This is a genomic window from Lewinellaceae bacterium (assembly GCA_020636135.1).
Taxonomy (GTDB): Bacteria; Bacteroidota; Bacteroidia; order Chitinophagales; family Saprospiraceae; genus JAGQXC01.
This window is the reverse complement of record JACJYK010000004.1, coordinates 57,672-115,342: the sequence shown is the minus strand read 5'-3', so window position 1 is coordinate 115,342 and position 57,671 is coordinate 57,672. Positions and strand designations below refer to the sequence as shown.

Below are 57,671 nucleotides of genomic sequence, written 5' to 3'. Positions count from 1 at the left end.
TCGCCTTAATTACGAAAAATATGCCATCGATTACCTGGATGGCACCCTGTCTCCGGACCTGCGCGAAGAAATGGTAACTTTTCTGAATGCTCATCCGGATATCCGGGAGGAAGTGGAATGGCAACAGCAGTTTACCGCTCCCGCTCTGAAGGTTGTCAGCCATCCTGACAAGAGCAGACTCCTGAAACCGGAGGGTGTAACCCGTCGCATTAGACCCATCTACTGGCTGGCTGCCGCCGCATCCGTCGCGCTGCTGATCGTCTTTGGACTGTTCTGGCGACCACAGCCGGATAATCATCCTATGGCTGCCGGAGAAGAGAAGATCATGCCTGCCAGCGAATCACACAACGATCATCCAATCGTATCACAGGATCCGAACCAGCAGTTGGCAGCAGTGCAGCAGAGCCCTGAAGAACTGACCAGAAGCAGCGAAGCTTCAGAGGCTGAAAGAAGTAAAGAAGGAAAACACCAGATATTACCGGCTGCAGAGCCTAAATCCAGGAACTCAACCATTCAGGTGGCCCGGCATGCACCGGCTACGTCCGGAGTTCCTGCTACCACCGATATTAATAAACCGGTGGCCACTGACCGCGCGGATGATCAGGTAGCAGTACTTGAAACGAGTCCCGCCAGCGATGAGGCCATAGCTCTGACCGAAGCAGCTACCCGGGAAATGGCATTCATCGCCTTGCCTGCCCCGGTGGTGACACTGCTCTACGATGAAGAAACAAATCCAATCGCCGAATCCGCTGTAGCATTGAGTGCACAAGTGTCACAGCCGGAGGAACGCAATCGACTCAATATTCTTAAACGTATGTTACGACCGGAAGCCTACACCGAGGATGGATCCTTTTCCATCAGAGAATCGGTCATCCCGGAAGCTTTTGCCGGACTATTTTCCAAAGATTAAAAAAACCTGAACATGAAATTATCATTCAAAATCGCCCTGACTTCGTTGGTCTTAACGGCCGGGTGCACCGCAGCGGTTGCTCAGCAGGACTCGATGTTACATACACCCCGCTACCGTACGGACCATTATCAGGCTGATACCGTGTACAGCCATTCAATGAATTCAGACTCCAAGTCTACGGTTTATCACCGCAGCAGATACCGTCACGACCCAATCAAAACCCGGTGGTTCTTGCTTGATATCGGTGTGGGATCCTACGTAGAAGACGTGCCCTTATACCTGGATAACGGAATCAATCCTTTTGATCAGGATCTCGGCAGAAGCACCAACCTGCAGATCCACCTCTACCAGCAAAGGATCAACCTGGCTGGTGGTGTCCTGAATCTGCTCCATGGTATGGAGTTCAATATCCAGGATTATGCTTTTGCCAATTCCGTCAGCCTGGTGCCGAATCAACCCCAGTTGACGATCAATAACGATGAGGGCGTCTCTTACCGTAAAAACCGGTTGCAGATGACCTATCTGACCATCCCGGTCATGCTGAATATCGAGACCAACCCCAATCACCACCACCGCTCCTTCCGGATCAGCGCTGGTGTCTATGGCGGCCTCCGACTTAACTCGAACCTGAAGCAGAAGAGTGGTGTCTACGGCAAAGAGAAGATCCGCGATGATTTCAACCTGAATAAATACCAGTATGGTCTGCGTGGCCAGGTTGGCTTCGGTCCGATCAACCTGTACGGGACGCTGAATATGTCACCCTTGTTTGATGAAAAACAGGATGCCGGTGCAAAATTATATCCCTTTACTATTGGGATCTCCCTGGTACCGTTCTGACCAGAAGATATACTTATACAGCTCAAAAAAAGGAGGCGCTGAATTTTCATCCGGCGCCTCCTTTTTATTTTGTGTTGCCTGCTCGCTGCGAGAGACCTTCCTGCGATCTTACGAAAATGCGTTTAATCCCGTCACATCATACCCGGTGATCAACAGGTGGATGTCGTGCGTACCCTCATAGGTGAGCACAGTTTCCAGGTTCATCATATGACGCATCACCGGATATTCATTGGTAATGCCCATGCCTCCGTGGATCTGGCGGGCTTCCCTAGCAATTGTCAGCGCGGTATGCACATTGTTGCGCTTGGCCATCGAGATCTGGGCCGGTGTGGCTTTGCCTTTATTGGCCAGGGTGCCGAGCCGCCAGGTCAGCAGTTGAGCCTTGGTGATCTCGGTGATCATTTCGGCCAATTTTTTCTGGGTCAATTGAAACTGGCCGATGGGCCGGTCAAACTGGATGCGCTCCAGGCTGTACCGTAAGGAGGAATCGTAGCAGTCCAGTGCTGCTCCGAGGGCCCCCCAGGCGATGCCGTAACGCGCTTTTGACAGGCAGGACAATGGACCTTTCATGCCCCGGACCTCCGGGAAGACCTGAGATTTTGGTACCCGTACGTCTTCAAAGATCAACTCGCCAGTGATGGATGCCCGCAGCGACCATTTGCCATGGATCTCCGGAGCGGAGAAGCCGGGGCTGCCCGCTTCAACCACCATACCACGAACGACACCTTCTTCATCTTTGGCCCAGACCACTGCCAGATCGGCAACCGGTGAGTTGGTGATCCACATTTTGGCGCCGTTGAGGATGTAGGCGTCGCCATCATCCCTGATGTTGGTAACCATGCCGGCAGGATTGGAACCGTAATCCGGCTCGGTCAGGCCAAAGCAACCGATAAAGTCGCCGGAACCCAGTTTGGGCAGGTATTTCTTGCGTTGTTCCTCACTGCCAAAGCGGTAGATCGGGTACATGACCAGCGATCCCTGGACAGATGCCATCGAGCGGATTCCGGAATCACCTCGTTCCAATTCCTGCATAATCACGCCATAAGCCATCTCATCCATGCCTCCGCCGCCATATTCAACCGGCAGGCTGGGTCCAAAGGCGCCGATTTCAGCCAGGCCTTTGAACAGATGGGTAGGGCATTCGGCACGATCGGCATAGTCTTCAATAATCGGAGTGACTTCTGATTTGACCCAATCCCGGACCGCGGCCCTGGCCAGCAGGTGCTCTTCTTCCAGTAACTCATCCATCAGGTAGTAATCGTGATGCTGGTATTTATCGACTCGGTTAGCGCTTTTCATATGTTGGACTTATTTTGCCGGCAAAGGTAGGAGAAGCGGGGGAAATGTTGAATGTTGAATGTTGAATGTTGAATTGAAAGAGCCGAAAAGTTGTGGATACCATTTGAGGTTATTAAGAGCACAGAGCCAGAGGCTCGAAAGATGGTATAGCTGCGGATTTCAATCCGCAGGAAAAGATAATAAATGAAAGGAGTGCTGAAGGCACGGCAGACCAGATGTGAAATGTTGAATGTTGAGTGTTGAATGTTGAACTGAAACTTCTGAAAAGTTGTGGATACCATTTGAGGTTATTAAGAGCAAAGAGCCAGAGGCTCGAAAGATGGTATAGCTGCGGATTTCAATCCGCAGGAAAAGATAATAATGAAAGGAGTGCTGAAGGCACGGCAGACCAGATGTGAAATGTTGAATGTTGAGGGTTGAATGTTGAATTGAAACTTCTGAAAAGTTCCAGATACCATTTGAGGTTATTAAGAGCAAAGAGCCGGAGGCTCGAAAGATGGTATAGCTGCGGATTTCAATCCGCAGGAAAAGATAATAAATGAAAGGAGTGCTGAAGGCACGGCAGACCAGATGTGAAATGTTGAATGTTGAGTGTTGAATGTTGAATTGAAGGCTAATCCGATTAGATTTGCACTTCATAAAGCCATCATCATATGGGAACCATTGCCATCGAAGGCATGCAGTTTTATGCCTACCACGGGTACTACAAAGAGGAGCGGAAGAAAGGAAATTATTTTGTGGTCGACGTGTACCTCGACCTTGATTTTACCAAGGCCGGTCGGGAAGATGGTATCCGGCATACCGTCAATTACGAAAAGGTTTACAACCTGTGTGCCCGGCGCATGGAGCGCACCAGGAAATTGCTGGAGTCCGTATGTGTGGAGCTCGCCGAACTGCTGCACCGTAAATACCCGGAGGTAAAAAAGACCCGCGTCCGTATCTCCAAGCTGCATCCTCCTCTGGCAGGCCCTTCGCAGCGCTTTTATGTTGAACACAGCCTCAGGAGGAAAAAACCCAAACGCAAAGATTTAAGTTTTTAATAACAAGCTTTTTGACGCCTTGTGCGTCTTATATACAAATCGTCAACACCAAAACTATGAAGAAAAGAACCTTACTGCTGGCCTTGACGGCTTTCAGCCTGATGTCGTGTGCCACCCTGAACGGTGTATTGAGCCAGGCCGGGACCATGCCTGTCACCACGGAGGAGGTGGGTAAAGGATTGAAGGAAGCCCTCACGGTGGGTATCAGCAAAGGCGCCGAGGCGCTGGCAAAAGCAGACGGCTATTACAAAAGTCCGTACAAGATCCTGATGCCGGAAGAAGCTCGCACCATCGCCAACAAGCTCCGGGTGATTCCGGGATTCGCCGACTTTGAAGAACAGCTGACTGAAAAGCTGAACCGGGCTGCCGAAGATGCTGCACAAAAAGCGAAACCCATCTTTGTGGATGCCATCACGTCGATGACCATCGGCGATGCCTGGAATATCCTGAAAGGCCAGGATAATGCAGCCACCGTTTACCTCAAGCAAGAAACTTACCAGCCACTGTACGATGCCTTTAAACCGGTTATCGTGAGCTCGCTGGAAAAGGTTAATGCCTTGTCCTACTGGGAATCCGCGGTCACCGCCTACAACAAGATCCCATTGGTCAAGAAGATGAATCCCAAGCTGGATGACTATGTGAATACGCAGGCGCTGAACGGCTTGTTCAGCATGGTTGAAAAAGAAGAAAAAGAGATCCGCACCAATGTGGGTGCCCGCACCACCGATCTGTTGCGCCGCGTATTCGGCCAGCAGGGCCGCGGCTAGGGTCCTCAAAATAAAGTAGAACACAGTAGGAACAGTCGGTGTGGCTTGGGTCAGACCGGCTGTTTTTGTTTGATCTAGCTGGATAAATCTTCGGATCTTATTACACCGGCAGATAAAAACTAATCCCGATTTCATTCTTGGGGTTGGAAGCAGGCGAACATTCCCTTGCCAGAATCGTTAAATTGGTCTTAAATTGTAGCCGATTAAAACTATTTGCCGGATCTTAAACCTTTCCTAAAAAGAAAGTGACCGGATCGACACAACCAATGCGGAACCAAACAGTAACTCTTCTTTTTTTATTTATTTCACTGGTAGCCCGGGGGCAGCATGCTCCAGGATCCATTGAGTTATTTAACTCCTCATTTGAAGGGATACCGCAGTGTTGCCAGGCCCCGTTGGGGTGGCGTGACTGCGGTTGGCCGGGGGAGACCCCACCGGATATTCAACCCTCCGGTCAGTTCAGCGTGACTCGTCCTGCGCAGGACGGAAGAACCTACCTGGGCATGGTTGTACGTGAAAATGAAACCTGGGAACGTGTAACCCAGGCGCTAACCACGGCCATGCATGCAGGCACTTGCTACTCTTTTTCGCTCTACCTGTGCCGGTCCAATGTTTATCTCAGCAAGCTGGATGCTAAAGAGGATTCACCACTAAAATCTTTTACAAAACCTATCGTGCTGCGGATCTGGGGAGGCAACGATTACTGCGATCGTGCAGAGATGCTCGCCGAGACCCCGCCCATAGAGAATGCGGACTGGCGGAAGTATAATTTCAAGCTGGAGCCCAAGCAGCATTATAAATTCATCATCCTGGAAGCGTATTACAAGACGCCGGTCTTGATGCCCTACAATGGCAATGTTCTGGTGGACCATGCCAGCGCCCTGGAGCCGATTCCCTGTGATGATGAACTACCAGCCATTGACCCGGAGATTACCCCTCCTGTGGCAGAGGAAGAAGAACCTAAAGTTGTAAATCAGGCTCCGCCTGCCCGGCCTCAAACCCAGCCTCAGCGCCCCGAAACACCTCCGGTAACCCCGACACCAGTGCCTGAAGAAGAGAAACCTTCCCAACCGAAAATTCGCGTCTTAACCGAACTGTATGGTGACCTAAAGGTGGGACAGGTGGTCACCATCCGCAATCTGTATTTCCGGGAGAATTCCTTTGACATCGATTCGAAGTACTTTCCGGTTCTCGATGAGCTGTATGCCTTTTTGAAGCAAAACAAAAATGTACGCATCGAGATCGGAGGGCATACCAATGGATTGTGCGAGGATGTGTTTTGTCAGCAGCTTTCCCTCAACCGGGCTCAGTCTGTCTCCAAATACCTGGTCGACAAAGGGATCGACGCACGTCGCATTATTGCTAAAGGTTACGGTAAAAGCCACCTGATCGCCTCGGACAATACGCCCTACGGTAGGCAGAAAAACCAGCGTGTCGAACTAAAGATCCTCAGCCTGGAAAGCTAGCACGTGGTCACTTCAAATCCCAGCGATTCCAGGTCAGACCAAAATGCCGGATAGGATTTGACAACGACTCCGGGGTCCTTGATGACAATAGGGTTTAATATGGCTAATGGGGCCATCGCCATCGCCATCCGGTGATCTTCGTAGGTAGCAAATTCGGGTGTCATCCTGAAGGCAGCCTGGCCCTCAACAACAAAAGTATTGGCTTGTACAGAATCCTGGTAAAAAGCCACGTCCAACTTCCTTAGTTCGTTCTGCATGGCTGCAATCCGGTCGGTTTCTTTGATGTACAAGGTCTGCAATCCCTGAAAGACTCCCTTGACTCCCAATCCCCCACAACAGGCAATAACTGTCTGAGCCAGATCGGGGCAATTGATGAAGTCGTATTCAAAAAACGGTTTCGGTGGCGTGGAGGTTCGTGAAAGCCGGATGTACCCTTCCCCGAACTCGGTATGGACGCCCAGGTTTTCCATGAAACCGGCTATCGCCGCATCACCCTGCAGACTTTCCTGGTGCAGTCCGTATAACGTGAGGTCGCAGTAATCACTCAGGGCAGCGATACTGTAATAATAAGAGGCTGCACTCCAGTCTGCCTCTACCTGGAATGGCCGGGCTTCATAGGCTTGTGGTTCAACCGTGATGGTTTGCCCACTCCAGGTGTGATCGACTCCGAAAAAACCCATCATATGCAGGGTCATTTCAAGATACGGCCTGGAAACCAGCTCGCCCTCCAGATTCAACTCCAGTCCCATGGGGAGCCGGGGTGCGATCATCAGCAAGGCAGACAAGTATTGAGAGGAGACACTGGCCGGTAGCGTAAGACTGCGGGTCACTTGTTCCCATTGTCCACCGCTGAATCGCAAAGGAGGATAACCTTCATTTTCCAGGTATTCAATCCGGGCGCCCAGGGTTCGCAAGGCTTCAACCAGTGGTCCGATGGGGCGCTGCTTCATCCGCTCGCTCCCGGTCAGTGTGCAGGACTTTCCGGACCAAGCCAGATAAGCAGTGAGGAAGCGGAAGGTGGTGCCTGCTGCGCCGGCATCCAGCACCTCATTCTGGGACGCTAACAGGGCTTGCATGGTAGAAACGTCCTTGGAGGTTCCCAATCCGGTAATAGGAAAATCTTTTCCGGAGAGCGCCCGCAGGATCAAAGCCCGGTTGCTGATGCTCTTCGAGCCATCCAGCGTAACCGTCCCGGAAATTCTGCGATCCATGCGATGCAATTCCAACTTGGATGGATAATCGAACCTGTTTAATGCTGCCATGCCTTAATCTGCCGTCATGTTTTCCCAAATCGTAGAATGGGCTCAAAAGTAAGGATTTGAGCGATATCTGCATTTGGTGGACACTTACCTGAAATGGAAGGCAGCTTCGGATTATTTATTCAGAGCGCCTATCAACGTTTTGCTACCTTATTCTTCCTCAGACTGGGCATCCCGCTTCTTGCGCTGCCACTTCTCATGTTTATCGTAGGCGTAGATGATCTCCTTCACCAGACGATGCCGGACCACGTCGGTCGGATCAAGGTAAATGGTTGCCACACCCTGAAGGTGGTGCAACAAATCGATCGCCAGGCGCAAACCAGATCGCTGATATCCAGGCAGGTCGATCTGGGACAAGTCACCGGTTATGATACACTTCGCCGAGGGGCCCAGGCGGGTAAGGAACATCTTGAGCTGCATGGAGGTCGCATTTTGCGCTTCATCGAGCAGGATATAAGCGCTGTCCAGGGTTCTTCCCCGCATGAACGCCAATGGTGCGATCTCAATGGTCCGGTTAGCCATGAACTGGCCCAGCGTCTCCGCAGGGATCATGTCATCCAGCGCATCGTATAATGGACGCAGATAAGGATCTACTTTTTCTTTCAGGTCGCCGGGCAGGAATCCCAGGCTTTCTCCGGCTTCGACCGCCGGCCGTGTAAGGATGATCTTCTTGACCTGCCGATTCTTTAAGGCGCGTACAGCCAGCGCTACGGCGGTATAGGTCTTGCCGGTACCAGCAGGGCCTACGGCAAATACGATATCGTTATTTTCTGCCGCCTCGACCAGCCGCTTCTGATTTGCGGTCTTGGCGCGGATGACTTTGCCACTGCGGCCATGGACGATAACGGACTGGTCGCCACTCCCGTTACCCAGCGGGTCATAGGGATGGATACCGCTCAGTAATTCGACTACCGTGTCCATTTTCAATTCTTTTTCACGGCGCAATACCTTAAGCATGACCTCCAGTTTGGCTTTCACCTCCTGGGTTTGTTTTTTGTCACCGGCTATTTTAAGATTGGTGCCCCGGGAGTTGATGGTTACATCGGGAAAGGCTTTGCGCAGCAGATTGAGTTTGGAATTACGCTCTCCGTACAGTTCAAGCAGATCGATGCCTTCAACGGAAAGACTGATTTCACTCATTGAATTTGCCAAATAAGTATGGTTTTAAATGATGCAATACGTCGGCAATTGCCTTGTTTTTCCTCCAATTAAGGTAGTTGACTTTTTTCAATACTTCAAATTGAAGGCTAAACGAATTAAAGATTTAATTAATATTTTATTTTTGTCCTAAATTTAAGGTTTTCCGGTTACGACCGCATAGCAACAGATTAAATTAATGTTAATAGATTCTGCAACATGAACCGGGTGGTAACATTAACAACCGATCTCGGCAACCAGGATTATTATGTCGGCATGGTGAAGGGAGCCATCCTCTCTGCTTCACCGGAAATGCAGTTGGTGGATATCACCCATGAGATACCCTCATACGACATCGTCCAGGGAGCTTACATTCTCCGGAATGTGTACAACCACTTTCCGCCCGGAACCGTTCACCTCATCAGTGTGAATAATAACTACAATGTTCAGAACATCTACATCCTGTTCGAAAAAGACGGTTATATTTTTGTAGGCCCGAACAATGGTCTTTTTTCACTGGTTTTTGAACGGCTGCCCGATCAGGTTTTTGAATTGCGTGGCAGCAAAGGAGGCGCATTTCCGGTCCGGGATATTTTTTCCAAAGTGATCCGGCAACTGGGGCGAGGAGATACCCTAAATGAAATTGGTGACGCAGTGACGAACCTGGTGATGCGAATGAATCTTCAGCCCGTGGTCACACGTTCCCACATCCGGGGTTCCGTCATCCATGTGGACAAATTTGATAATGTCATCCTTAATATCACCAGAGAAGTTTTTGAACGGGCAAGAAAGGGACGTGATTTTGCCTTGTTTTTCAAGCGTTTTGAGCCCATAACCACCATCAGTGAGCATTATTTCGATGTACCGGTGGGAGAGACCCTCTGTCTCATCAATTCTGCGGATCATCTGGAGATTGCCATCAATATGGGTAAAGCTGCCAGCCTGCTGGGCCTGAAGGATGATGAGACGGTTCAGATCGACTTCTACGACGAGCCATGATCCGCCGCATCGTCAGAATGCATTTCCTGGAAACGTACGTTCCCGAATTCATCCGATTGTTTAATGAACGGAAAGGACACATTTTGAATTTTCCAGGATGTGTATCTTTGGAGCTTTATCAGGATGCAGACACACCTGGCGTCTGGTACACCTGGAGCAGCTGGCAAAGCGTGGAAGACCTGGAACATTACCGGCAGTCTCCATTTTTCAGGGATACGTGGAAATCGATCAAGCCACAATTTTTAGTACCACCTCAGGCGTTTACACTGCGTTCAGAAAATGAGTGAATCATGCAGATTTTGCCGATTGCGGACTATAGCATTCATATCGGGCCGGTAGCGGAAGCGCTTGCACCGCTGATGCAGCAATTGCGTTACAGCACGCTCTTTGTATTGGTGGACGAACAAACCGAATTGCATTGCCTGCCACGGATCCGCTCGCTGGTCGAAGGTGCCACCATCATCCGGATACCTGCCGGCGAGGAAGCCAAGAACATCCAGGAATGCCAGCACATCTGGCAGCAATTACTTGACGGACATGCCGACCGCAAGTCCCTGATCATCAACCTGGGCGGTGGTGTGATCGGTGATATGGGCGGTTTCTGTGCAGGGACCTTTAAGCGGGGCATACCCTTCATTCAGATACCGACCACCTTATTGTCGCAGGTAGACGCCAGTGTAGGAGGTAAGCTGGGCATTGACTTCAAACACATTAAAAACTGCATTGGACTCTTCAAGAATCCACAGGCTGTTCTGGTTGATCCCCAGTTCTGCACGACCCTGCCGGAACGGCAGCTGGCCAGCGGCATGATCGAGATCTTCAAGCATGGATTGCTGCATGACGTGGATTTGTACCACAAATTGCTCGAACTGGAGTCCTTGCCGGACATCCTGGATGAAGAATACATTACCCGGGCCATTGCCGTGAAGCGGGAAGTTGTCGAACAGGACCCCTATGAGGCAGGGTTGCGCAAGATCCTGAATCTGGGGCATACCCTGGGGCATGGCGTCGAATCCTATTTCCTGGAAACCGATCATCCCCTTTTGCATGGTGAAGCCGTGGCGATTGGACTCATTGGGGAATTATACATTGCCGGCAAACGGTTTGGATTTCCCGCCGAAGAACTCACCCACATCGAACGATTTGTCAAGCGATGGTATCCGGAGATTGCAATACCGGATGATGCGCGTGGTGCCATCCTGGAGATCATGGCTCAGGACAAGAAAAATGAACGAGACCAACTTCATTTTTCGCTGCTGAAAAAACCCGGAGAACCCTGTATCGACTGCATTATCGAACCTGATTTGGTCGAAGAAGCGATCACTTATTACAATAATCAACTATCCGTACCAGTTTAATGGACAGGTAAGCCGAACAGATCAAACTTATGGCAGATACCAATTACAACCAGTCACTGGCTAAAAAATTGTACCGCATCCTGTGGGGATTGGCCATCCTCATGGTCCTCAGTGGCATCCTGTTTTTTATCATTTTGTCACGGCAGGACCTGCCTACCTTTGAAGAACTGGAGAATCCGGAGAATGAACTTGCTACGGTCATTCTGGACAAAAATAAAAATGAACTGGACCGGCTGTTCATCCAGAACCGGGTGCCGGTCGCCTTCGAAGAACTGAATCCCTATATCGTCCAGGCCCTGATCTCAACCGAGGACGAGCGTTATTATAAACACGCCGGTATCGACCTGGAAGCATTGGGCAGGGTAGGGGTCAAGAGCCTTCTGATGGGTAAAAAGTCCTCCGGTGGCGGAAGTACCATCACTCAGCAATTGGCCAAGCTGATGTATCCGCGGATCGACCTTTCCAATATGAGCAAGGTTCAGCAGATCCTCAACCTCGGACTGTCTAAATTCAAAGAATGGATCACGGCTGTTAAACTTGAGCGCTCTTACACCAAGGAGGAGATCATTGCAATGTACCTCAACAAGTTTGACTTCATCTACGATTCCTATGGGGTACGGGCGGCGGCAGAAACCTATTTTGGCAAGGAGCAGGAAGATCTGCAGCCTGATGAAGCTGCGGTCATCGTGGCCATGCTGAACAATCCCTGGTACTACAACCCCAAGAAATTCCCGGAGAATTCCACGACCCGACGCAATATCGTCCTTTCCAAAATGCAGAAGCATGGCTATCTGAGCAAAGTGGAGTACGATTCATTGCGGACGCAGCCCATCGATATGTCCAATTTCAAACGGAAGACGCAGTCCGACGGCCTTGCTCCCTATCTGAAGGTTGAAATACAAAAGCGGGTAAAGGAGATCCTTGCCCAGCCGGAAACCCGTAAGCCGGACGGTACCGAGTACGACCTATTTAAAGACGGCCTTCAGATCGAGACTACCATCGACCCGGTTTATCAGCGCCTGGCATTGGAGGCAGTTCTGGAGCATATGCCCAAATTACAGACTTCGTATTTCCGGCATTGGAAGGGGATGAACCCGTTTACCTATGACATGGATGATCAGCAAAAATCGATCGTCCAGGCGACACTGGACCGCATGATGCATGAGTCAGACCGCTACCAGACCCTGCGATATGCCCGTTTAGGGACCCTGCTGCAAAAAATGCAGGAAGAGGTGTCAAACCTGGTCTACACCGATACCGAGATCGAATGGATGATCGATGAGGAAAAAAATCCAGGCCGGATTGCAGGCTTGCAGAGCAAAGGTGTCATCCGTAAAGACAAGGCACAACGTATGCGGGAAGCCATGAAAAGCAATGAATGGGACGAGCTTAAAGTCAAATACCAGGACCTGCAAAAGGAAACTGTCAAAGCATTTGACACCAAGACGACCTGCCGGATCTTTGACTACAGTTCTCCGGATTTTGAAAAGGATTCGGTAATGACCCCGATGGACAGCATCAAGTACCACATGGAAATCCTTCAGACCGGGGTTATGGTCATGGACCCGACGACCGGGTTTGTCAAAGCATGGGTCGGAGGAGTCAACCACAAATACTTCAAGTTTGATCACGTCACTTCCAATCGTCAGGTCGGTTCCACCTTTAAGCCGTTTGTCTACACGACGGCGGTGATGAACAACATTTCACCTTGTACAGAGGTGATCGACCAGCCCTATACCATTGCTCCGGGGGAGAATAATTTCCATATCCCAGAGCCCTGGACCCCGAAGAACAGTCACGACTTTACCGGAAAAAAGATGAATCTGTATCAGGGTCTGCGCGAATCCGTCAACTCGCTTTCCGTCTTTCTGATGAAGAGCTTTGGAAGCGCGGAGCCGGTGCGTGAGACGGCCATTTCGATGGGATTGAACGGGGACGAGATTCCTTCAGTGCCCAGTATCTGCCTGGGTACTCCTGAGCTTAAAGTGGAAGAGCTGACGGGAGCTTACAGCGTATTTGCCAATAACGGTGAATACAACAAGCCCATTATCATACAATACATCCGTGACCGCCACGGACGACTGATCTATCAGAATAAGCTCGCCCGTCACCGGGCATTGAATGAAAAGACCAATTATGTCATGGTACGCATGCTCGAACAGGCGATCGGAAATGGCAAACTGGGACTGACTTCTCCGGAAGTTGGAGGTAAGACCGGCACCACCAACAACCACGTGGACGGTTGGTTTATGGGTATCCATCCTCGTGTGGTCATCGGTACCTGGGTGGGTGGTGACTACGGCTGGATCCGTTTCCGTACGCTGGATGCCGGCCAGGGCGCCGTAATGGCCCGTCCTATCTTTAATCTGCTCATGCGTAAACTGGAAGCATTGCCTGCCGATGAATTTGATGCGCAGACGCATTTCAGTGTGCCGGCAGGCCGGTTAGGTATTACCATCGATTGCGATGACTATAAACAAGAGCCGTCAGCGGAGGATGTTTTTGATGTCGAACAGGGTCTGCAGGATGAATTCGATATCATTCACTAAACTGCCTCGTAAACAATAAAAATCACTAAATTTGCGGCTTTCCAACCGGAACTTGAAGCATTGACTGATTAAGGACCCCCGTAGAAATTCTATTTTTTTGCAAACAAGGATATGAAATGATCGTATTCAGAAATGCAGGTATCCTCATCCTGGGTATCCTCTTTTTAACTCAATGCGTGCCTGCCGTTAAACAGGAACAAGTCGAATTGGGCCTTGAGGTGGATTACCAACTCAGTGACACCACGGTCATGCATCTGGCTGACTGGCAACAATCCGGCCAGGTCCAGTTCATCTATCCCTACCTGCATGATGTCAATGCCACCTACCGTTATGCGGCCGCACTGGATCTCGGATCCATGGCTGGTCAATACCAAACCGATTCACTGGCACCGCTGCTTGCCGACCCTTCACCCGTGGTACGGGCACAAGCTGCTTATAGCCTGGGGCTGAGTGGTGACGATGGGGTTGCCGCCTCACTGGTGGAAGCATTCCAGCAGTACGATTCGACCGGACAGTTTTATCTGGCTAACCGGGCCATTCTCGAAGCAATCGGCCGGGTTGGTGATTCCTCGCTGCTTGAGCCCATCAGTACGGTGGCAACCTACAAGCCGACCGACACCCTATTGCTGGAAGGCCAGACACGGGCGATTTATCAGTACATGTTGCGTAGTATTCCCGAGCCGGCAGGAACAGCTACCATGGTTAAATATGCAACCAGCGCGCTTTATCCCTATTCGGTTAGGCTCCTGGCAGCCCATTATCTGGGGCGGGCCAATCCGATTGACCTGTCCGTCTATTCTTCGGAATTGCTGGAAGCCCTGGCTACCGAAACGAATGCCTATTTGAGGATGCCCCTCCTGCTGGCGGCGGGTAAGTCCAAATCTCCAGAGGCTCTGGCAGCATTGAAGAAAGCGGTTGCTCAGGAACCGGACTTCCGTTTGCGGTGCAATGCCATTCGGGCACTGGGTAATTTTTCCTTTAATCAGGCCCAGGATGTCATCGTGCATCAGTTGAATGATGCCAATGAGAGCATCGCTCTGACAGCTGCCCAATGGATCAGTGATCATGCTGATGAAAACGACCGGACCATGCTTTCCAACCTGGCCTATGGCGACTACCGTGACCTGGTAAAAGCGAAAATCATCGGTGCTGCCTTACGGCACATCCCCTATCCCTATGGTATCGCCAGAAGCAACCGGGCTTCGATCCTCACCCAAATGATCAACAAAGAGAGCAACACGACCATCAAAGGGCTGATGATCAAGGAATTGTCCTATGATCTGAAATCCTACCGTGAACTGCTTAAATGGGCTGATGACCTGGAAGCTCCGGTGCGCACTGCAGCCCTGGAAGGGATCGTGGCCATGCTCAAGGACAATCATTACAATTCTGCATTCGGTGGTGGAGAATCGGTCAAAAAAGAACTGATCTCAGCACTGATCACGGCTGCGAACCGCAGAGACCCGGCTGCCATTCAGCTGGCTGCGGATGCCCTGGTGGATCCCAAGACCAAAAACCTCTGGACAACCAATGAAGTCAGCCAGATGGAGACCCTGTTTGCATCCCTGGATATAGACTTTGATCACGATGCCTACAATGCTTTGGGTGGAAACCTGGCCAAGAGGCAGAACAAAGCCTACAAGGCTGAACCCATCCAGAATTATGCAGAGATTCAGTGGAACCTGCTGTCACAGTATGAGAATGCTCAGGTGGTGGTGCAAACGGTGCGCGGAAACTTTGCCATACGTTTTTTCCCCGCAGCTGCTCCCGCCACCGTGAGCCGGATCATTGAGCTGATCATTCAGGGATTTTACGATGGGAAGGTATTTCACCGGGTGGTACCCAATTTTGTGGTACAAACCGGCTGCCCCCGCGGGGATGGTTATGGTTCATTGCCTGTGTTCCTGCATAGCGAGCTGGCGCCTTTGCAATACAACCAGGAAGGTCTGGTTGGGATGGCCTCCAGCGGAAAAGATACCGAATCCAGCCAATTCTTTGTGACCTTGTCTCCCACGCCGCACCTGGACGGAAAATATACTATTTTTGCGAAGGTCATTTCCGGTATGGATGTCGTTCAGTCGATCTTGCCCGGAGACCGGATCGAAAAAATCAGCTTACAGTAACCGATCATGAAAACGACACCTTTAACAGAATTGCACCAGGCGCTGGGCGCAAAAATGGCACCTTTTGCCGGCTACCTTATGCCTATTTCTTATGCCGGAATTCAGGAAGAACATAAAGCAGTCAGGGAACGCGCCGGATTATTTGATGTTTCCCACATGGGCGAGTTCATTGTTAAAGGAAAACAGGCTCTTGACCTGATCCAATACGTAACCTCCAACGATGTTTCCAAACTGGCCATTGGCCAGGCGCAATATTCCTGTCTGCCCAATCGTGACGGCGGAATCGTCGATGACCTGCTCGTTTACCGGCTCGATGAAGATCAGTGCGCGGAAGGTGAGCAGGCCTATATGCTGGTGGTCAATGCTGCCAATATTGATAAGGACTGGGATAACATCCAGCAGTTCGCCGGTCAATTTGATACCCGGATCGTCAATATATCCGATCAGTCCGCATTATTGGCATTGCAGGGCCCCAAAGCTGCTGAAATCCTTCAGTCGCTGACCGATGTCGACCTGAGCCAGCTGAAGTATTATCATTTTACGAAAGGCCCGGTTGCCGGGGTTGACAATGTAATTGTCTCGGCCACGGGGTATACGGGCGCCGGAGGATTTGAACTTTATTTTAATAATCAGCACGCCATCCGGTTGTGGGAAGCAATTATGGAAGCGGGCAAATCCGAGGGCATCATGCCGGTTGGGTTAGGAGCCCGGGATACCTTGCGCCTCGAGATGGGATACTGCCTTTACGGGAACGATATTGACGATACTACTTCACCCCTGGAAGCTGGCTTGGGATGGATCACGAAGCTCAAGAAAGGAGCTTTCGTCGGCAAAGAGAAGATCGAGTTTTTGAAAGAACAGGGTATATCCCGCAGATTGGTCGGATTTACGGTGCAGGACAGGAGGGTTCCCCGTCACGATTACCTGCTATTTTCCACTGAAGGAAATGAGATAGGCCGGGTCACCTCGGGTACCATGTCTCCAACATTGGGAATACCGATCGGTATGGGTTATGTGCCGGCAGAATTGGCACAACCCGGCTCGGAAATTCAGGTTCAGGCTGGCAGTAAATTACTTGCTGCAGTGGTAACGAAATTGCCTTTTCTTACCGATTGATTCGCGTCCGGCAGTTAAAAAGATAAGGGTTCTGTAAACAATTGTTTTGACCTGCGTATTTAAAATGAAGAAAATACGTGGCATGGATTATAAGGAAGGTAAGGCATTGTTTGTGGAGCGGTGGGGAGTGCTTGGTACCGAGTGGGGTATCAGCCGGACCATGGGCCAAATTCACGCCATACTCCTTATCTCCGCCAAACCATTGTGTACCGAGGATCTGATGCAGGAATTGTCGATCTCACGCGGCAATGCCAGCATGAATCTTAAGACCTTGCTGGATTGGGAGATCATCTATAAGACCCATCTCACCGGAGACCGGAAGGAATATTATCTCGCAGAAAAAGATATCTGGATCGTCCTCAAGCAAATCATTCGCCAACGAAAACGTAAAGAACTGGACCCGATGGTGGATATCCTTCAGGAGGTAGCCCAGGTACAGGGGGTGTGTGAGAAAAGCTCCGAATTTTGCCGTATGGTACAGGAATTGAGGCAGTTTTCCCAAAAAGCCGATGTTGTATTGGATAACCTGATCGAATCCGATCCGAACTGGCTGAGTAAAACGTTCTTCAAATTGATCCGCTAATCGCTATCAGCATGTTAACACAGGCTGCACTTTGCATTTTTGGCATTTGGGATGATAAGTTTTATCTTCAGCACTTTTTAATCCAGAAAAAATTTAACTGACTATGAAGAGATTGCTTCAACTAACAATTGCATTATCATTTATTGTTTGTACACTGCAGGCCCAGCAGTTGCCGCAAAAGAGCCCACATGCCAGCGTTTCTTACGTACTTGGCGTCACTGATATTAAGATCGCCTACTCTTCACCGGCAGTTCGCGACCGGGATGTGTGGGGTACCCTGGTGCCATACAATGAGGTGTGGCGTGCCGGTGCCAACGAAGCGACTTTAATGCACTTTGGTACGGATGTAAGCATTGAAGGCGAGAACCTCGCTGCCGGAACTTATGCTTTCTTTCTTACGCCTAAAGAAGGTGATAAGTGGACTGCACATTTTAACTCCGATACCACCTTGTGGGGTGCCTATGGATTCGATGCAGCCAAAGATGTTGTCACCACCGATGTTGAGGTCAAAGGTTCTTCGGTCAATGAAGAGTGGCTCAATTACACCATCAATGAGTTTTCACAGGAGAGTGGTTACATCCGGTTGGCCTGGGAGAAAAAACGGATATACATCCGCGTAAAGGCAAAGACCGTTGATCTCGCAGTTGCCAATGTAGAGAAAGCGCTGACCTCTGCAAAAGACGATGATAAATGGCAGATCTATGCCCGAGGTGCCCAGTATCTGGCCGATGCCGGTGAACAACTGGATAAAGCCATGGAATGGGCCAAAGAGTCGGTAGGGTTAAAGGAAGGCTTTTATAATTATTGGATCCTGGCTCAGGTACAGGGTAAAGCAGGAGATACTTCTGGTGCGATAGCCAGCGCAGAGAAAAGCCTTGAATTAGGCAATGCTTCCAACGATCAATTTTTTGGAGAATTTAAGGAAAGCATTTCCAAAGCCATTGATGCCTGGAAAGACAAACCCTGATTTAATTTCGCAATAGATATTTAAGGCGTGACCCGTATCCCGGATTGCGCCTTTTTATTTTGGTCTCAAAAAACGCGCTGAACCTGTGCGCCTTCCAGGTTAAATGGTTGCGCAGGTTTCGTCTGGATCCAGATTACTCCCGGTTGCTTCCCTGCCTCAAACGAACCCAGGCGGTCATCCATCTGTAATGCCAGAGCGCCGTGGTAGGTGGCCCATCGCAATACTTCTTCAAAAGCCAGATACGACTGATAGCGCAGGATAGTCTTCATTTCTTCAAAGATGGACAGCTGCCAGTTGGAGGTAAGTGAATCGGTGCCAATTGCCAGGGTTGCCCCGGCTTCCTGGAATTTCCGGTAGTCGGGCATCCGGTTTTCAATGTACAGGTTGGCATTGGGACAGGTAACCCAAAAGGTAGACGGATTCCAGTCCATCGCCTCCCGGATATCCTCAGGAGAACTGAGTGTATTGTGAACCAGGAGAATGGGTTGGTCGGGGTGCAGCCGTTTCCTCGCATAAACCAGTGAAGAAGTGCCCGGAGCGTCAAAGTTGAAATCGATGCCAAAGTCGCGGAAGAATGCCGGGAACCCACCGCTACCATTCAGGAAGAGCGCGTCTTCATGGGGCGTTTCCTGATTATGCAGGCTGATGGTGGCGCCGCGGTCATTCTCTTTCTGAATGAATTTATAAAGGGTATCTGATACAGTGTATGGTGCATGCGGCACCGCACTGACGGCATGCCGTGTCGAACGCTGACCGGCAAGTACCGGTCGGGCCCGGTCGTAAGTCGACTGTGCCTGCGAATCCTGCATAAAATCAAACAGCTCTACAAATGAGTAGTAATCGATGGGTGAACCTGATTTCACCGGAACGGTGTCTGCTGTATTGCAGATGTCTCCTACCGCCTGTATACCGGAATCATACATGGCCTGATCTTCCCGGGCTATGGCTTCCTGGATAATCTCCGGATCAACTTCCCGCAAGCTCACTACGCCTTTCAGGAAGGGCAGTAGTCCGGTACCGGTTGGTACCCTGCCTTTGAGATGCGACAATTCCAGGTGGCAGTGCGCATTGATGAATCCCGGTGCAAGCAAACCTTCGTAGTGCTTCACGCTGGCGGGATCATGATCGGATGAGGGTTCAATGGCCAGGATCCTGCCCTGCTCATTGAGGATCAGAACCTGTCCCTTTTGCGGTTTGCGGTCTCCCGGACAAAGGTAGGTTGCAGTTAATTTTTGGATTGCCATGCTGCCTGTTTGAGGTATTCAATATGAATATTACACCGGATGAGCCGCCAAGTTAGGATGTTAAATAGATTTTAATAACACCATTTACCGGCATCAGGTAAGAAGAAAGAACGAATTTTATCCCGGCAATTCCACTTTCTGGTACCATTATCACGTTCTGAAGAAATGAAAATATCAACACGCACATCTTTGATCCGACTGCTTGGCTTAATGATGTTTGCAGCTCTCGCAGGTGTCGGGTGCATATCTGCCCAGCAATCAACGGCAGGAAAACCTGTTTCAACTGACATCCTGCGCTTTGATTATACCCATGTGTCGTTCGGACCGGTAGTGAAAGGCGAGACCCGTGATACCGTATACCACTTCACCAACATCAGCAGTGAGCCGATACAGATCGATCTGGTCTCTGCCTGTGACTGTACCACCTATACGTATCCGGAAGAACCCATTCCCCCGGGCGGAAAAGGTACCCTGAAGATCACTTTTGATTCCAGCAGCAAAGAGGAAAATGAAACTCTTACGGTGGACATCATTCTCAAGAATATCAATCCGGCGACGGGCTATGCTTTCGTTTATCAGGTGTCCTACGATTACGACCTGAAGTTGAAATAAGACCGGAATTATTGACCCACCCCGATTTGTGTCAGGAGTTGGCCCAATTCTTCTTCAATTTGGCGGATCCGATCCGGTAGACCGGGAAGATCCGGATGCAATGGGCGGTGGTCCAGCTGAAGGATTAAATTTTTCAACTTATGCCAGTCCAGGTGGTCTTCCGGCCTGAGCATCGTCTCCAAAAACCGGTCGAGGATATATTCGATGGCCTGAGAAGTGGGATGAGCCATATCCCGGTCATAAAACCGGTAGTCGCGTAAGGTATCGATCTGTATCTCGTAAGCAGGGAAATAATACAGCCGGTCCGGAAAGGTGTTGGTCAGCGCTTCGGCGGCAAGTAGCAGGACAGCTTTGCTGCGGTTGCTTTCCACCAATCCATCCCTCAGGTATCGCACCGGTGATACGGTTAAGGTGATGCGCAGTTGTGGGTTTTCTGTGAGCAGAGCATCCACCAGCGGCACCCATAATTCAATGATCTGTTCTACCGAAGCCCGGTTTCTTGAAAACAGGTGACCCGGAACCTTGTGGCAGTTATTTACGATCAGATTATCCTTCCTGTACAGGTAGTAATGAGCACTGCCCCAGGTCAGGACCAGGTTATTGGCATTCATCAGTCGATCCCTTCCTGCCCGAAATGCTTCCTCCATGCCACGCAAGGTTTGTTCTCCGGATACCCTGCTGAAACGGCCATGGTATTGCCAGTGGTGGAAGAGCCCGTCCTGGTTGAACAGGGCTTCTTCGCGGGGAGCCTCCCCGGCAAGCAATCGTCTTAATTGCTGGCCCAGAGACAATGGATTAAAAGTGATGCCATAGGGGTTCAGGCCGATGTCCAGATGGTGGTGTGAGAGCAGGTTAGCCAGGTTTTCCGCAAAACAGGAACCGATACAAAGAAACCGGTCTCCCAGGCCAAAATGCCAGTCAGGGAGCGGAATCTGCACGGGTGTCTGGAGCTGCATGAGAGGTGCTTGAGGTAGTAAAATTATTGTATTTTGCGAGCTTCATATCATTTGATATGCATATTTGGGATCGATTATTCAAGCATAAGGAAGCGGCAGGCGAACCACCACTGCGTCTGGGAAGGTATACCGATCTGTATAAGGAGGAAGGACAATACAATTCCTGGGACCGGGCGCTGGATGCCTATGATTCTGAATCGTATTGGGATGCAATTCAGCATTTTATGGATTATCTGCGGGATCCCGGACTGGACAATGCAAAATCCTGGATAGAGGATCATACCCTGCAATTTTCCTTCTTTCAGGGATCCAAACAGATTTTTGGACGTGCATCTTCCACTCATGTGCGGGCAGAGAGCAGGATAGCGTTTTCCCAGGATATGAATATCGGTTTCCTGCGCCGGCTTATCGAGCAAAATTTTGCCCTGAAGTATTCCCGGTTTACTCTGGATGACAAGAACTACATTACCCTGGTTTTCGACACCGCACTGGTTGATGCCTCTCCTTACAAATTGTATTATGCCCTGAAAGAACTGGCCGTTCATGCCGACAAGCAGGATGACCTGCTGATCTCCGAGTTCAGGGATCTGGATCCGGTCAATACCGGTCATACGGTTGCTTTAACAATGGACGAACTGGAGCATAAGTACAAGTATTTCCAGCATCAGATCCATTCCACCCTTACCTTTCTCGATTCTGCCAGGATAAACTACATGCAGTATCCTGCTTCCATAGGCTATCTGCTTCTGGCGCTGTGTTACAAACTGGACTACCTGCTGGTACCACAGGGGACACTGATGGAGGCATTTGAAAAAATGCACCGGCTTTATTTCGCCAAGGACAATGAGACGCTCTATCAGAAAGTGACGCAGCTCCGGCATGAAATTGAAGTCTTGCAGCATATTTCCCGCGAGGAATTTGACCAGCAATTATACCTCACCAAATCGACCTTTGGCATTACCACTCCGGTCAATCATCAGCAGATCCAGGAATTGATCCAGTCGGAATTCAGCAACATCAATTGGTACATGGAAAATGATTTTCCCGAGATTTCACTGGCCATTTGTGATTACCTGGTAGGCTATTGTTTTTTTAATTATGCACTGCCCGAACCCGACCGTGATCTGTTTCGATTGTATTACCGCATCCGGGAGGAATCCTATTTTCGCGATCTTGGCTTCCCGCCCCGATACTTGCAGAATGGAAAGCTGGATAAGAAAAATGTTCGCAAATCACTTGAAGCCATCGAAGAGGAGTACAGGAACCGTTTTCCCCATTTGCGACTCACCGTACACGACCTTAATTATGAAGACCAGGCCATGTGTGCCCGGTCCTTTCTGGCCATGGTAGGCGCTCAGGACCTGACAAAACTGTATTGATGGAGGAAGTCATCGAACGATTGAAGCAAATCATTGTCCAGATTGCCACACCCTATGTGACCGGGACCGGCTTTTTCCTGGCTTCCGACGGGCTCATCATCACCAATGAACATGTGGTCCGGGACAATCGTCAGGTCATTATCCACAGCGACTGCATTCCGAAGCAACTGGTCCCGGTGGTCTACCTGGATGAACGATTTGATCTGGCATTCCTGGCTTTGCCCAAACAGGTGAAATGCACTGAGCAGGGTAGGCTCAACCTCGGTCAGGAAGCACGGGAAGGGGAAGTGGTTGTCGCCGCAGGACATCCGTACGATCTGAAATTTACGGCTACCCAGGGCATCATATCCAGCACGCTCTTTCGAAACGGGGACATCCGGTACTATCAGCATGATGCGGCACTGAACCCGGGAAATAGCGGTGGCCCCCTGGTCAATATGGCAGGGGACATCATTGGCATCAATACCTTTGTGATCCGCGATGGACAAAATATGGGTTTTTGCCTGCCATCGGGGTATATCCGTTCAGCCATCGATGAATTCAAAGCGGCCGGGAAACCGGAGGCGATCCGGTGCCCGGGGTGCTCCAATATCGTCCATGTGACGAACCTCTCCGGAAAATATTGCAGCTTTTGTGGGATGCCAGCTGCCATGCCATCATCCGCGGAGCAATACGAACCCACCGGACTGGCAGCAACGATAGAAGAGATTTTGGCCAAACTGGGATTCAGCGTGCCCCTGTCCAGATTGGGTCCAAACAACTGGGAGCTGCTCCGCGGCAGCGCCAAAGTGAATATCAGCTACCATGAGAAGACTGGCCTGATCACCGGGGAAGCCTACCTTTGCTATTTGCCTAAAGATGGGAATAAAGCCCTGTATGAGTACCTCCTGCGTCAGAACTACCATCTCGAAGGTCTTACCTTCAGTGTCCGGGGGAGTGATATTATTTTGTCATTATTGATCTACGATCAGTACATGAATCCGGATTCGGCATTACATTTGTTCCAGGATTTGTTGGATAAGGCCGACGAATTCGATAATATTCTGGTTGAAAGCTATGGTGCTATTTGGCGTGAGACGTCCTGATGGCACACTATTATATGGCAATTGTCGTTTATCTTTAGGGTAATAGATTTAAGCAACGAACACCCGACGTCGAACATTCTAAATCGCTTAAAGCAGAATCTATGGAGTACAGTGTATTACGCGCCATAAAGTCCGGACTGATGTTTCTGGTAGTGATCGTTATGACCACCACCGCCAGTACTCAGGATATCCATTTTTCTCAGTTTTACATGTCTCCGCTGACTCTGAATCCGGCCATGACCGGCGTTATGAACTGTAACAACCGCTTCATCGCCAACTACCGCAATCAATGGGCTTCCGTATTGAAATCCAATGCCTACAATACCTACGCCGTATCTTACGATCATAAGGTTCCGGTAGGCCAGTACGACAATTTTGGTATCGGCGGTTCTTTTTATGGAGATGTTGCCGGCCAGCTCAATTTCGGGACCATGAAGGCCGCTTTATCCGGATCCTTCAGTAAAAAGATGTTTGGCAACCGTCGCAACAGTCATTATATGGTAGCCGGGACATCATTGGGATATGCTTTCCGGACCATCGATTTTACCCAGGCCCGCTGGGGACTTCAGCACGACAACAACGGAGGTTTCGACCCGACCTTGCCCACCGGGGAAGAAGGCAAACTCTATCAGGACAACCTGTCTTTCGTCGACCTGAACGTAGGATTGCTGTGGTTTTCAGTCATCAACAAGGACAACAATGTCTATCTGGGTGTGGCCTACGATCATTTGAATCAGCCAAATATTGCATTCGAAGAAGGTACCACCATCCCGCTGTACGGAAAATACACCATTCACGCTGGAGGTGAGATCAATTTCAACCGGCAGTATTCCATTTTACCCGGTATTGTCATGCTTAGTCAGGGCCCTTCCTTTGAAATAAACGGAGGTACCAGCCTGCGCTTTTTGTTTGGCCCCCGCGACGCCCAGCAATCGGTACAATTCGGACTCTGGGCACGGCTGGCTAATCATTACGAGAAATCCATATTGATGGATGCCATCATTTTGTCAACCCGGTTTGACTACAATCAGTTTGGCCTCGGCTTTAGTTATGACATCAACACTTCCCCACTGCATCAGGCCAGTGGTTCCAATGGTTCTTTCGAATTTTCGCTGATTTACAAATTGTGCGGAGCAGAGAATCGTGGGGTGTATTGTCCTGAGTTTTAATATATTTACGACAGAACATATCCTGTGTTAAGAACTACCCGGGTCCTGGATTCCTATGGGCCATTGCATCGATTGGAATCGTTCCGTTAAGACTGTTAAAGCATTTGGCCAATCGCCGGATAAGTCTTAATTTCATGAACTGCCACTATGTAGCAATTGATAAAAAAATTGTCCAAAGAAAGAAAACCACCTGATTATGTTTGGAAACAACACAAAAAAAGACGTGAAAAGCAATACCTTACCATCAATGCCATCTCCCTCCGGCCACTCCCTGAATAGTGTCGTTGAAGGAACCATTATCGAAGGTGATATTCGCACGGAGAGTGATATTCGTATCGATGGAAACCTGTCGGGGACATTAAATTGCAAAGGGCGGGTGATCATTGGCCCGAAAGGAGTCGTCGAAGGTGATATCCGCTGCGAAAATGCACTGATTGAAGGCGCATTCCACGGTTTATTGTCGTGCAACGACACCCTTACGGTTAACGAAACAGCCAGCATCACCGGTGATATTAATACCGACAAACTGGTTGTGCATTCCGGTGCTACTTTCAATGTGAATTGTAATATGGGCGTTAAAAATGCGACCAAAAATCACGCGGAGAAAAAACAGGAAATCAAACTGACTCCTGGTGCCACCGATAAAAAACCGGCCAAGGATGAGATCATTTCCTTTGTGGAAGATCCCATTAAGAAGTAATTGTGACACGTAATCCGACCCCCAGGGTCAATGCGTATCTGAAATATACCGGAATGGCTCTGCAGATGGGAGCCATTCTTTTTTTCTGTATCTGGATCGGGCAAAAGGCAGATCGGTATTTTGATCTGGCTAAACCCTGGTTTACCGTAGGACTGGTGCTGGTAGGATTTATAGGCACCATTTATTCGCTAAACTTACAACTACGGGAGGATAATGACTGATTTCCCGATGATGCGTTATCCGGTAGTTCCGATCCTTTAGTACCTTTATTCACGATGAGCTCTGCACGGTTCTACCTGGGATTAGCCATAGTGCTGCTACTTGCTGTCGTCAGTCAGTTATTGTTTGGCTGGTTCCTGCCGGAGTTAAAACCATTTATTGGTTTAGGGTATGTGGCGATGGTGTATTTCACGACCCTATCTGTACTTATTTATTACCTGAGCAAGCGGCTGGGCACCCACGAAAATCCCTATCTGTTGCTTTACCTTACCTATGCGGTCATCCTGTTCAAACTGGCGTCGAGTGTGGTTATTGTCTATGCCTTCAAGCGACACTATCATCCGGATACCCGGTATTTTGTTCTCCCCTTCATTGTTGTCTACATCCTGTTCACCATCTTTGAGACCGCCTATATGGCCAAATCTGGCCGGCTGAAGAGCAGCAAAGCTCTGAATTAACAGGATCAACGACTCATGACCTTTCAACCAGTAACCAATCCTATAAGTCAATTACTCTAATTGGGAGCAATTTTGCGATCTTTGAATGCAATCGATGTACTATGTCCGACAACCAAGATGCTGTTTATCGCATAAGCACTGCCGGTGCTGAACCGGTTATGATCACTTCCGATGCTTTGTCGTCACTGGATGTGGTCGCTACGGGTTCAGGCTCCTATCACCTCCTTTGGGAAGGAGAATCTTTCCATTTTGAAGTGGTTTCTGTGGATCTGGATGCAAAACGATTAAAGATCCGTTCTGGTGGACAGCTGTTTGAACTGATGGTGAACGATGCCCTGGAGCTGATGATTGAACGATTGGGTCTTCAACGGCATCGCAGCAATGCACTGGAGCAGTTACGGGCGCCGATGCCGGGACTCGTCCTCAAGTTGTTGGTGAACCCCGGCGATACCATTCAACCCGGAGATCCGGTGGTGATCCTGGAAGCCATGAAGATGGAGAATGTCATCAAATCCACTGGTCACGGCACGGTAGATCAACTGCTGGTCCGGGAAGGTCAGCCGGTCGAGAAAGAAGCGGTATTGATGACCTTCAAGTAAATTCGTGCTGATCCTGCTATTTCTTGATTTTATAATTTTGATCGAGGAATGTCCGGTAATCCTCGACACGTTTGGATTGTTGCAGCTGCCGCCAGTTGTGTAAGCTGATCGGGAATGCATCGTATCTGAACCGGTCGGGCAGGAAGTCCTTTTTATTTTTCTCCACCGTCTCATAATAGGCCATAGCCTCCTGTTTGGTCTTGAAGTCCCGGATGATGATCACCGGTATTTCTTTCTGAACATCAAGGCCGATTGATGAATACTGGAATTTACGGTTGGAGAAATACTTGCTGTTAAAGTTGTACACATTGGACTTGGCATCATTAAGGGAAGCGTCCTTCGAGTTGTAGAGGATGACCAGGAAATAATGCAGTACATCATTGCCTTCGTCCTGATAGGTCACGATGGATGAAGTATTGGTACTGGCACCAGCATTGGGATCCCCGCCGTACAACAAGCGTAACAGCTCCCGTGCGTGGGTCTGTTCCTCTGTATTAGGATAATTGGCGATGAATTGCTTCAGTGCCTCGGTATAAGCATCTTTACCCTGGGTACCACCGACACAGAATACACCAAGCAGGGCAAATTTTGCCTTCAAGGCATTGTTCTTACCAAATAATCCCTCTACGCCTTCCAGCAACTGAGTGGCTTGTTCGTATTGACCCTGGCTATAGATGTCAAAAACTTGTTGGTAATAGGCGGCAAGCTTTTGTTCAGGGGTCTCCTGACGGGCATAATAGTCGGGATCTTTGAGAACGACAGCAAACTTACTCTGCGGAAATTCAGCCAGGATGGCGTCCTTATAGCGAGATGCTTTGGTAGGGTCGTTGAGGTCATTGTAGTCCAGATATAGGTAGTAATAGGCTTCTTCTTTATGACTGGTCTCCGGGTAATCGTTCAGAAGCAGCTCATGCTGATCGGCAGCTAATTGATAGCGGTCGATATTATCCCTTAGTAATACACCCAAGCGGAACCGCGCATCTTCAATTTTGCCTTTGGCGCGGGCCAGGTCCTGTGCATTGCGGGGTACATCTTTCAGGATTTGATATATTTCGTCATCCTTGACCTGATCGGCAGCCGGCTGCTGGTCGGCTACGGCCTGCTCGGTTTGGGTGGCATCCGGTCTTAAGCTGCGGCGCCAGTTGTCTTCATTGGCGCGGTTACCCCATTTATCGGAAAAGGCCTTCAGTCCCCGTTTGAGTTCTTTGTCGTCATAGGCAAAGAAAGTTGAATTGGCCGATGGGTTTGTACTTGTTTGTCCGGGTCTTTCCACCTGTCCCGGGGTGGCTCTGGCTGCCAGCGGATCTGGTCTTACAGTCGACTGAACGTTTTTGGCTGCCTGTTCTTCATCCTGCTGCTTTTTGATCCTGGTGGCCAGTTCGCGCTTTTTGTCATCCGGCCATTGCGAAACCCGGATCAGACTGTCGGTCAGTGCAATGATATCGGCTTGTTCTGCGATGGGCTTCAACGAAGTTGCCAGTTCCTGGACCTTGTCCAGCCGGACGTCGGTTTTCAGCATAAATTGCTGCGTGCTGTCGTAAAAGTGGTAAGCAGGAGAAAAGTCATCTTTTTCGTAATGCAGGCTGGCAAGCAGATAATACGATTCAGCTTTTTGCAGCTGCATTTTTGAGGGCTGCCTGACCGATAATTTCAGGTGGTCAATTGCTGCTACGCGGTCGCCCTTGGACAGGTCGATCTGTGCCAGTGCATAGTAAAGCTGGTCACGGTATTCGGCATTTTTCGCTTCTTTGATCATGTCATCGATGGCATCAAGCGCCTTCCGGTCTGCTAGGCTGCCGGCTTTGTTTTGGAGTACGATCTGTTTAAGCTTGGCATTGAATTCCAGATCAAATCCGGGCCGGTTGTCCAGCACCTGAGAATAATGTGCCAGTGCCTGACTGGCATCACCGGTCAATTCATACAGCTGGCCCAGAATAAAGGCCAGACGGGCACGTTCGGCTTTATCGTCACTGAGGTCATAGCCTTTCTGCAGCGAGAGGATAGCCAGGGCGTAGTTTTCCTGTCGTATGGCGTTATCTCCTTCGGCTACTGCAGCCATTTGGATCACCTCTGACGGGGTTTTGCTTTTCAGCTTGAGTTCGTTCAGGATGGACTGCGAAGCGTAAAAATTACCTTGTGCCGTCTGCGCCCTGGCAAGCCAAACCATGCCTTCGTAGTAGGCTGGGGTCTCACCAAATGGCTTGTCATCATCCTTTGGCTTATCCGGGGTCTTCTCCTGATCTTTCTTCGTTTTATTATCGGCTACAGCAGGGGTGGCGTTTGGTTTGTTCTCCGGAGCTGTTGTTGTCGTTGCCGGAGCCGTCGCAACCTGTTCTTCCGGTTTGGTGGAGGGTGGGTTCTTTTTTCGGTCGGCAATGGCTTTCTTCCGGGCTTTGATCTCATCTTGCCGTGCTTTTTCAGCACTGCGGCTGTTCTTCTTACTATTGCTGTTGTTCTTTATCGCTGCCTCACGTTCCTTTTTGGTAGACTTGTTGCTGGAGGCTTTTTTCTTGGATGAGGTCTGTTTCTTCCTTTCCTTCATCTTGGCGTTGCGCTCCTTGGCTTGTTCATTCTGGGTAGCCCGGCGGTTGTTCTTTACATTGTCCGGGTCAAATTCATCAACCAGGTATTCAAAGGTTTCCCGTGAATCCTGGTATTGATGTTTAAGAAATTGGGCCTTACCCATCAGGAGGTAACTATCATCGGTCCATTTGCTGACGCGATGCAGATTGATGACAACAGATAACTTCTGAATAGCCTGGTCCATATCCGGTGCCACCGCGGCCGGGTTTTCCACATCGACGTAATCGTATACCGGAAGTAATTGGGTATAGTTGTCCTGATGCTGCTCTTCCAGCTTCAGCGTTGTGAGGTAAACGAGCTCGTTGGCATTGAAATATCCGTTGTATTTAGCCGTTGTATTCTGATACAACTTGGACATACCGTTGATATCATCTCGGCGCTTCTGGGTAACACAAGAGGACAAAATGAAAACGATAATGCTAAAAACGACGTACTTTCGTTGTCTATAGGAACACACCATATGCTTGTACACTTATCGCAGATCTATCTTACATATAACTTATTGACCACAAATTTATTTTAAATATTTCATTTAAATTGAATTCCAATGCCAGTCGATCCGCAGGGTAAGAAAAACAGACGGTGGGAACACTTGCGGGTACCTTACCGCCTTGTGGTAATGAACAATGAAACCTTCGAAGAAATAGGTTCTTACCGCCTGACCCTCCTCAATATTTATGTAGCCATCTGTTCACTTTTACTGCTTGGCGCCATCCTGATCTGGCTACTGGTGTTTTTCACTCCGCTCAAGCGCCTGGTCCCGGGTTATGGCGACGTAACCAGCAGTGGTGAATTCATCAAAATCGAACGCAAATTGCGAAGTGCAGAGGAAGAACTCTCGGCCTATAAGTTGTATTACGAAAAAGTCCGGGGCTTGATCACCGGTCCACAGGTTGCCGCGACATCCGAGACGGAGATGAGCTCACCACAGATCCAGGCAGACCAGGAACCTGTGACCCGGATACCGGAGGATGAAGAATTACGGGATAAGGTGGAAACCGAAGATGCTCTCACGATCTCCCCCGAAGAGTTCATCAATTCACGCAAACCGGATCGTGAACTTTACGAAATCTATTTCGTACCACCCGTCAATGGTGAGATCAGTGCGCCTTTCATGCCGGATAAAGAACATTTTGGCGTCGATGTACTGGCGCCCAAAAACACTCCCGTCCGCGCGACGATGGACGGTTATGTTATAGCCAGTGACTGGACGCTGGAGACCGGCTACACCATCGGCATCCAGCACGACAATAATCTGATCTCTTTTTACAAACACAACTCGGTATTGCTTAAAAAAGTAGGAGAGCCGGTCAAAGCCGGCGAGGCCATTGCGATCATCGGCAACACCGGTACGCTATCGGATGGTCCCCACCTCCACTTCGAATTATGGCAGAATGGGAAACCCATCAATCCTGCCGACTACATCCGGTTCTGAGCTGGGCACGACATCAGACGATGGCTTCTTCCATCTTCTGACGCCAGATCGGAAACCCATCTTTGACTGCTGAATTAGCATAAGAGTGCTCGATGGTACGAAACAAAACTTTATTACCTGGGGATGCCTGACGCTTCCAATGTTGTTTGTATTGTTGCCGGCCTTGTTCCCGGATTATTCCAATAATTCCTTCCATGATCCTGAATTGCTCTGGAGTGGATACCTGCGCGGGGTCAAACGACCACAGGTAGGTAGCGTGAGAATCCAGGAGCTCCCAGCAATGATGTGTCATTTGATTTCCTTTTATGAAGAACAGGAATCCGGCGAATGGACGCAATGTAAACCGCAATCGTTGATCCTTAGCTTGTAACTTGCCTGCCAGATACTGTAATTGGGGAGCATTCCTGACCTTAAACTCGTCCAGCAACATCGCTAATAGATCTTCATCCGATAAAACGGGCGTTTGTTTGGAAGCCTGATTGTTTTCCTCATGATACTTTTGCAGCTCATCGGAGGTAAACAGGCTCTGATCAACCGATGTTGTGGGATCATTCCAACGGTTCAAAAAGTGTAACCGGCGGACAACCTCGACCAACCGGTGGTCGATTTTATCCAGTTCTGGTGAGTGGGCGCCTGATACCTGGAGCCCTTCCTTATTTTTAAGCCATTGCAGGATGATCCTGATCTTTTTAGTGCCCAGTGCCTTGGCGAAGAATGGTTTGATCCAGTTAAATTCCGGTACCAGATAAGTATTACTCAATGCCACCTGTACTTCTCCGGGTACCCACCGGGATCGAACCTTGATCCTGGCCTCACCCAGCCCGATCTCCAGGTCCAGCAGATCGGCTTTGATTTCTTCGGTCCACTTTTCCTTTTGTAGAACAGTATGAAGTTCCTTTGGCGCAGACGAAGATGGCTGATGGTGTTCCAGCCATGCAGGCAACTCCGGTTCTTTGGTTTCTATCAGTATTCCGGTTAAATCGATTTTATGATAAAAGGATAGCAATGGCTCCAGTTGATTCCAATCCAGTGCAGTAAACAATACAAACTGTATTGGCTTTTTCATCACTTGTTTGTAAAAGGGTTGGATATCATCCGGATGGTAATCCAGCACTTTTACCTGAATGGCAGCACGCTCTTCATTGTAATTTACGATGGCAACCTTCCAGAAAATTTCCTGGTTTGAACGAAAGCGAATGCTTTTCGGAGGAAGATTGGTCTGGGAAAAGGGGATGCTTTGCCGGTCGGTTAAGAAAAGCTTTCCCTCCGCAATACACAGGATACGTTTGTTGGATTGAACATCCATCCTGGGTATTACTGTGTCGTGTAGATAAATTCTTTCAGCTGCCCGGCCGGCTCGATCACGGTTTGCATATACACCCGCATCTTTGGCTGGTTACGCCGGGTGAAAACCAGATTGGGCATTTGGCGCGAAAGCTGGTATCCTTCATCCGTCAGAAATGCGGTTGACAAGGTTCCGAAGTCCTGGCTGAAGATCAGGCCCTCATTGGAATACATCCTGATATGCGAATTGTCCACCAGATAACGTACCAGTTGTTTGGGTAAGGGTTCCTGCTCCAGATTGCCCAGTCTCTTAACCTTCTCGCCTTGCTGGTCAAACAGGAAATGGGTATTCAGATAGGCAATGTTAACACCGGTGAAGGAGGTCTGCAATAGATAGCCTTGTTCACTGATGTCGATCTCCCGGGTATATCCGTTTTCGGGAAGCGTCTCCCGCGTCCAGCCTTCTGATGGCTTCTGATGGAAATACCAGTAGGAAGGAATAAAGTCTTTCCAGTCGGTCAGTGTTTTAAAATACGAATAGCTGGTACCTCCGCCATCCTTAAACTCATTCTGGTTGCTTTCCAGCTGCAGGTAGTTGTTTTTCCAGCGGTAGCCCCGGGGAATAAAAAAGGTCACGGAAGAATCGTTTTGCAGGCGGGGAACATCGTAGAAGAAACATTCGTGGCCGGTCGATTCGTTGGTAGCACGGATTTGCCCCAGCTTGATGGTTGAATCATAGTGGAAGACCGTACAGCTTTCCAGGTATCCGCTGAGGGCATTGACGGATGTTTTAATCTTTTTTGCCTTGGGCGCACTGGCGTTCAGATAGAAGTATTGATACCGGTTGCTGTTGTTCACCCGCAGGTAAAAACAATAGTCCAGTTTCAGATTCCGCTGAAAGTAGATTTGCAGTTTGTGGCGCTTCAGCTTATAGTGTTCATTGTTGCCGGCGGTGGTGACATTGTAAAGGAAGTCATTGACCGCATACACACTATCAATTTCGATCATGGTGTCGAATAAGTCTGCTTCTTCCACGACGAGGTCGTGTTCGGCGGGATCCTGCAGCGTGATCTGGGGAGCCATGTTGAAGTAGGCGTTGAGCTGGTATTCAAGGCTTCGATCCCGGTGCTGGAGCAGGTAGATGGTGGTCCCTTTGCGGTAGGGCTGTTCGATCGTCCAGGTGTAGGGCTTCGCTCCCTGGTCCCCGGAAATTTCCCTGGTAGCCAGTACATTTTTGCTCGAGTCGAGTACAAAAAACTTCTTGATCTGGCCATTCCCCGTCATTTTGGGAGTCAGGGTTATGGTCCAGTCCTGGGAAAAGCCGGTGGTTGCCCAGAGCAGGAGAAGTGCGATCAGGTGATGGATTTTGTTGTTCATCTTGTCACCTAAGGTAGCAGATTTTGGAGAAATGGAAGGGTCAAATAGAGGAGGGCATGTAGGACAGCTTTGAGAAATGTTGACTTTATAACATAACATGCATTTTAAAACATGAAACCAAGATACAAATTGTTGATTCCATTCCATCATTAAAAGAGTGAAAGGAGGTCTCGTTTTCATCGATTGGGGACAGAAGTCAATTGATTGACCTTGTTGTTTAAGATTCAACTCGGATCATACTGAACTGATAATGAGTCAAATCTTTTTGTCGGCGTTCATTGATAGCAGTGAAAATTATTTTTAAAGAGGTCAACAATTATAACTTATTAGCCTTATTTTAGTGAATAACCGAATGATTGTCGACTATTATTCATACAGATACAATGCCCAATGGAGTTGGAAAGTAGCAAGATAGACTGGATTGCCCACATCAAATCAGAACCGAATAAAGCATTAGCTACTCTTTATACCAGAACACGTAATGAAGCAGTATCGTGGATCAACAATACATTTGGACTTCAAGGCGATGATGCAAAAGAGATCTATCAGGATGCTATCATTATATTGTATAATAATGTATTGCAAGGTAAAATTGTGTCACTTGAAAGTAATATTAAGACTTATTTATTTGGAATATGCAGATTTCGAGTGTATGAGTACTTTCGGGACAAAAAGAAGATACTCGTGAAGGATGACAACTTCATGGTAGACATAATATTAGAGGATGAGGTTGAATATAAGGAGGAGCTTGAGAGCAATATCAGCCAGATGTATATGCATTTAAATACAATTGGAGATCCATGTAGATCCATATTGCAGCTTTATTATTTTGAAAAAATGGATATGACATCGATCGGAGATCTTTTGGGCTATAAGAATAGCGAAACAGTCAAGAATCTGAAATATAAATGCATCAAGAGGTTACAAAAGATGTTTGACTTACACTAAGATGTAAAGAAACTATGGAAGTTAGAAAAAGTACAATTGATTTATACGACAGCTATATTGAAGGAAACCTGGATTTTCAAGACATTGAAAGTAAGTATGAAGATGATTCATCGTTGAGAGAAGAGATTGTATACCTACAGACCATGGAGTATGCCATCCGGGTTAAGGGATTGGCAGACATGAAGAAGAGTTTGCAGGACATAGACAGAGAGTTGGAAACTGCTCAAAAACCTGTAACAGAGAAAAAGGTATTGAAACTTTCATCGTATAAATATTTACTTGTAGCAGCATCTCTCCTAGGCCTGCTAGTCACAGGCAAGATTGTTAAGGACAGGTTAACTTTAGGCAGCCAGGATAGCATTTATGCACAATACTTTTTGCCTCCACCTCCACCTTTCAGTTCGGTTAGGTCAAATCAAAATATTGAAGAAAATACAGAAAGGCAATCAGCCTATCGTACTTACGAACAAAAGGATTACACGCGATCTTCACAATTGTTGGAAAATGAATTTCGACGCTCTGGAGACACATTAGATCTGTTCTATGCTGGTATATCATATCTGGGTGTAAAAGACATTGAAAAAGCAAAACAATTGTTACAATTGATTAAAAATGATTCAGCCTATATAGCTAAATTTAACTATAAAGAATTTATTGACTTAATGGAGGGTCAAAATAAAAGTAAGTCGATAAAGTAGGTTTCCTATTATTTGGCAAATTAGTGAAGTATGCCTTGGCCGTGCGATTACTTTGTATTTATTTGCAATAATTTAGGAATTAAAAATTCTATTAGTACATGACAAAAATCTTAGATAGATTTGTGTCATAGAGCCTAATCGACATTTTGGGATGCACCCCATTGAAACTTGATATCTTCAATTATTCGTTTTCCGCTAATCAACATGATAATGTTAGAAAATTTATATATTTATTCCGTGTAAATTGTTCAATAGAATTAGAATTATTCAACCTGGAAGGCAGCCAAATATTGGTTTGTTGGGGCAATCTGCTAAGTTGTTCCGCATAATTGCGGTGAGAGTTCGATTCTCTCGCCCTCCGCAGAAGATAGATGAAAAACTATAAGTTATAAGTTAATGAATCTAATCAAGTCTTAGCTTTAACTTTAAATTGGGAGAGAAGCAAGCAATGGTGCTTAAGCGGTCTTGAAAACCGTGCCAACCTTTCTGGTTGAGGGTTCGATTCCTTTTCTCTCCGCATACTTGTTAGACAATAAGTAAGTAGGTAGATGAAATAAGCCTAGTGATAATTTGTAGAAAATAAACATTCCAAAAATTATTATTGTGTGAAAGCTTTGATTCGGGAGAAGTTAATTTCGGAAATTAAATTGGCATTCAAAGGTGTCAAATTAGGAAATGGTGTTGGTTTGTATGAAGCTATGGGTATAGATGATTATTTGCCAAGAAGTGAACAATTACAATTGCGATTAAAAGATGAAAAATATAACTGGTCAAATATTTCATTTTCTAATATTCAAGATCGCTCAAGTTCATTGTCTTTTTTTGATGCAGAAGGAATGCGATTCCATTTACCTCAATTTATGATCTATGATATTATCAGTAATCATGATACGGCACTTTTCACTTTGAGTTATAAATTGGATACTTTGGAAAGTAAAAATAAATTTTGCTTGCTCAATGAAACCCAAATTCTAGCGATAATTCATTATCTTGATTTTCTTAAGATAAATTTGGAAACGGATTATCAAAATTGTGCTTTAAATCCATCGGATATAAGGGAAGATATGGATTATAAGAAAATTATACCTGCGATTAAGTACTGGGTTAGTAGATTGAAGCGGAAGTAGTGTCCCAGAGGAAATCAAATACACAAAGATTTAACTTTGTTAAATTATTTAGAAGAAGATGGTTTGAATAGTTAATTATTTTGGTTAGGTTTTTAGAGTTTCTTTTGCTTCTTTTGGATTAGAATGATTTTATATTTTAATAGATAAGTAAAAAATAATATAGTTACTATGAATATAATAAATGGGATAAATAAAATATTTGTATTTTTCTCTATTATAGAATTTCCATAAATTTTAAAATTAGCCCAGTAATAAGGATTTTTATAATCATCATTAATGTTGCTATTAAGATATTCTAGCTTGGCTTGATGCAGCGATTGAGTAGCATCATTTCCGTGGTGCATGTTAATAAATAGGCGATTGGAAAGTTCAAGGGCAACATGGTCGTCGAGATTCCATAAAGTAGCAATATGATTTTGACAGCCTGCCATTCGGAGAGATTTTCCCAATGACATGAGTCCTTGCGCTTTAAATACATTACTATACCCAGTCTGGCAACCGCTGAGTATAACCAGCTTGTGCCTCAAATCCAATTGTGACAATTCTCCAAAGCTTATCGAATTGCTAATTGTTTTATTTTGTACGGGATCATCTAAAAGTATTTTTGATTGGGTGAACTCAGCGTCACTAGCTTCGGCATGAGTCGCAAAATGGATGACGCCAAATTTGGGATAGTTTTCTATAAATTGATGTTTAACATCGGTGTTGGAATTGATCCTTATGGCGTCGCTGAAGCTTTTAGCAGCTTCTTCTATTTCTTGTGTATTGTAGATCAAGTTAAGAACGCCATTAAATTTTGGTGCTATTCCCAAATAATTATTTTCAATAGTTTTAATATTCGTGTTATTATTTAGTGAAAATTCATATTGGAAGGTGAAATCAGCTATTAGAAATTGAGATTCAGAAAAATTCGATACGTCGCTATTATTTTTAATCAAGGATTCAAATGGTAAATAATAGAGGTACTCGTCTGGAAGAACTATTATCTTACTCCCGATTGTTATCCCGTCGAAAATTGGTTTCAGTTGTTGGTATATCTGAGCACTTTTGTTTATAATGTCTTGTTTCGCGCAATTGTTCCTGGATTTTAGACAATTAAAGTAAGAAATAACTTGATTTTTGAGATTTGGCAAGTTTAGATGATAGTATTCTATCTGTCCTGTATTTGCTTTAATGGCCAGAACCGAACTGTCCGTCACAAAGAAGTCAAGGATAGTTAATTTGCTATATTGGTTTTCTAAAAAAAGGCTATTAGATGTGTGATTAATAACTGAGATTTGTGTTGTCTTATTAATTGAATCTAATTTTATATTGAGTTCCGTTATCTCCGTCGCTAGTTGTTGTCTTAGGCTGTCAGAAAGGATTTCATTGGCAAGTTTAGCCCTTTTATTTTCAATGCTATAACTGAGTGTTTGGTAATACTTGTTGTTATTTAATAGATATTTATTTTCTAATTGTGTAAGGATTATGTTTTTAAATATTTCAATGTTGCTTAATAGTTTCTTCGCATCCTCTTCATTCGAAATATTGCTATTCTTTAGAAGCAAATTAATATAATCTTTGAATATATCCTTGATGGATAATTGTTTTTCGGAAATGTCTAATATGTTATTACCTGGTTCTAATTCTTGGGCATATTTAATAGCATTGATAAAATATTCTTCAGCTTCCGAATTGTTAATTTTATTATTAAATTCCAAGGACTTTGCGATACCGTGGCATAGTTTTGCTTTATTTAGGTTATTGTTTAATACATTATTGTTATTCATCAGGGAGTCTAATCGATCATAGATTTCTAGGCCTGACCTATATGCGCTTAGGGAATTTGAATAGTCACCTAATGTTAAGTACGTATTGCCTAGCCGGTAATAGATATCACCTGTGCTGGTATGGTCTCCAAACTCTTGGCCTATAATCTTTAAAGCAAGATTGAGATACTTTATTGTGTTTTGAAAGTCTGTTAGATTGGTGGCTATTTCTCCCAATGTTTGATAACATGAGGATATATCTTTTGATCTGTAACTTCCTTCTTCAGTGAATATCTTGATAGCTTTATTGATGTATTTTCGTGACAAATCATAATCACTTTTATCGAAATAGAGGATGCCTAATTGATGGTAGGAAATGGCCCTCTCTGATTTCATATTTTGATTTATTTTAGAACCTGTAATGCGCAACGATTGATTAAAATACTGTTCTGCACTGACCAGGTTTCCTATTTTGTAGTTGCTAATGCCTAAGTTGTTATATAAATTGGCAATTAATTTATCATCTTTGATATGGTTATATAGGAGTATTCCTAGGGCTCCTTTGTAGTATTCTATGGCTTTATTATGATCATTTACTTCGGTATAGGTTGCGCCAATGTGATTGTAGGTTTCTGCCAGTTCTTGTTGTGGTATCGGATCTAGAGCTTCGTAGATTTCTAGTGCTTTAAGGAAATGGTTGATGGCTTCATCATAATTACCCAACCGGTTTTGCACGTGGCCAATGTTAATTAAACTTAGAGCTACATATTCATGATTATATCCAAAAATGTTAGAGTCAATTTCTATGGCTTTATTGTAACAATTAATTGCTTTAATATATTCCCCTTTTTTGTCTAAGTTAAAGGCATAATTATTGTAATATTCAGATTTAAGATCCGACTTTTCAGAGGGTAAATAGGGTAAATATTCTGTTGCCAGTTTAAATACTCGGTATGCATCATTAATTCTTGATACTGCATTGTAGAGGGCTCCTTGATTTTCCAATATTTCAAATAATAGGACAGTATCTGGAGCGTTACAATTAACAAGGGTCTTTTGAGCGAGTTCTATATTAGTGATTGATTTTTGAATACTATCTAGATAATACGCTGCGATACTAATTCTGAAATATGCATACGCTTTAGTGATCTCGGGTGGATCTCGATAGATGATTTGATGATAAGCGGTTATTGCTTCATTATAACGCTCTACAGAAAAGAGGGAATCGGCAAATTTAATATTATTCTGCGAAAATGATTTTGGTGAAGCACAGATAAATGCAAGTATACTTATAGCAAGGATTAGAGGACATATCAATTTATTCATTATTGTCTATTTAGTTAGCTTTGTTTCCTGGTCGGTTCAATTGAATATGGATCCATAAAATTGATCAATGTAAGGCGATGAAGTATAATTCAATCCAGCCCTGAAAATGTTTTGCTTATTTTAATTCTTCAAGTTGAGAAGGTTTTCATTTTCCAACCTAGATCCAATTGATAGGAATGTTCACATGTGTGACTCAAAAATAGACATATTATTTGGTTTGTAGTACCTTATGCTGGTTAATAATTGGTACACATCTTTTGGTGAAATTGTGCTCACCTCTAGTGTATATGATGTCCCAAACCACTTTCTTCTGGATAATGAGGTTGGATATCCTAAAGCTATAAAGCAATTAACAATTATCATTCCTAGTCATTTTATTTTCCTATTAGATAGACCAATGTTATTTCCATGAATTGGGATTTTGATGAGTAAATAGCATATTTCTTTGGATCAAATACATTGCAGAGGCTTTGATTATATCTGATTTCTAATTGTAGAATTGCGTTTCTTGTGTGCCATGATATACCCAGTCCCGCACAAATGCCGTATTCGGTTATTTTATCTACGGATTGCCCGTAGTATACATTTTTATTGACAATGTCTTTTCCATTAGTGAACCATGAGGGTAGGTCGCGAGAATCTTTCAGAGGGTTGTAATCTATAGGAAGGTTAATTTTTTCTTTTTCTTTAATTAAAGCGGATCCGTAGATTCCTAGATGAAGTAAGTAACTTTTATTACCCTCATCAAAGATAAACTGTGTCATAATTGGGACTTGAATATAGGACGAATGTCTTGTATAGCTATAAGGTTGACTTATATTTTCGCTCCATCCTACTTGTTGTAGGTTTAATTCAAGTTGAATGCCATGTCCCTTCTCCTCTATATATTTAAAGACGAACCCGCTCGTATATCCTATATCTATTTTGGTATTAATATTGGCATCAAATGCCACCTGATGAATATTGATTCCAGATTTTATTCCCCAATAAGATTCTTTTTTAAATTCATTTTGCGTATGTGCTGTGATATTGTAGATTGAAGCGATGATTACAGTTAAATATATTTTCATAATAGGATTATTTTAGGTCTTTTATTTATGCCTTGTTGGTATTATATCTAAAAAAGAAAGCCAGTTCATCAGAACTGGCTTTCTTTTTTAGATCAATTATTTAATCTTCTTTACTTAGATCTAAGGTTTCTACAATTTCTGTGTCTTCTGAGTCAGTTATTGTGTAGACTCTGAGAGGGTCTCCGAATCCTGATTCAATTTCAGTTATACATACATCATCAACATGGAATTTGGTTGCATATTTATTGCCATAGAAATTTATGCCATGAATTGATTTTCTCGAGTTACCATAGCTATCGATACGAGCATCGGCTCTTAGTATAATGGATACATTATCTATGCGAGCCACAATTAAGTTATATGTTAGATCAAATGAAATAGAGCATCGTATCCATTTATTTTGTTTTACTTTGGTTGCTGCAGTGTATGTATTTCCTTTGTATTTAACTGAAAGGACTCCAGCTTGAATACTTATTCCAAAGCCTTGTTCTTGTCCATCTTTATTTGTTTTTTCAGTAACAAAATCAGCTCGTTTATCTTGGGCAACCCATAATTTAAAATTCATAATATACCATCCAGAGCTTGGTGTTAATCCAGTTAACTCCCGTACTACATCCTGATATCCAAATCTTGGGTAATCAAATTTAACTACTTTATTGGAGGTGTTGCTGGTTTCAAATAAGACTTTGCCGTCATTAGAAAGGCCTTTCCATAGGTGCCAATGAGGTGACTGTAAGGAAATGCCTTCGATATAACTAGCTCTAAGGTCATCAAAATTTTCACACCAACGACGAGGATTGTTTGAAGGCTTATTTTTGCAATTTACTTCAAGGGTGAAGTCGCTTTCTATTTCATATGTTTCTACGATTATGAGGTAGTCGCCTGCATTTAGCATTTCTGTAATTATTTCTTCGTTAGTCCCTGGTTCATCACTTGTATAAAGCTTACTTCCTGGATATCTTCTTCCGTAATTATCAATTAATTCTTCATAAATAAATAAGTCGAGATCGGAATTTAACTTTGAAAGTTTTACAGTAACTTCATCTTTTTGCGTTAAAGTAAAAGAATAGATTTTGTCCGGCTTATTGTAGTATATTTCTATAGAGTTGCTCTCGTTGATCGTTGTGCCATAGGCTTTATTACCGCATGTAATATCTGTTATGGTTTTGCTTCTTGTCATTGATTTCGGTACATTCCATTCGATATCTTGTATTTCTGCTTCCTTCTTAAAGTCACGATAAACTTTTTCTTTCATTTCCAAAACCATGGGATCTTCTGAAGTATATGTTTCAGGAAGGTCTTCACCGGTATACTTTTCTAATTCCTGAGAAACATCCGTCAGATAATTATCCTTATTACAGGATGTGACCAAGAATAGAAGTGTCAATATTGCCAATGATAAGATCTGTGTTTTCATACTAAATTAATTAAAGTTTGTTTTGATTATTTGATACATCCTTTGGTGTTTGTTTCCAGGAAAGGTCACCTCTGACACTCAAAAAAATTTAGTGATAGGTATTACCAACTATCCATTAGCAATTTACCCCGGTCAACTATGATCATTTGATTGCCTCTAAAGCTATAGGAGCAGGGATCAAAGGTTTCGCCGTTTAAGTTTGATGTAGATACGGAGGTATGGACAACTAGTAGCTGAAGCATCTTAAGGACTTTGAAAACGTGAACCGCCAGGTCAAGCGCATGTTTGCTGATATGAGTCTGGATCACCAACTGCTAAAAGATGTATTGGAAAAAAAGTTCTAAAGCCTTCTGAGCGAAATAGGCGAGTGCCCCTCTGACCCCCTAAATAGATGGAGAAAATGCGCTTAATTTTATAACCATAAAAAAGAGTGCAAATGACTCGTCACAGAAGGAGCTTCACGGTAGCTCAGAAATTAGAAATCATACAATTTAGCAAGCGACATGGGGTAACACGAGCACGCCGGGAATATGAATTGTCGGATAGTGTGTTACGTCGGTGGATTGACCGTTATGAAAAGGATGGCTCCATCGGACTGGAGAATCGATCACCAGTGGTAAAGACCGATTTAGAAGTTGAGAATGAGCAGTTGAAACGAGAGTTAAAAGCGTATAAAGAGATGCTGGCGGAAAAAGAGCTGGCCTTGCGGATCAAAGAAGAGCTGCTAAAAAAAAGCCAAATACGCTTGAAGAACGATTGATGGTCGCAGAAATGTTCATAGCAGAGGGGCATCCGGTGCGTCTAGTATTGAAGTACACCGGTGTTGCATCGAGTACTTACTACGGCAGGAAAACACGTAGAAATACGAACGGTAAACGTGGATGTCGGGCATCGGAACACACGATGACCTATTCGGGACAATGGGTCTGGAATGAACAGGTCGTAGAAGACATCAAATGGATCCTGGATCAAGAGTTTGTGGATTATGGATACCGGAAAGTCACGCGATGGCTGCAACAGTCCAGGCATTACATGATCAACGAAAAGAAGGTATAGTGTTTGATGAAGGAGCATCAATTGGTCAACAAGAAGAAAAGGCAAACAAGGCCCAGGGACAGGGAATGGGTCAAGGATCTGTTACCACCATGCCGTATCAGTCTGGAGTATCTGGAAATAGATATCAAATATGGCTATGTCCACGGGCAGCGTCGCAATGGGTTAACGGTTATCGTGATCGATGTAGAATCCCGTTGGGTGCTGATCAAGAATCATTGCTGCCAACTAGTAAATGTCCAAACGTGGACCAACATAAAATTTTCATAAGTGTATCGTCTTTTAGGGGGGTAGCCCAAGAATTGAAGGACACACTGCTTGGGAAAGCTTCTTTATTAAGTAACAAAATAGTGGATCATAAATTATATGAAAGTCGTTATGTTTTCTGACCGATGAATTGCGAACTCTTCTTTACGCGTATTTGGTATATTTTGATTTAAGATAATAATGATTATGTAATTAATTGATAATTAGAGTATTTGATTTCCTACTTGGTTTATTTGCAATGATTAATACCTGTTGCTTCGATGATCGAGGTCTTGCTTATGGACGTACAGAGTTGTATAATATGCTTTAGATCTTCAAAAATCATGAGCTGGTATTTATATCAATATGTGAATAGTCTTTTCTCTTTCGATTATTTTTAATATATTCATATAATGCAACTTTTGAGGAGACTGTCCTCAATGTTGATTTTGATAGTATTTTATTTCGACAATTAGATTATTAGTGTGTTTATCTTACCCAAAGGGGATGGGTAATCTTCCTACTACGGTGATATTATACATCCTGGTGCTATTTTGGTACCAACCCATAACTATAATTTTCATGATTTTGTTTGGTTGGCTCTCTACCCTTGTCTATAGGAAAATGTAACAATCTAAGGATTAGTTGACCAAATGACCTTAGACACTGGGTTACCTTTGAATGATCGTAACACTAAGCAATGTGTGTTATTTTCAAACTGACTAATATTAAATCTTATGAATTTGAATAGGCTACTGGAATCAAAATTTAGGTATTGTTTGTAGATAAAGCTTGAGGTCGATGCTTAAGCTGTATCGCTTGCTTTTACGAGAAAGGGGTCTAAAACTTTCTCTCTTTAGAAATCTGATATTCAATTCTGTATTTTATCACTTCCCGATCATTTAGGAATTAAAATTATTTGCCATGAAAAGAATTACTGCATCAACAATTATTAAGTCTGCCCTCATTACTTTTGTTCTATGTTCTTATGTTGTTTCTGTCAATGCTCAAGTGTGTAGGCCAAAGAACATTCACAATCAGTTTTATATGCTGGTAGGCAAGGCTCAATTCCATGAACCAGGTGTTGCAGAGTGGCTTCAGCACGATGGGAATATTCATGCTGAGCTCGGGACCATCTTGTATTTTAACAGAAGGAGTTCAAAGCACCTCTTTTATGGTCTTAATTGGACGATACTTTCAGCGAATTACTTTTATCACGAGACGGTTATCGGAGCTACTCAATTTGGCCCACAATTATCACTCAAGATTGCAAAAGGAATAGTATTGTCTGGAGGGTATCAATACCGGTATTTTGGAATGATCCCTTCTATTGAAGATGATCTGACCATCTATCAGAATGGCGCACATGCTGTTAATGCTTCTTTGAAAGCGGGCCCGGTCATAGGGAAGGTGGAATTTCAGAGAGGCAATCTTAGCGACGGCGAAGAAGCCGAAATCAGACTCGATTTAGTTCAATTTTCAATTGGTCTGAGCTTTTAAAAGCTTGGAGATATATAATCACATTTAAATTTAAAGGCTATGAAAAGAATATTAATACTTATACTGGTGCTTCAAGCTGCAATATTACAACTGGTTGATGCTCAAGTTCCTGGTTGTAGTGACGCCATCCCAATGGTTACTAATTCTGAAGAATTAGTAGGTGAATATACGCTAACTTCTACAGGATCGGAAATTAAGCTTAATTATTGTGAAGGCGAGTTTTCTACGGATTTCTATAAGATATTCAAACTACCGAATGGTCAATACAATGGCTATGTTTGGACAGGAAACCATGATGTTTCTTTATATTTTGCGCCGTGTTGTGGAGATAGAAAATGTAGCCCTCAATACCCTATTTCTCAATGGACTGGTGAAATTAACTTATTGGAAGCAGGTTTTTGTGTGACTAGTAATAGCGGGTATATTATTGCTTGGGCTGATCAGGTTGAGACATTTCGGCTTTATTTTAGAAATAATGGAGGATCAGTTACATGTGAGGAAGAATCTTATTGTTCAACATCTATTCCAAATTGTAATGAGGCTACAAGTATAGTATGTGGGCAGACTCTTAATGGAGATTTACGTAATGAAACGAACAATTTTGTTCGAGAGCATTATTTGGGATGCGCTCCATATATTGAAAGTCAAACATTCTCGGGAGGAGATAAAATATATAGTTTTAAGAAGGAGCGGAGTTCTGATGTTATTACCCTTGAATTGGATCATAGTACAAGTATTAATTTGACTATGAGCATAATAAACTGTAATAGTGGGGGAGAAGTAACGAATATTGAATGTATAGGAGATGCAAAGAACACACCTACTGATGACTCGCCGTTCCCAGATGGGGAAATATGGAGTGATGAAGGTTCATTGCCACCTGGAACCTATTATGTAGTAATAGATGCTGTTGATAAAAGTGAAGAGGGTAGTTATAGTTTGAATATGCACTGCACAATTGCTGCTCCGAATTGTAATGAAGCTACAAGTATAATATGCGGGCAGACTCTTAATGGAGATTTACGTAATGAGACTAACAATTTTGTTCGAGAGCATTATTTGGGATGTGCTCCATATATTGAAAGTCAAACATTCTCAGGAGGAGATAAAATATATAGTTTTAAGAAGGAGCGGAGTTCTGATGTTATTGCCCTTGAATTGGATCATAGTACAAATATTAATTTGACTATGAGCATAATAAACTGTAATAGTGGGGGAGAAGTAACGAGTATTGAATGTATAGGAGATGCAAAGAACACACCTGTTGATGACTCGCCGTTCCCGGATGGAGAGATATGGAGTGATGAAGGTTCATTGCCACCTGGAACCTATTATGTAGTAATAGATGCTGTTGATAAAAGTGAAGAGGGTAGTTATAAATTAAAATTTTCATGTGAAGGTTGCCCGAGTGAAGATTGTACTAAGGTGGCAGCTACACTTAATTGTGATAATAATGAACGAACAGGAGCCATCAATAGCCTCGATGGGAATGAATTTAATTCGAATTGTAGCTATAGACCTTCAAATTGTTACAATGGAGATTTAGAATTTGATGGTGATGATGAAGTAATACGAATAGATATCGGAGATACCCCGAAAGATATCGTCATTGACTTGATGGGTTTAACGGGCAATCTGGATATGTTTTTATTTGATCAATGCACCACAGGAGAAGTGTCTGGATTAGTAGGATGTATTGGTAATTCGATTCAATCAGGTACAAATAGTGAGCGAATATCCGTACCAAATGCATCCGGCACCTACTATTTGGTGATCGATACGTATCAGCCCGGGATCAGTTCAGGTTATAAGTTAACACTAACCTGTGAGGATGACTGCGAAGAACTCACCCCATCTGAAAATTGCATCGTTTTCGTTCCGTCGTCAGTCGGAGGAGACCAATATGATTTCACGTTGTTGTCAATCCCTGAAGTAGACGGAGCGACTAACATCAGGTGGTGCATCAATGGGGGTAGTGAAATAGTAGCTACTGGTGAGTACACCACCCTTCAATTCCCGGGAGAAGGCAGCTATGAGGTTTGTGTAAAATTTGAGATACCAATTGGTGAAGGAGGTTACGTTTGCCGGAAGATTTGCAAACAGATATGTATCTACGATGATCAGGAAGAGGCATGTGATCTGGTCGATTATATCTATACAGGAAAAGGATTTATCTATCGCTTTTTTACCGAAGGCCTTGCAGGGGATCCATTGCTCTATATTAGAAATAAGGAAACGGGAATGGCAAATAATCCCAAGATTATATTGGATAATGCGGTAGGAGATGAAGATGGTGGCGTAGAAGGTGAAATCACCCTGGATTTGACAGAGTACATTACCAGGGGTGATGTGGTGATCTGCTTTGAGTACTACGACAAAGATGGATGCCTGCAGGTTTGTTGCAAAGAATTGTGCCAGGTCGCCATGCCAGAGTATATCTATGATTGTGGACCGGGGATCATTACGGCTTCGTATGTGGGTACAGAACAGGAGGTGTATACAGGAAGCTACCGTTACCATTTCACACCGACTTTACCGGCAGGCTCTACCGTGGCAAGCTGGTCAGCCAATGCTGAGAATGGAGGAGAAGGCTTCTATGCAACGAGTGAGGAAGCGGAATTCTTATTAACAGACGTAGCGGAGACGAGTACGACCTATTGGGTATGTTGTACGTATCGGACATCCGATGGTTGTGAGTATACCTGTTGCATCAATGTCTGTTTGACCAACCCATATACCTGTTATGAGTCGGGATGTGAAGTGATGAATGTAATAGCCTGTGAGGATTTTGAATATGAAGATGGCAGTTCAATTACCCAACAAAACCCAAGTGACTGGTATGTGATGGATGGCCGGTTTGATGCGGATGTTTATGACGGTAAATTGACAATAACCTCCTTGATATCAACTGCAACGGGTGTTGGATACAGAGTCCCTAATGGTATATCTTATCCATATAAAATTAGTTTTGATTTACAACCATTTATCGGGTTGATTGAAATGGAATTTGCGTTTGTTCATGACAAAAATGTATTGGAGCGAGCAATTTTTAAAGCTCCGGCAGGCCAATTCGGATCTTTGGAGTTGCCTGTTATTACCGGGAATGCAAAATTTTCAATGGTAGTAAATAGTAATAATAACGGTTCCGTTTACATCAATGACATATATACCGGAGAGATAGCTTTTAATACAAATATTACCGGCATTGAATTTTACGGTGATGGTGGTTTTTATGAAGTGGATAATTTGTGCATTTTCAGTTGTGGAGCGCCTTGTGAGGATGGCTATGCGGTGATCAACAGTCCAGGTGAGGTAGCTTATTGGACGGATGCTTATGGAAGGAGATTAAGTATTTATGATGGAATGAGTACCATTAATATACCCACGTACGGCCAGGGAGAAGAGCAACCATATGTTTATTGCTATTATTATGAGTGCATGGATACTCCGGAATATGCCGATGAATTGGCAGCGTGTTGTCTCAAGGTTTGTTGTATTCCGATCCCGAGATGTAATTACTGTGCAGAAACATGTTGCACGGATGACAGTGGACTCCTGAATATAGTGGACTCGTTAGTATCTGATTGTAATCAGAGTGGTTCACTTCTGTGTCCTTTTTATGAGATCTATTCATGCAAATACAATGGACAGTGCGTATATAAATTGCATTTCGATGACCCAACAATCATTGATGAAGAAGGCGGGAGAGTTTATAGTTGTAATGGAACATTGTTGTTCTCGTATAATGATTTTGCAACCCAACCAGGGGATCCGGTAACCCAATTGACGGATTGTGCCCTGATTTGGGATTCAAATAACAGTTATTATCCCAAATGTGATCCGGGTAATTGTACGTCAATACCAGAAAACAAACCATGCTTTTGGTACACGCCCGTCTCTGAATCAAATGCCCTTGATTACAATTTTGTGTTTGCTGACCGGGAGGAGACTCAAGGAGCCTCGAACATCAAATGGTATGTTGATGGGGATGAGCGGTACAGTGGAAAGACTCCGAAGATGAAGTTGCCTGTCTCAGGAATGGTAGAAATCTGTGTCCGCTGGGAAGTTAATACCGGAGAGATCACGAAGTGTTATGAATATTGCCGCAAGATCTGCATAGCCGATCCGTTCAATTGTCGGCGATTTCGCTGGTATCCTTCGATTGGCAGGGATGATCGGTTGACTTTCATAACCGATGACGAAGATATTCAGGTTTTGCGTTGGGATTTGCATGATGACCAGGAGACGGTGGAGGCCATTGTGGGCAACCAGACCGAAGTTCAGTTCAATTATGGATTTACGCCCGGGAACTCACTTTATGTAACCCTCACGTACTACGATCTGACAAGTAAATGTGTCCGTATTTGCTGCCGGAAAGTTTGCATTCCTGATAAGCATATCCCGGTTGATCAGGTCGATGAGGGACTACAAATCTTTTATATGGGTTCAGGAGGACCGACCTATCAGTATAGGGTAGGACTGGATGTGCCCGAAGCTCAGGACATTACCTGGATCATTTCTCCGGAAAGCGGTGAAGGATCAATTATTGAAGCAGACGGGCCAAATCCACAAATTACTTTCCCTGGAGCAAATCAGACCTGGCTAGTCTGTTGCTATTACAAAGTCAATGGATGTTATTATGTGAAATGCACCCGTCTTTGTATCCAGGACCCGACAATTTGTTATTTATTCGATCCGGTATGGGATAATGGAATACTTATGACATCCGTTGAAGATACCTTGCAGGGCGTGATACCCATATATTGGCAGGTAGATCAAAATGACCCGGTGAGTCCTGGCAGTTGGTCGCTCAACATGCCTTATGAAAACCAGCCAAAGTACTGTTACTTCTATTACCTCGAGCCCCATACGATAGGTGAACTAGTTTATTATTGTTGGAAGGTATGCTGTGTGCCGGTGAACCCTGGAAATTCGGGAAATTGCAAGCAGCTTGGATGTGAACCATTTGCAAATTATTCGCCCTCAGCTCCCTTGTCCCAGCAGAATGGTCGTTGGAAAGTGGTTAATGGATATCCCGAATGTTCGGCCCAGTCCGGTCATCTTGTGGTAAAACAGGACAATAATTTCCAGGCTTGTTATTCAGAGTATTTATTGGAAGATGGGCCAAACCAGGGTGACATAGCAGAAATTAGCTTTGACATCCAATTGATTCCAGAATTTGGCCAAACACCTTTAGAAACCGGCGGAGCGGTCGTGGCTTTATATGGGGACTACGCTAATCAGGAAAAGCAAGTTTATCTGGCTTTCCGCCCCTCTGCGGATCAGACCATTGACGTGCGTATTACGGATGTGTATGAATCGCCCAACAATGATCAGCCTTATCCTACTAAAGTTAATCAGGTGATGCCAGTTAAAATCCGTTTGATCCGTTCATCCCAAACCGTGGAGGTCTACATAGAGGGAGAATTGGTTGCAACTGGCGCGAATTCCGGAATTACGCATTTCGAGTCCATACAGTTCAATGGAGAAAATACAGCCAGACCCTATGAATTTTGGGTGGACAATATTTGTGAGTTGGAATGTGGAAGTACAAGCTCAAATGGTGATTGTTGCGGGGATAATTGCTTTACGTATATCCGTCAATCAGATGGTGGATATGTTTTTGGAATACCGGATTTTCCTCCCTGCATCGATGTTTGTCCCAGGCTCAATGTTTATAGGAATGGAGCTTTAGTAGATTCCTTATTTGCAGGTGTACCTTACTATTTTCAAAGTGAGGGCGAATACACGGTTTGTTTGGTTTTTCATGATTACATATTAGGCATAGATAGTGATCCGGTATGCTGCCTGGATATAATGGTTGGAACTTGTAATGGAGATCTGCCTTCTGCTACCATCTGGATGCAAGATATCGACGGAGGACAAATTTTGGGAGTTTCAGAGGTAACTGGGAATAACCTAAATTACAACTGGCAAGTCTGGAATGCTGATGCGATTGTCCTGAGTGGGAATACGGTTTCTTTTTTTATTCCGGAAGAAATAAATTTCACATGTGTTTGTCTGGTTTTGGCCAATGAATGTGGGATATTTCGGACTTGTGCGACATATGCTTGCACGTTCAGTGAAAGCCCCGTAATTGAAGTCTTGGAGAAAAATGGCGTGGATGTAACGCTAGCTATTCGTCCTGAAGTTTTAAATGCAGAATACATATGGCATTTGGGAAATGGAATCACGTTACAGACAAGTAGTCCGGTGGTCTCCTACACTTATTCTGAAGAATCTACTTATCAGGTGTGTGTGGAAATACTTTATCCATGTATTGGAGATAATTGTTGTAGAATTTGCATCTGTTCCACTTTACAATTGGGATGTTGCACAGAAGTAGTAAAACCTTTGATTTTTGGAAATATCAAGGATATACATTCAAGTGCTATTAAGAGTGCCTCGGTAAATTTGAGCGGGCCAGATAAGTCACAATCATTTTCTGATTCAAATGGTAACTATGAATTTAAGGATTTGGTAAAAGGCCAAAGTTATGAGGTAGGTGTTAACCATACTTCATTACATCCAGGGATAAATATTTTGGATGTATTGCGGCTTCAGGAGTATTTATTTATTGGAAAAGAATTTGATAATTCTTATCCATTGATTGCATCGGATGTTAATCGTGACAATAAGTTAAATATCCTTGATCTGCTTGAATTGTTCTACTTCAACCTGGGATCATTGGCCACTTTTACTGGTTCAGTGGAGTGGGAATTTATCCCGTCTCTCGATGTAATCACCGATGAGCAGGCAATAAAACACCTTTATCGTACAGGTTACACAGTCAGTAACCTGCAAAATCCTGTAAAAGCTGATTTTGTTGGTGTTGAAGTTGGAAATGTTTTTGATAGTAATTCTTCCATTCCCTCTTTACAGTCTCGCGAGGATGGCTTTTTTGAAATAAGATTGCCAGATATACAGGTGTCAGTAGGTTCTGAATTTGAATTGCCTGTCCATATTAAGTCAGATGAAATTCAAGGGTTCCAATTTGAAGTTCACTGGGATCCCAAAGTTTTTCAAATGACAAATGTAGATCAGTTATTAAATTTGAACAACTTTGCAACTGATAAAAACTTCTTGTTGAAATCAGAGATAGGTGCATTAAAAATCTCCTGGTTTGATTTTCAGCCATGGTCATCGGATGTAGAGCAGGTTCTATGCCATTTACATTTTTCAGTCATCACCAAAAATGCAGGCTTGGATTCAATTCGTATTTTTGAACCAATCGCAGCAATTGGAACAAATGTCCTTCCAAATCTAATAAAAGGTAGTGCAATTACAATAGATAATAATTCGGTTGGGTATGGGAAAATTGACCTGCCTGAAGGTGTAAAGGTATATCCTATACCTGCCAAGCAAGTATTAAATATTGAAATGCCGGATCCTTCTACTAAATGGTTGGATATTAGAAATGTACTCGGTGAGCTTGTCATCCAAAATACTAAAAATGACCACGGAGGATCTCAAATCAATGTTCTAAATTGGCCAAGGGGGTCTTATTTTGTAAGAGTTCTTACGAATCAAGGCCTGCGCGTAATCCCTATTCTCATCCAATAATTGTTTAGTGCGTTATTTACTATTATAAAAGGAGGCTGTTCCATTAGAGAACAGCCTCTTTTTTATTCAGGTGGATTTTTCGACTCTCCTAAAATTACAAACTAACGCGTTGAGTGGTTAAGCTATGATTAAATCATTTCGCGCAATCGATAGACTATCAGTTAATTATGTAGAATATTGCCTTTTAGAGCAGTACCCCAATCATATATCTAAAGCATTTATAACTAAACTACTTAGGCTTTCAAGGCTTAGGCCAAAGAATATTTCGAAGTTCTACTAATTGTCATCCATTTGGGTTTACTATTTTGAACCAAACTTTTATTGCTGCAGCTTTTTGTATTTCATTTATTCGAAGTGGTTGTTTTTAGATACAACAGTTGGATTTGAATTTTGATTGCTATACTAACATGATTCAAGCAAGTTACTTCTTCAATTACACATTATTCTAGTTTCCTCCCTTTCATTTGCACAACCCCCAACCGCGCCTTATATTCACCCTGAGCAACCTTAAAACCTTTAATGAACACTTCCCAGGATATCATACCCCGTATCTTGCAGGGTGATACTCACATCATTGAATCGCTGTACCGTGAGAGCCGAGAGCCCTTCGTGCGCTGGGTCCAGCAGAAGTACAATGTCCAGGAGGACGTAGCGGTAGAACTCTTCCAGATGGCCATGGTGATCTTTTACGACAATGTGATCTCCGGAAAATTGACCGAAATGAAAAGCAGCGTGTCCACCTACCTCTTTCAGATCGGGCGCAACAAAGCCCTGGAATACCACCGGCAGCGAAGGCGCACCTACGGCGATGATCTGAGGGATACCCTCGCACATTACGTGACCCAGGAGACGGGTACCGAACACGAAGAAGTGGAGGAAGAGTACTTCATCATGGACCAGGGCATGCAACTGCTTGGCGAACCCTGCCGCAGTCTCCTCTTTGCCTTCTATGTGCAGAACAAAAGTATGGAGGAACTGGCTGAAGAGATGAACTACAAAAATGCGGATACCGTTAAAAACGTGAAATACAAATGTTTGCAACGGCTGCGCAAGCTATGCGACGGTCTTAAAGGCTCAAATGAGGAGATATGAGGTTGACTGCTGAGGAATTGCACCGGTTGGATGAATACCTGCTCGGCCGTGGATCCGGTGAGGAACGTGAATACCTACGTGAAAAACTGGATGCTGATCCGGATTGGCAGGCTGCCGCTCGGGAACAGCAACAATTGATACGGCAACTACGCTTTGCCACCTTTCATGAACAGTTAAAAGGATTGCAGGAGATAGAAAAAAAATTGAATGAACCGGGTGACCTCGCGAATGAATCTGCATTAATAGCTAACAAAGGGGCTGGACGACATTATAAAACCCCGATTATGACAGAGGAGACACCCAACCGGGACGCCCTCCGGTTCCATGGCCTTATGCAGATGGCCCGGCAACTTCAATCGATTGAGCAGCAGGGCCATCCGGCAGGCCGGGAACGACCCGGGCGACGACGGCAGTTTGTAAGAATTATCGGCATCGCTGCCGGCTTTATGATACTGATCCTGGCACTGTGGCCCTGGATGAAACCACCTACGGAAGGTGAACGATTATTCAACGCGAATTTCATCGCACCTGATCTGAACTATCAAACCCGTGGTAGTGACCAGGTCTCCATTGATTCGATTCAAAAACTGGCGTATGGTGCGTACATCACCGGCGAATACCGGCTTTCCTTGCGCTACTTTCGCAAACTCGGCTATCTTCCGGATTCTACCTACGTGAAGACTTATGGCCTCACCCTGCTACTTAACGACCGCCCACAGGAAGCCATCGAACTATTCCAGCAAGGCAAACAACAATGGCCGGAGGGAACTAAATGGGACCAGTGGATCGGATGGGCATTACTCAAGGAAAACAGAGTACAAGAAGCTGAGGAATATATTAACTTGGATCATTGATCAATATTGACCAGGCCCCGGAATATCTGCCAATGTATTGATATGAGCTCAAACCAGTTATCCGGGTGATGGTCGCTGAGTGGACTGAATTTGGGTTTGAATTGTTTTTTGGGTGTGCCGTTACGCATTGGAAGAAGAGCCTGGCCTTTGTTGGGTTTGTTATTGGCCGGCGCGTGTTTACATGACCCGCATCATGACCAAACAACTAGCCATGCCCCAGACGTTATAGATTCCAGCTGTATTTACGACCCTGGCCTGACCTGGAATCTGATGGATACTCCATCCCGGGATTATTGCGTCACTTATCAGATGCTCTCCCGCCAAACCCCGGAAATTCAATCGCGTCTTGATTCCATCTATTTTCAATTCGTGCAGATGGTATGCGACTCTTCAGCTACCTGGGCGAAGTTTCGTGATCTGCTCCATAGCCTGGAAAACACCGGTTGCAGCCTGTATCTGGAAATTGCGGGGATTAGCCTGGAACGATTCAGTGTGGGGATGAGCCCGGCAGAGCTGGAGGATGTGCTTATGCATGCGGTGCGCGCAAATATTTCCATTTATGGCTACCATGCGATGCCCGTAATCCGGGCTAAACAGCGCCTCGCCGATTTATTCCGGGTGAATCAGAAATACCTGCGGGCGGACACCTGCTATCAGGAATGTATTGATCTCTTGAATCAAAGTTTCCCGGACTCTCTTGATCTGCTGGAGCGTGCCCTGTCTTACCACGGGACGATGAAAAGGCACCAGTCCGAATACGACAATGCCCTGGCGGACTTCAGGATTTGCCGCAATTTGATTGCACGTATGGGCGACGATTCGCGGTTGGCTTTTGTGTGCAATGAAGAGAGCATCATCCATGGCAATAGCGGGAACATTCCATGGTCACTGGTCCTGGTTGACTCCGCCCTGTATTACGGGAAAAAATACCATGATCAGGGTCAGATTGCCAAATCCTATCTTATCAAAGGCACCTTGTTGTCCTTACAGCGGCATTATGAAGAAGCCCACCGGATGCTGCTTGAGAACCTGAACTATGCATCTTCTCCGGAGAATAAGCTGGAGATCTATGGGAAGATCATCAACAACCTGGTACGCCTGAATAAACTCGATTCCGCTCAAGTCTACCTGGATCAGGCTGATACCGACGCGATAAACAGCCCGAAGTCACTGGCGTATTTCAGCTACCAGTGTTTTCAGTACTACCGGGCCAAGACGGATTTTCAGCAAGCGCTCCGGGAGATCAATAAGGCGCTGAATTTGACAAATCCAGCCCTGGGCTCCCTGATCCATTCCATCGAGCCGCCTCCAACCAGCCAGGCATCCCTGGACGAATGGGCGCTCTATTATCTGGGACAGAAGGGGGATTTGCTGGGAGGTCAATACCTGTTGACCAGTGATGAAAAATATCTGAACGCGTGCCTGGATCATTATACCTACATCGACGACTATGTCCGGCAACATTTCCGTTATTCGGATTCAGGTGATGAACTGCATGCCGTAGACCTGCTGAATGAAATGTATTTCAAGGCGATGGCGATATTGGTTCAGGTGGCAGAGCGTGAAAATACAACGGCATATGACGGGCTTTTGAATAAGTATGGTGAGCGCATGCGATTCAGGAAGTTATTTCAGGACTTTGATCTCCTGGAAGAGGTAACCGATAACGATTCACGCCTCAAAGGGTTCGTAGAAGAGCTGATCGATAACCGGAATCTGGTCCCCGTGACCTGGAATCCACAGCAATCACTGGAAGGCAATGAATACGCCACAGACCGGAAGAAAAATGCCATTCTGGACTCGCTCGCTAAGAATTACCCATTGATCCTGGAAATGTATTTTCAACGGAAGGAAGTGTCTGTACAGGAGGTGACCAGCTGGAATGCCGCCAATAAAGCGACGGTTGTGGCTCTTTTTTCCAACCTTGAAGGTGATGTCATTGGCCTGATTTATGGAAAAGGTGTCCGGCATTTTTATTTGCCGGCCAATACCCCTGCCGGGCAGGAATGGTATGGCCAGGTGAATATTCCACAGCAAAATGAAAAAACCTGGCCTGAACATTTGTTGTTGGCCAATGAGATCAGATCCCTGGTAGACTCAGCGACCGGGAATGTCGTATTCCTGGCAGAAGGAAATCTTGAAAAAATTCCTTTCGGGAAATATTTTAATGACCGGTATGCTGTTTATTACGGTTATACCCTCTCCAGGCTGGTGGGCTCTCCAATAGCGGGTGACCTTAAGCTGGATAATCATCCATTACTCAGCTTTGTTCAGTCGGACCACCGGGGTGCAGATTTGCCCTATACCTACCGGGAAGGGACGTGGTTGCAGAAAAAATACCCACTGAGTCGCGTCTTTTTCGGAGAGGATGCCACCATACGGAATTTTAATAAATACCGTGCTGATTACGATGTTTACCATTTTGCTTTGCATGGCATCAATAATCAATCCAATCCAGCTTCCAGCGGTATTCAGTTTCAGGACGGACTGCTTAACATTGTGCAGATCGGAAAAGAAAACTGGGCTGGAAAAACCATTATTCTGAATATTTGTGACGCTGGCACCGGGCCGGCTACTTCTGGGGCCGGTGTATTATCGATAGCCAAAGCATTTATAAATGCGAACTTAATTATTGCCCCTATTTATCAACTCGATGATGAGCAGGGTTACCAAGGAATTAAAGCCATTACCGCTTATCAGCGGATGGATGAACAATACCGGTGGATTATTTATTGAGCTTTATTGAATCATGGTTTTTTATAGTTATATCATGGCTGAATTAATCCATTTCTAATAATTATCCCTGGAGATCGGATTTAATAAATAATCGATGGTACGGATATTGCCATTTTCCAGGACTTTTACATTTTGGATCAGCACAAATCGCATGTCTCCGGAAGAGGTGACGGCATCAGGTATCCGGTAGTAGATCGGTTCATCCATATTTAAGGTGTACGCGGTGGGGCCCTTTTGAGCGGTAAGCTGATAGGGGCCGTTGAGATACCAATACGTGGAGGATTTGAATCGTTCCACACCATCCATCACCTTGATGTTGTGTACGTTGTGGACTGAACTTCCATTTTGAACGGACATCGTTCCGGTGTAGTATGTTTCCTTTTGTTTGTCAATGTATTGATTGGCTATCCAGTCATCCGGTAAGGCGATGACATGAGCCTCCAGTTGTAGGGTATAATTTCCGGGGTCATTTCCTTCGACATAAAAATGATCCAGGATCATCCGGGTATTTACATGGTTGCTGATATCGGAATAACCCGGATTATAGTAGGCGGTAAAAGATAAATCCGGGTCTGCTAATGAATATTGAATTTCTTCAACCTGCATGGACTCTTCCGGGTTTTGCGGATTGGTAAACGTGTGGGTGTTCGCGACAAAAGATGTCCCTCCTGTAATATGCCCCAATACATGTTCTTCTGCCGAAAATAATTGGAAATATTCCGGGCAAAAGTCATCATTTACCGGGTAGTATGGATATTTACTTGGATTTTCGTAAATAAAAAA

General features: G+C 45.3%; 45 protein-coding genes and 1 tRNA gene (2 of these 46 cut by a window edge). 34 read left to right on the top strand and 12 right to left on the bottom strand.

The window, feature by feature from the left end; all coding sequences use genetic code 11:
• Both H6570_22410 and H6570_22405 read left to right on the top strand, forming a co-directional pair.
• Positions 1–910, top strand: the 3' portion of a protein-coding gene (locus tag H6570_22410) for a hypothetical protein (GenBank protein MCB9322051.1). It extends 11 nt beyond the left edge of the window; 910 of the gene's 921 nt are visible here — the last part of the coding sequence; its start codon lies off the left edge, out of view; its stop codon occupies positions 908–910.
• A 12-nt stretch (positions 911–922) separates the two neighbouring features.
• Positions 923–1,747 (top strand): PorT family protein, encoded by an 825-nt coding sequence (locus H6570_22405; protein MCB9322050.1) that lies wholly within the window; start codon positions 923–925, stop codon positions 1,745–1,747.
• Between the two features lie 108 nt (positions 1,748–1,855).
• On the opposite strand, the gene H6570_22400 is transcribed toward H6570_22405, so the two are convergent.
• A complete protein-coding gene (locus H6570_22400) occupies positions 1,856–3,046 on the bottom strand; it encodes an acyl-CoA dehydrogenase family protein (protein MCB9322049.1) in 1,191 nt (396 codons plus the stop codon).
• 653 nt (positions 3,047–3,699) lie between these two features.
• Between H6570_22400 and folB the strand changes: the two genes are divergently transcribed.
• The 3 genes from folB (at position 3,700) to H6570_22385 (ending at position 6,319) form a co-directional block, all read left to right on the top strand.
• Positions 3,700–4,086: a dihydroneopterin aldolase gene (gene folB / locus H6570_22395; protein ID MCB9322048.1), complete on the top strand. Its 387-nt coding sequence runs from the start codon at positions 3,700–3,702 to the stop codon at positions 4,084–4,086.
• Between the two features lie 56 nt (positions 4,087–4,142).
• The gene (locus H6570_22390; protein MCB9322047.1) at positions 4,143–4,853 is read left to right on the top strand and encodes a DUF4197 domain-containing protein; all 711 of its coding nucleotides are present in this window, start codon (positions 4,143–4,145) and stop codon (positions 4,851–4,853) included.
• 266 nt (positions 4,854–5,119) lie between these two features.
• Positions 5,120–6,319 carry an OmpA family protein gene (locus H6570_22385; protein MCB9322046.1) on the top strand — a complete coding sequence of 400 codons (1,200 nt, stop codon included), beginning with the start codon at positions 5,120–5,122 and terminating at the stop codon, positions 6,317–6,319.
• On the opposite strand, the gene H6570_22380 is transcribed toward H6570_22385, so the two are convergent.
• Together H6570_22380 and H6570_22375 are read right to left on the bottom strand one after the other, a co-directional pair.
• Positions 6,316–7,530: a 3-phosphoshikimate 1-carboxyvinyltransferase gene (locus H6570_22380; protein MCB9322045.1), complete on the bottom strand. Its 1,215-nt coding sequence runs from the start codon at positions 7,528–7,530 to the stop codon at positions 6,316–6,318. The two genes, H6570_22385 and H6570_22380, sit on opposite strands and share 4 nt — an antisense overlap.
• 198 nt (positions 7,531–7,728) lie before the next feature.
• A complete protein-coding gene (locus H6570_22375) occupies positions 7,729–8,718 on the bottom strand; it encodes a PhoH family protein (GenBank protein MCB9322044.1) in 990 nt (329 codons plus the stop codon).
• 216 nt (positions 8,719–8,934) lie between these two features.
• On the opposite strand from H6570_22375, the gene H6570_22370 reads away from it, so the two are divergent.
• The 8 genes from H6570_22370 to H6570_22335 all read left to right on the top strand — a co-directional run bounded on the left by H6570_22370 (position 8,935) and on the right by H6570_22335 (position 18,410).
• Complete coding sequence (locus tag H6570_22370; GenBank protein ID MCB9322043.1) at positions 8,935–9,714, top strand: SAM-dependent chlorinase/fluorinase; 780 nt, start codon at positions 8,935–8,937, stop codon at positions 9,712–9,714.
• Entirely contained in the window at positions 9,711–10,001 is a 291-nt protein-coding gene (locus tag H6570_22365) for an antibiotic biosynthesis monooxygenase (GenBank protein MCB9322042.1), read from the top strand. Before H6570_22370 ends, H6570_22365 begins: the two co-directional genes overlap by 4 nt.
• A gap of 3 nt (positions 10,002–10,004) precedes the next feature.
• Positions 10,005–11,072 carry a 3-dehydroquinate synthase gene (gene aroB, locus H6570_22360; GenBank protein ID MCB9322041.1) on the top strand — a complete coding sequence of 356 codons (1,068 nt, stop codon included), beginning with the start codon at positions 10,005–10,007 and terminating at the stop codon, positions 11,070–11,072.
• Positions 11,073–11,101: 29 nt separating this feature from the next.
• Positions 11,102–13,621: a transglycosylase domain-containing protein gene (locus H6570_22355; protein ID MCB9322040.1), complete on the top strand. Its 2,520-nt coding sequence runs from the start codon at positions 11,102–11,104 to the stop codon at positions 13,619–13,621.
• Positions 13,622–13,737: 116 nt separating this feature from the next.
• On the top strand, positions 13,738–15,744 hold the full coding sequence (locus tag H6570_22350; protein MCB9322039.1) for a peptidylprolyl isomerase: 2,007 nt from the start codon (positions 13,738–13,740) through the stop codon (positions 15,742–15,744).
• A 6-nt stretch (positions 15,745–15,750) separates the two neighbouring features.
• The gene (gene gcvT, locus H6570_22345; GenBank protein ID MCB9322038.1) at positions 15,751–16,860 is read left to right on the top strand and encodes a glycine cleavage system aminomethyltransferase GcvT; all 1,110 of its coding nucleotides are present in this window, start codon (positions 15,751–15,753) and stop codon (positions 16,858–16,860) included.
• An 82-nt stretch (positions 16,861–16,942) separates the two neighbouring features.
• Positions 16,943–17,443: a transcriptional regulator gene (locus H6570_22340; protein MCB9322037.1), complete on the top strand. Its 501-nt coding sequence runs from the start codon at positions 16,943–16,945 to the stop codon at positions 17,441–17,443.
• A gap of 103 nt (positions 17,444–17,546) precedes the next feature.
• A complete protein-coding gene (locus H6570_22335; GenBank protein MCB9322036.1) occupies positions 17,547–18,410 on the top strand; it encodes a DUF2911 domain-containing protein in 864 nt (287 codons plus the stop codon).
• Positions 18,411–18,475: 65 nt separating this feature from the next.
• Here H6570_22335 and H6570_22330 read toward each other — a convergent pair whose 3' ends face one another.
• Entirely contained in the window at positions 18,476–19,654 is a 1,179-nt protein-coding gene (locus H6570_22330) for an amidohydrolase family protein (GenBank protein ID MCB9322035.1), read from the bottom strand.
• Positions 19,655–19,843: 189 nt separating this feature from the next.
• Here H6570_22330 and H6570_22325 point away from each other — a divergent pair, with 189 nt between their 5' ends.
• A complete protein-coding gene (locus H6570_22325; GenBank protein ID MCB9322034.1) occupies positions 19,844–20,266 on the top strand; it encodes a DUF1573 domain-containing protein in 423 nt (140 codons plus the stop codon).
• Between the two features lie 8 nt (positions 20,267–20,274).
• Here H6570_22325 and H6570_22320 read toward each other — a convergent pair whose 3' ends face one another.
• Complete coding sequence (locus tag H6570_22320; GenBank protein ID MCB9322033.1) at positions 20,275–21,222, bottom strand: GSCFA domain-containing protein; 948 nt, start codon at positions 21,220–21,222, stop codon at positions 20,275–20,277.
• A gap of 56 nt (positions 21,223–21,278) precedes the next feature.
• Between H6570_22320 and H6570_22315 the strand changes: the two genes are divergently transcribed.
• The 7 genes from H6570_22315 to H6570_22285 all read left to right on the top strand — a co-directional run bounded on the left by H6570_22315 (position 21,279) and on the right by H6570_22285 (position 26,831).
• Positions 21,279–22,601 (top strand): hypothetical protein, encoded by a 1,323-nt coding sequence (locus H6570_22315; protein MCB9322032.1) that lies wholly within the window; start codon positions 21,279–21,281, stop codon positions 22,599–22,601.
• The gene (locus H6570_22310; protein ID MCB9322031.1) at positions 22,601–23,686 is read left to right on the top strand and encodes a trypsin-like peptidase domain-containing protein; all 1,086 of its coding nucleotides are present in this window, start codon (positions 22,601–22,603) and stop codon (positions 23,684–23,686) included. Before H6570_22315 ends, H6570_22310 begins: the two co-directional genes overlap by 1 nt.
• 101 nt (positions 23,687–23,787) lie before the next feature.
• Entirely contained in the window at positions 23,788–24,855 is a 1,068-nt protein-coding gene (locus H6570_22305; GenBank protein MCB9322030.1) for a PorP/SprF family type IX secretion system membrane protein, read from the top strand.
• A gap of 196 nt (positions 24,856–25,051) precedes the next feature.
• A complete protein-coding gene (locus H6570_22300; protein ID MCB9322029.1) occupies positions 25,052–25,555 on the top strand; it encodes a polymer-forming cytoskeletal protein in 504 nt (167 codons plus the stop codon).
• A 2-nt stretch (positions 25,556–25,557) separates the two neighbouring features.
• Complete coding sequence (locus tag H6570_22295) at positions 25,558–25,776, top strand: AtpZ/AtpI family protein (GenBank protein MCB9322028.1); 219 nt, start codon at positions 25,558–25,560, stop codon at positions 25,774–25,776.
• A gap of 54 nt (positions 25,777–25,830) precedes the next feature.
• Positions 25,831–26,232 carry a hypothetical protein gene (locus tag H6570_22290; GenBank protein MCB9322027.1) on the top strand — a complete coding sequence of 134 codons (402 nt, stop codon included), beginning with the start codon at positions 25,831–25,833 and terminating at the stop codon, positions 26,230–26,232.
• A 101-nt stretch (positions 26,233–26,333) separates the two neighbouring features.
• Entirely contained in the window at positions 26,334–26,831 is a 498-nt protein-coding gene (locus tag H6570_22285) for an acetyl-CoA carboxylase biotin carboxyl carrier protein subunit (GenBank protein ID MCB9322026.1), read from the top strand.
• A gap of 16 nt (positions 26,832–26,847) precedes the next feature.
• Here H6570_22285 and H6570_22280 read toward each other — a convergent pair whose 3' ends face one another.
• Complete coding sequence (locus tag H6570_22280; protein MCB9322025.1) at positions 26,848–29,772, bottom strand: tetratricopeptide repeat protein; 2,925 nt, start codon at positions 29,770–29,772, stop codon at positions 26,848–26,850.
• Positions 29,773–29,961: 189 nt separating this feature from the next.
• On the opposite strand from H6570_22280, the gene H6570_22275 reads away from it, so the two are divergent.
• The gene (locus tag H6570_22275) at positions 29,962–30,849 is read left to right on the top strand and encodes a M23 family metallopeptidase (protein MCB9322024.1); all 888 of its coding nucleotides are present in this window, start codon (positions 29,962–29,964) and stop codon (positions 30,847–30,849) included.
• A 13-nt stretch (positions 30,850–30,862) separates the two neighbouring features.
• On the opposite strand, the gene H6570_22270 is transcribed toward H6570_22275, so the two are convergent.
• Together H6570_22270 and H6570_22265 are read right to left on the bottom strand one after the other, a co-directional pair.
• Positions 30,863–32,155 carry a hypothetical protein gene (locus H6570_22270; GenBank protein ID MCB9322023.1) on the bottom strand — a complete coding sequence of 431 codons (1,293 nt, stop codon included), beginning with the start codon at positions 32,153–32,155 and terminating at the stop codon, positions 30,863–30,865.
• 8 nt (positions 32,156–32,163) lie between these two features.
• Entirely contained in the window at positions 32,164–33,510 is a 1,347-nt protein-coding gene (locus H6570_22265; protein ID MCB9322022.1) for a hypothetical protein, read from the bottom strand.
• 390 nt (positions 33,511–33,900) lie between these two features.
• Here H6570_22265 and H6570_22260 point away from each other — a divergent pair, with 390 nt between their 5' ends.
• The 4 genes from H6570_22260 to H6570_22245 all read left to right on the top strand — a co-directional run bounded on the left by H6570_22260 (position 33,901) and on the right by H6570_22245 (position 36,283).
• Entirely contained in the window at positions 33,901–34,458 is a 558-nt protein-coding gene (locus H6570_22260) for a sigma-70 family RNA polymerase sigma factor (GenBank protein MCB9322021.1), read from the top strand.
• 14 nt (positions 34,459–34,472) lie between these two features.
• On the top strand, positions 34,473–35,156 hold the full coding sequence (locus H6570_22255; protein MCB9322020.1) for a hypothetical protein: 684 nt from the start codon (positions 34,473–34,475) through the stop codon (positions 35,154–35,156).
• 433 nt (positions 35,157–35,589) lie between these two features.
• Positions 35,590–35,673: transfer RNA gene (locus H6570_22250), tRNA-OTHER, on the top strand.
• 88 nt (positions 35,674–35,761) lie between these two features.
• A complete protein-coding gene (locus H6570_22245; GenBank protein MCB9322019.1) occupies positions 35,762–36,283 on the top strand; it encodes a hypothetical protein in 522 nt (173 codons plus the stop codon).
• A gap of 92 nt (positions 36,284–36,375) precedes the next feature.
• Here H6570_22245 and H6570_22240 read toward each other — a convergent pair whose 3' ends face one another.
• The 3 genes from H6570_22240 to H6570_22230 all read right to left on the bottom strand — a co-directional run bounded on the left by H6570_22240 (position 36,376) and on the right by H6570_22230 (position 41,844).
• A complete protein-coding gene (locus tag H6570_22240) occupies positions 36,376–39,357 on the bottom strand; it encodes a CHAT domain-containing protein (protein ID MCB9322018.1) in 2,982 nt (993 codons plus the stop codon).
• Positions 39,358–39,731: 374 nt separating this feature from the next.
• Positions 39,732–40,427 (bottom strand): PorT family protein, encoded by a 696-nt coding sequence (locus H6570_22235; GenBank protein ID MCB9322017.1) that lies wholly within the window; start codon positions 40,425–40,427, stop codon positions 39,732–39,734.
• A 100-nt stretch (positions 40,428–40,527) separates the two neighbouring features.
• The gene (locus H6570_22230; GenBank protein MCB9322016.1) at positions 40,528–41,844 is read right to left on the bottom strand and encodes a hypothetical protein; all 1,317 of its coding nucleotides are present in this window, start codon (positions 41,842–41,844) and stop codon (positions 40,528–40,530) included.
• Between the two features lie 436 nt (positions 41,845–42,280).
• On the opposite strand from H6570_22230, the gene H6570_22225 reads away from it, so the two are divergent.
• The 8 genes from H6570_22225 to H6570_22190 all read left to right on the top strand — a co-directional run bounded on the left by H6570_22225 (position 42,281) and on the right by H6570_22190 (position 56,888).
• On the top strand, positions 42,281–42,604 hold the full coding sequence (locus tag H6570_22225; GenBank protein MCB9322015.1) for a transposase: 324 nt from the start codon (positions 42,281–42,283) through the stop codon (positions 42,602–42,604).
• The gene (locus H6570_22220) at positions 42,604–42,900 is read left to right on the top strand and encodes a hypothetical protein (GenBank protein MCB9322014.1); all 297 of its coding nucleotides are present in this window, start codon (positions 42,604–42,606) and stop codon (positions 42,898–42,900) included. Before H6570_22225 ends, H6570_22220 begins: the two co-directional genes overlap by 1 nt.
• A gap of 6 nt (positions 42,901–42,906) precedes the next feature.
• Entirely contained in the window at positions 42,907–43,167 is a 261-nt protein-coding gene (locus H6570_22215) for a hypothetical protein (GenBank protein ID MCB9322013.1), read from the top strand.
• A gap of 900 nt (positions 43,168–44,067) precedes the next feature.
• Positions 44,068–44,643, top strand: coding sequence for a hypothetical protein (locus H6570_22210; GenBank protein ID MCB9322012.1), 576 nt, complete (start codon positions 44,068–44,070; stop codon positions 44,641–44,643).
• A gap of 39 nt (positions 44,644–44,682) precedes the next feature.
• Positions 44,683–52,206, top strand: a complete 7,524-nt coding sequence (locus H6570_22205; GenBank protein ID MCB9322011.1) for a T9SS type A sorting domain-containing protein — start codon at positions 44,683–44,685, stop codon at positions 52,204–52,206.
• 519 nt (positions 52,207–52,725) lie between these two features.
• The gene (locus H6570_22200) at positions 52,726–53,298 is read left to right on the top strand and encodes a sigma-70 family RNA polymerase sigma factor (GenBank protein MCB9322010.1); all 573 of its coding nucleotides are present in this window, start codon (positions 52,726–52,728) and stop codon (positions 53,296–53,298) included.
• Positions 53,295–54,152: a hypothetical protein gene (locus H6570_22195; GenBank protein ID MCB9322009.1), complete on the top strand. Its 858-nt coding sequence runs from the start codon at positions 53,295–53,297 to the stop codon at positions 54,150–54,152. The genes H6570_22200 and H6570_22195 overlap by 4 nt, the downstream gene beginning before the upstream one ends.
• Before the next feature lie 270 nt (positions 54,153–54,422).
• The gene (locus H6570_22190) at positions 54,423–56,888 is read left to right on the top strand and encodes a CHAT domain-containing protein (GenBank protein ID MCB9322008.1); all 2,466 of its coding nucleotides are present in this window, start codon (positions 54,423–54,425) and stop codon (positions 56,886–56,888) included.
• 54 nt (positions 56,889–56,942) lie between these two features.
• Here the strand turns inward: H6570_22190 and H6570_22185 are convergent, their stop codons facing one another.
• Positions 56,943–57,671, bottom strand: partial view of a hypothetical protein gene (locus H6570_22185; GenBank protein ID MCB9322007.1) — the 3' portion only. The gene runs 45 nt beyond the window's last position; 729 of the gene's 774 nt are visible here — the last part of the coding sequence; its start codon lies beyond the right edge, outside the window; the stop codon is at positions 56,943–56,945.

What these genes read in the sequence shown, in the direction of transcription:
- H6570_22405 (MCB9322050.1), top strand. Translation starts at nt 923, where the DNA reads ATGAAATTATCATTCAAAATCGCCCTGACTTCGTTGGTCTTAACGGCC.
- H6570_22400 (MCB9322049.1), bottom strand. Translation starts at nt 3,046, where the DNA reads ATGAAAAGCGCTAACCGAGTCGATAAATACCAGCATCACGATTACTAC.
- folB (MCB9322048.1), top strand. Translation starts at nt 3,700, where the DNA reads ATGGGAACCATTGCCATCGAAGGCATGCAGTTTTATGCCTACCACGGG.
- H6570_22390 (MCB9322047.1), top strand. Translation starts at nt 4,143, where the DNA reads ATGAAGAAAAGAACCTTACTGCTGGCCTTGACGGCTTTCAGCCTGATG.
- H6570_22385 (MCB9322046.1), top strand. Translation starts at nt 5,120, where the DNA reads ATGCGGAACCAAACAGTAACTCTTCTTTTTTTATTTATTTCACTGGTA.
- H6570_22380 (MCB9322045.1), bottom strand. Translation starts at nt 7,530, where the DNA reads ATGGATCGCAGAATTTCCGGGACGGTTACGCTGGATGGCTCGAAGAGC.
- H6570_22375 (MCB9322044.1), bottom strand. Translation starts at nt 8,718, where the DNA reads ATGAGTGAAATCAGTCTTTCCGTTGAAGGCATCGATCTGCTTGAACTG.
- H6570_22370 (MCB9322043.1), top strand. Translation starts at nt 8,935, where the DNA reads ATGAACCGGGTGGTAACATTAACAACCGATCTCGGCAACCAGGATTAT.
- H6570_22365 (MCB9322042.1), top strand. Translation starts at nt 9,711, where the DNA reads ATGATCCGCCGCATCGTCAGAATGCATTTCCTGGAAACGTACGTTCCC.
- aroB (MCB9322041.1), top strand. Translation starts at nt 10,005, where the DNA reads ATGCAGATTTTGCCGATTGCGGACTATAGCATTCATATCGGGCCGGTA.
- H6570_22355 (MCB9322040.1), top strand. Translation starts at nt 11,102, where the DNA reads ATGGCAGATACCAATTACAACCAGTCACTGGCTAAAAAATTGTACCGC.
- H6570_22350 (MCB9322039.1), top strand. Translation starts at nt 13,738, where the DNA reads ATGATCGTATTCAGAAATGCAGGTATCCTCATCCTGGGTATCCTCTTT.
- gcvT (MCB9322038.1), top strand. Translation starts at nt 15,751, where the DNA reads ATGAAAACGACACCTTTAACAGAATTGCACCAGGCGCTGGGCGCAAAA.
- H6570_22340 (MCB9322037.1), top strand. Translation starts at nt 16,943, where the DNA reads ATGGATTATAAGGAAGGTAAGGCATTGTTTGTGGAGCGGTGGGGAGTG.
- H6570_22335 (MCB9322036.1), top strand. Translation starts at nt 17,547, where the DNA reads ATGAAGAGATTGCTTCAACTAACAATTGCATTATCATTTATTGTTTGT.
- H6570_22330 (MCB9322035.1), bottom strand. Translation starts at nt 19,654, where the DNA reads ATGGCAATCCAAAAATTAACTGCAACCTACCTTTGTCCGGGAGACCGC.
- H6570_22320 (MCB9322033.1), bottom strand. Translation starts at nt 21,222, where the DNA reads ATGCAGCTCCAGACACCCGTGCAGATTCCGCTCCCTGACTGGCATTTT.
- H6570_22315 (MCB9322032.1), top strand. Translation starts at nt 21,279, where the DNA reads ATGCATATTTGGGATCGATTATTCAAGCATAAGGAAGCGGCAGGCGAA.
- H6570_22310 (MCB9322031.1), top strand. Translation starts at nt 22,601, where the DNA reads ATGGAGGAAGTCATCGAACGATTGAAGCAAATCATTGTCCAGATTGCC.
- H6570_22305 (MCB9322030.1), top strand. Translation starts at nt 23,788, where the DNA reads ATGGAGTACAGTGTATTACGCGCCATAAAGTCCGGACTGATGTTTCTG.
- H6570_22300 (MCB9322029.1), top strand. Translation starts at nt 25,052, where the DNA reads ATGTTTGGAAACAACACAAAAAAAGACGTGAAAAGCAATACCTTACCA.
- H6570_22290 (MCB9322027.1), top strand. Translation starts at nt 25,831, where the DNA reads ATGAGCTCTGCACGGTTCTACCTGGGATTAGCCATAGTGCTGCTACTT.
- H6570_22285 (MCB9322026.1), top strand. Translation starts at nt 26,334, where the DNA reads ATGTCCGACAACCAAGATGCTGTTTATCGCATAAGCACTGCCGGTGCT.
- H6570_22280 (MCB9322025.1), bottom strand. Translation starts at nt 29,772, where the DNA reads ATGTCCAAGTTGTATCAGAATACAACGGCTAAATACAACGGATATTTC.
- H6570_22275 (MCB9322024.1), top strand. Translation starts at nt 29,962, where the DNA reads ATGCCAGTCGATCCGCAGGGTAAGAAAAACAGACGGTGGGAACACTTG.
- H6570_22270 (MCB9322023.1), bottom strand. Translation starts at nt 32,155, where the DNA reads ATGGATGTTCAATCCAACAAACGTATCCTGTGTATTGCGGAGGGAAAG.
- H6570_22265 (MCB9322022.1), bottom strand. Translation starts at nt 33,510, where the DNA reads ATGAACAACAAAATCCATCACCTGATCGCACTTCTCCTGCTCTGGGCA.
- H6570_22260 (MCB9322021.1), top strand. Translation starts at nt 33,901, where the DNA reads ATGGAGTTGGAAAGTAGCAAGATAGACTGGATTGCCCACATCAAATCA.
- H6570_22255 (MCB9322020.1), top strand. Translation starts at nt 34,473, where the DNA reads ATGGAAGTTAGAAAAAGTACAATTGATTTATACGACAGCTATATTGAA.
- H6570_22240 (MCB9322018.1), bottom strand. Translation starts at nt 39,357, where the DNA reads ATGAATAAATTGATATGTCCTCTAATCCTTGCTATAAGTATACTTGCA.
- H6570_22235 (MCB9322017.1), bottom strand. Translation starts at nt 40,427, where the DNA reads ATGAAAATATATTTAACTGTAATCATCGCTTCAATCTACAATATCACA.
- H6570_22230 (MCB9322016.1), bottom strand. Translation starts at nt 41,844, where the DNA reads ATGAAAACACAGATCTTATCATTGGCAATATTGACACTTCTATTCTTG.
- H6570_22225 (MCB9322015.1), top strand. Translation starts at nt 42,281, where the DNA reads ATGACTCGTCACAGAAGGAGCTTCACGGTAGCTCAGAAATTAGAAATC.
- H6570_22220 (MCB9322014.1), top strand. Translation starts at nt 42,604, where the DNA reads ATGGTCGCAGAAATGTTCATAGCAGAGGGGCATCCGGTGCGTCTAGTA.
- H6570_22215 (MCB9322013.1), top strand. Translation starts at nt 42,907, where the DNA reads ATGAAGGAGCATCAATTGGTCAACAAGAAGAAAAGGCAAACAAGGCCC.
- H6570_22210 (MCB9322012.1), top strand. Translation starts at nt 44,068, where the DNA reads ATGAAAAGAATTACTGCATCAACAATTATTAAGTCTGCCCTCATTACT.
- H6570_22205 (MCB9322011.1), top strand. Translation starts at nt 44,683, where the DNA reads ATGAAAAGAATATTAATACTTATACTGGTGCTTCAAGCTGCAATATTA.
- H6570_22200 (MCB9322010.1), top strand. Translation starts at nt 52,726, where the DNA reads ATGAACACTTCCCAGGATATCATACCCCGTATCTTGCAGGGTGATACT.
- H6570_22195 (MCB9322009.1), top strand. Translation starts at nt 53,295, where the DNA reads ATGAGGTTGACTGCTGAGGAATTGCACCGGTTGGATGAATACCTGCTC.
- H6570_22190 (MCB9322008.1), top strand. Translation starts at nt 54,423, where the DNA reads ATGGATACTCCATCCCGGGATTATTGCGTCACTTATCAGATGCTCTCC.